General features: G+C 76.7%; 54 protein-coding genes (2 of these 54 only partly in view). 35 read left to right on the top strand and 19 right to left on the bottom strand.

The features are described 5' to 3' along the window. The 6 genes from ahcY to hpf form a co-directional block, all read left to right on the top strand. Positions 1-100: the end of an adenosylhomocysteinase gene (gene ahcY, locus FN207_RS15350; protein ID WP_142459329.1), read on the top strand. It extends 1,400 nt beyond the left edge of the window; 100 of the gene's 1,500 nt are visible here — the last part of the coding sequence; the start codon falls outside the window, past its left edge; its stop codon occupies positions 98-100. Positions 101-244: 144 nt separating this feature from the next. After that, entirely contained in the window at positions 245-952 is a 708-nt protein-coding gene (gene mtrA / locus FN207_RS15345) for an MtrAB system response regulator MtrA (RefSeq protein ID WP_110905577.1), read from the top strand. A 16-nt stretch (positions 953-968) separates the two neighbouring features. Further along, the gene (mtrB, locus tag FN207_RS15340) at positions 969-2,690 is read left to right on the top strand and encodes an MtrAB system histidine kinase MtrB (RefSeq protein ID WP_142459328.1); all 1,722 of its coding nucleotides are present in this window, start codon (positions 969-971) and stop codon (positions 2,688-2,690) included. Beyond that, complete coding sequence (locus FN207_RS15335) at positions 2,687-4,399, top strand: LpqB family beta-propeller domain-containing protein (protein ID WP_142459327.1); 1,713 nt, start codon at positions 2,687-2,689, stop codon at positions 4,397-4,399. The genes mtrB and FN207_RS15335 overlap by 4 nt, the downstream gene beginning before the upstream one ends. 140 nt (positions 4,400-4,539) lie before the next feature. Then, the gene (locus tag FN207_RS15330; RefSeq protein ID WP_142459326.1) at positions 4,540-5,262 is read left to right on the top strand and encodes a ComF family protein; all 723 of its coding nucleotides are present in this window, start codon (positions 4,540-4,542) and stop codon (positions 5,260-5,262) included. A 79-nt stretch (positions 5,263-5,341) separates the two neighbouring features. Then, positions 5,342-5,995, top strand: coding sequence for a ribosome hibernation-promoting factor, HPF/YfiA family (gene hpf / locus FN207_RS15325; protein WP_246066081.1), 654 nt, complete (start codon positions 5,342-5,344; stop codon positions 5,993-5,995). Between the two features lie 62 nt (positions 5,996-6,057). On the opposite strand, the gene FN207_RS15320 is transcribed toward hpf, so the two are convergent. Beyond that, positions 6,058-6,606, bottom strand: coding sequence for a GNAT family N-acetyltransferase (locus FN207_RS15320; protein WP_185938354.1), 549 nt, complete (start codon positions 6,604-6,606; stop codon positions 6,058-6,060). A 94-nt stretch (positions 6,607-6,700) separates the two neighbouring features. Beyond that, a complete protein-coding gene (locus FN207_RS15315) occupies positions 6,701-7,093 on the bottom strand; it encodes a pyridoxamine 5'-phosphate oxidase family protein (protein ID WP_142459323.1) in 393 nt (130 codons plus the stop codon). 43 nt (positions 7,094-7,136) lie between these two features. Here FN207_RS15315 and FN207_RS15310 point away from each other — a divergent pair, with 43 nt between their 5' ends. Next, positions 7,137-7,838: an SDR family NAD(P)-dependent oxidoreductase gene (locus FN207_RS15310; RefSeq protein ID WP_142459322.1), complete on the top strand. Its 702-nt coding sequence runs from the start codon at positions 7,137-7,139 to the stop codon at positions 7,836-7,838. A 70-nt stretch (positions 7,839-7,908) separates the two neighbouring features. Continuing rightward, positions 7,909-10,980 (top strand): preprotein translocase subunit SecA, encoded by a 3,072-nt coding sequence (secA, locus tag FN207_RS15305; protein WP_142459321.1) that lies wholly within the window; start codon positions 7,909-7,911, stop codon positions 10,978-10,980. Between the two features lie 73 nt (positions 10,981-11,053). On the opposite strand, the gene FN207_RS15300 is transcribed toward secA, so the two are convergent. Then, positions 11,054-12,046, bottom strand: a complete 993-nt coding sequence (locus FN207_RS15300; protein WP_142459320.1) for an SDR family oxidoreductase — start codon at positions 12,044-12,046, stop codon at positions 11,054-11,056. 206 nt (positions 12,047-12,252) lie between these two features. Here FN207_RS15300 and FN207_RS15295 point away from each other — a divergent pair, with 206 nt between their 5' ends. Beyond that, on the top strand, positions 12,253-13,125 hold the full coding sequence (locus FN207_RS15295) for a helix-turn-helix transcriptional regulator (protein ID WP_142459319.1): 873 nt from the start codon (positions 12,253-12,255) through the stop codon (positions 13,123-13,125). 50 nt (positions 13,126-13,175) lie between these two features. On the opposite strand, the gene FN207_RS27320 is transcribed toward FN207_RS15295, so the two are convergent. Together FN207_RS27320 and FN207_RS15285 are read right to left on the bottom strand one after the other, a co-directional pair. Further along, positions 13,176-13,727: an Rv3235 family protein gene (locus tag FN207_RS27320; RefSeq protein ID WP_142459318.1), complete on the bottom strand. Its 552-nt coding sequence runs from the start codon at positions 13,725-13,727 to the stop codon at positions 13,176-13,178. Positions 13,728-13,827: 100 nt separating this feature from the next. Beyond that, a complete protein-coding gene (locus FN207_RS15285) occupies positions 13,828-14,514 on the bottom strand; it encodes a LysM peptidoglycan-binding domain-containing protein (protein WP_142459317.1) in 687 nt (228 codons plus the stop codon). Positions 14,515-14,598: 84 nt separating this feature from the next. Here FN207_RS15285 and FN207_RS15280 point away from each other — a divergent pair, with 84 nt between their 5' ends. Next, positions 14,599-15,168, top strand: a complete 570-nt coding sequence (locus FN207_RS15280) for a hypothetical protein (RefSeq protein ID WP_142459316.1) — start codon at positions 14,599-14,601, stop codon at positions 15,166-15,168. A gap of 2 nt (positions 15,169-15,170) precedes the next feature. Here FN207_RS15280 and FN207_RS26985 read toward each other — a convergent pair whose 3' ends face one another. Beyond that, positions 15,171-15,482, bottom strand: a complete 312-nt coding sequence (locus tag FN207_RS26985; protein ID WP_246066080.1) for a helix-turn-helix domain-containing protein — start codon at positions 15,480-15,482, stop codon at positions 15,171-15,173. A 225-nt stretch (positions 15,483-15,707) separates the two neighbouring features. Here FN207_RS26985 and FN207_RS15270 point away from each other — a divergent pair, with 225 nt between their 5' ends. From FN207_RS15270 to FN207_RS15255, 4 genes are all read left to right on the top strand, one after another. Beyond that, a complete protein-coding gene (locus tag FN207_RS15270) occupies positions 15,708-16,664 on the top strand; it encodes an SAF domain-containing protein (RefSeq protein WP_142459315.1) in 957 nt (318 codons plus the stop codon). Then, positions 16,664-17,962, top strand: coding sequence for a CpaE/TadZ family protein (locus FN207_RS15265; RefSeq protein WP_142459314.1), 1,299 nt, complete (start codon positions 16,664-16,666; stop codon positions 17,960-17,962). Before FN207_RS15270 ends, FN207_RS15265 begins: the two co-directional genes overlap by 1 nt. 91 nt (positions 17,963-18,053) lie before the next feature. Then, on the top strand, positions 18,054-19,436 hold the full coding sequence (locus tag FN207_RS15260; protein WP_142459313.1) for a WS/DGAT/MGAT family O-acyltransferase: 1,383 nt from the start codon (positions 18,054-18,056) through the stop codon (positions 19,434-19,436). A 69-nt stretch (positions 19,437-19,505) separates the two neighbouring features. Then, a complete protein-coding gene (locus tag FN207_RS15255; protein ID WP_142459312.1) occupies positions 19,506-20,018 on the top strand; it encodes a DUF6912 family protein in 513 nt (170 codons plus the stop codon). 8 nt (positions 20,019-20,026) lie between these two features. Here FN207_RS15255 and FN207_RS15250 read toward each other — a convergent pair whose 3' ends face one another. Further along, entirely contained in the window at positions 20,027-24,151 is a 4,125-nt protein-coding gene (locus FN207_RS15250) for a type VII secretion EssC family protein (protein ID WP_142459311.1), read from the bottom strand. Between the two features lie 154 nt (positions 24,152-24,305). Between FN207_RS15250 and FN207_RS15245 the strand changes: the two genes are divergently transcribed. After that, positions 24,306-24,599, top strand: a complete 294-nt coding sequence (locus FN207_RS15245; protein ID WP_142459310.1) for a WXG100 family type VII secretion target — start codon at positions 24,306-24,308, stop codon at positions 24,597-24,599. Positions 24,600-24,619: 20 nt separating this feature from the next. Here the strand turns inward: FN207_RS15245 and FN207_RS15240 are convergent, their stop codons facing one another. After that, the gene (locus tag FN207_RS15240) at positions 24,620-25,534 is read right to left on the bottom strand and encodes an MFS transporter permease (RefSeq protein WP_142459309.1); all 915 of its coding nucleotides are present in this window, start codon (positions 25,532-25,534) and stop codon (positions 24,620-24,622) included. Then, positions 25,531-26,019 (bottom strand): hypothetical protein, encoded by a 489-nt coding sequence (locus FN207_RS15235; protein ID WP_142459308.1) that lies wholly within the window; start codon positions 26,017-26,019, stop codon positions 25,531-25,533. Before FN207_RS15235 ends, FN207_RS15240 begins: the two co-directional genes overlap by 4 nt. A 140-nt stretch (positions 26,020-26,159) precedes the next feature. Between FN207_RS15235 and FN207_RS15230 the strand changes: the two genes are divergently transcribed. Continuing rightward, entirely contained in the window at positions 26,160-26,669 is a 510-nt protein-coding gene (locus tag FN207_RS15230) for a MaoC family dehydratase (protein WP_142459307.1), read from the top strand. Between the two features lie 28 nt (positions 26,670-26,697). Here FN207_RS15230 and FN207_RS15225 read toward each other — a convergent pair whose 3' ends face one another. Further along, a complete protein-coding gene (locus tag FN207_RS15225) occupies positions 26,698-27,126 on the bottom strand; it encodes an NUDIX domain-containing protein (RefSeq protein WP_246066079.1) in 429 nt (142 codons plus the stop codon). An 81-nt stretch (positions 27,127-27,207) separates the two neighbouring features. Here FN207_RS15225 and FN207_RS15220 point away from each other — a divergent pair, with 81 nt between their 5' ends. From FN207_RS15220 to FN207_RS15200, 6 genes are all read left to right on the top strand, one after another. Continuing rightward, positions 27,208-27,831 carry a DUF6758 family protein gene (locus FN207_RS15220; protein ID WP_142459305.1) on the top strand — a complete coding sequence of 208 codons (624 nt, stop codon included), beginning with the start codon at positions 27,208-27,210 and terminating at the stop codon, positions 27,829-27,831. A gap of 130 nt (positions 27,832-27,961) precedes the next feature. Beyond that, complete coding sequence (locus tag FN207_RS26325) at positions 27,962-28,120, top strand: hypothetical protein (protein ID WP_185938353.1); 159 nt, start codon at positions 27,962-27,964, stop codon at positions 28,118-28,120. Between the two features lie 6 nt (positions 28,121-28,126). Further along, complete coding sequence (locus tag FN207_RS15215) at positions 28,127-28,759, top strand: PH domain-containing protein (protein ID WP_142459304.1); 633 nt, start codon at positions 28,127-28,129, stop codon at positions 28,757-28,759. Between the two features lie 36 nt (positions 28,760-28,795). Continuing rightward, complete coding sequence (locus FN207_RS15210; RefSeq protein WP_142459303.1) at positions 28,796-29,653, top strand: PHP domain-containing protein; 858 nt, start codon at positions 28,796-28,798, stop codon at positions 29,651-29,653. Positions 29,654-29,680: 27 nt separating this feature from the next. Next, complete coding sequence (locus FN207_RS15205) at positions 29,681-30,544, top strand: RecB family exonuclease (protein ID WP_246066078.1); 864 nt, start codon at positions 29,681-29,683, stop codon at positions 30,542-30,544. A 124-nt stretch (positions 30,545-30,668) separates the two neighbouring features. After that, positions 30,669-33,212 carry an alpha/beta fold hydrolase gene (locus FN207_RS15200; protein ID WP_142459302.1) on the top strand — a complete coding sequence of 848 codons (2,544 nt, stop codon included), beginning with the start codon at positions 30,669-30,671 and terminating at the stop codon, positions 33,210-33,212. 22 nt (positions 33,213-33,234) lie between these two features. On the opposite strand, the gene FN207_RS15195 is transcribed toward FN207_RS15200, so the two are convergent. Genes FN207_RS15195 through FN207_RS15180 form a run of 4 tightly spaced genes read right to left on the bottom strand, consistent with a single transcriptional unit; the run spans position 33,235 to position 37,882 of the window. Beyond that, a complete protein-coding gene (locus tag FN207_RS15195; protein WP_142459301.1) occupies positions 33,235-34,104 on the bottom strand; it encodes an oxygenase MpaB family protein in 870 nt (289 codons plus the stop codon). Next, positions 34,101-35,015: an alpha/beta fold hydrolase gene (locus FN207_RS15190; protein WP_142459300.1), complete on the bottom strand. Its 915-nt coding sequence runs from the start codon at positions 35,013-35,015 to the stop codon at positions 34,101-34,103. The genes FN207_RS15195 and FN207_RS15190 overlap by 4 nt, the downstream gene beginning before the upstream one ends. Before the next feature lie 50 nt (positions 35,016-35,065). Next, a complete protein-coding gene (locus tag FN207_RS15185) occupies positions 35,066-36,235 on the bottom strand; it encodes an outer membrane protein assembly factor BamB family protein (protein ID WP_142459299.1) in 1,170 nt (389 codons plus the stop codon). A gap of 6 nt (positions 36,236-36,241) precedes the next feature. Next, positions 36,242-37,882 carry a DEAD/DEAH box helicase gene (locus FN207_RS15180; RefSeq protein WP_246066088.1) on the bottom strand — a complete coding sequence of 547 codons (1,641 nt, stop codon included), beginning with the start codon at positions 37,880-37,882 and terminating at the stop codon, positions 36,242-36,244. Positions 37,883-38,324: 442 nt separating this feature from the next. On the opposite strand from FN207_RS15180, the gene FN207_RS15175 reads away from it, so the two are divergent. Then, positions 38,325-38,975, top strand: coding sequence for a ferritin-like fold-containing protein (locus FN207_RS15175; protein ID WP_246066077.1), 651 nt, complete (start codon positions 38,325-38,327; stop codon positions 38,973-38,975). 58 nt (positions 38,976-39,033) lie between these two features. On the opposite strand, the gene FN207_RS15170 is transcribed toward FN207_RS15175, so the two are convergent. Next, positions 39,034-39,270, bottom strand: a complete 237-nt coding sequence (locus FN207_RS15170) for a DUF3107 domain-containing protein (protein ID WP_110905545.1) — start codon at positions 39,268-39,270, stop codon at positions 39,034-39,036. Between the two features lie 106 nt (positions 39,271-39,376). Next, complete coding sequence (locus tag FN207_RS15165) at positions 39,377-40,015, bottom strand: TetR/AcrR family transcriptional regulator (RefSeq protein ID WP_110905544.1); 639 nt, start codon at positions 40,013-40,015, stop codon at positions 39,377-39,379. 68 nt (positions 40,016-40,083) lie between these two features. Between FN207_RS15165 and FN207_RS15160 the strand changes: the two genes are divergently transcribed. From FN207_RS15160 to FN207_RS15135, 6 genes are all read left to right on the top strand, one after another. Then, on the top strand, positions 40,084-41,172 hold the full coding sequence (locus FN207_RS15160) for an alpha/beta fold hydrolase (RefSeq protein ID WP_246066076.1): 1,089 nt from the start codon (positions 40,084-40,086) through the stop codon (positions 41,170-41,172). A gap of 164 nt (positions 41,173-41,336) precedes the next feature. After that, complete coding sequence (locus FN207_RS15155; RefSeq protein WP_142459296.1) at positions 41,337-42,335, top strand: DUF3152 domain-containing protein; 999 nt, start codon at positions 41,337-41,339, stop codon at positions 42,333-42,335. Positions 42,336-42,444: 109 nt separating this feature from the next. Further along, positions 42,445-43,605 (top strand): adenylyltransferase/sulfurtransferase MoeZ, encoded by a 1,161-nt coding sequence (gene moeZ, locus FN207_RS15150; RefSeq protein WP_142459295.1) that lies wholly within the window; start codon positions 42,445-42,447, stop codon positions 43,603-43,605. A 96-nt stretch (positions 43,606-43,701) separates the two neighbouring features. Beyond that, positions 43,702-44,292: a TIGR03086 family metal-binding protein gene (locus FN207_RS15145; RefSeq protein WP_110905542.1), complete on the top strand. Its 591-nt coding sequence runs from the start codon at positions 43,702-43,704 to the stop codon at positions 44,290-44,292. Between the two features lie 86 nt (positions 44,293-44,378). Beyond that, a complete protein-coding gene (locus FN207_RS26320) occupies positions 44,379-45,278 on the top strand; it encodes a hypothetical protein (RefSeq protein ID WP_185938352.1) in 900 nt (299 codons plus the stop codon). After that, the gene (locus tag FN207_RS15135) at positions 45,275-45,613 is read left to right on the top strand and encodes an MGMT family protein (RefSeq protein ID WP_142459294.1); all 339 of its coding nucleotides are present in this window, start codon (positions 45,275-45,277) and stop codon (positions 45,611-45,613) included. The genes FN207_RS26320 and FN207_RS15135 overlap by 4 nt, the downstream gene beginning before the upstream one ends. A 4-nt stretch (positions 45,614-45,617) precedes the next feature. Here the strand turns inward: FN207_RS15135 and FN207_RS15130 are convergent, their stop codons facing one another. Then, on the bottom strand, positions 45,618-46,337 hold the full coding sequence (locus FN207_RS15130) for an SGNH/GDSL hydrolase family protein (protein ID WP_185938351.1): 720 nt from the start codon (positions 46,335-46,337) through the stop codon (positions 45,618-45,620). 85 nt (positions 46,338-46,422) lie between these two features. On the opposite strand from FN207_RS15130, the gene FN207_RS15125 reads away from it, so the two are divergent. Further along, the gene (locus FN207_RS15125) at positions 46,423-46,950 is read left to right on the top strand and encodes a dihydrofolate reductase family protein (RefSeq protein WP_142459292.1); all 528 of its coding nucleotides are present in this window, start codon (positions 46,423-46,425) and stop codon (positions 46,948-46,950) included. Here the strand turns inward: FN207_RS15125 and FN207_RS15120 are convergent. After that, entirely contained in the window at positions 46,940-47,884 is a 945-nt protein-coding gene (locus FN207_RS15120; protein ID WP_142459291.1) for an AraC family transcriptional regulator, read from the bottom strand. The two genes, FN207_RS15125 and FN207_RS15120, sit on opposite strands and share 11 nt — an antisense overlap. Positions 47,885-47,966: 82 nt before the next feature. On the opposite strand from FN207_RS15120, the gene FN207_RS15115 reads away from it, so the two are divergent. The 4 genes from FN207_RS15115 to FN207_RS15100 are packed head-to-tail and all read left to right on the top strand — an operon-like array spanning position 47,967 to position 55,930. Continuing rightward, a complete protein-coding gene (locus FN207_RS15115) occupies positions 47,967-48,821 on the top strand; it encodes an NmrA family NAD(P)-binding protein (protein WP_142459290.1) in 855 nt (284 codons plus the stop codon). Then, on the top strand, positions 48,818-49,282 hold the full coding sequence (locus FN207_RS15110) for an anthrone oxygenase family protein (protein WP_142459289.1): 465 nt from the start codon (positions 48,818-48,820) through the stop codon (positions 49,280-49,282). The genes FN207_RS15115 and FN207_RS15110 overlap by 4 nt, the downstream gene beginning before the upstream one ends. Before the next feature lie 40 nt (positions 49,283-49,322). After that, on the top strand, positions 49,323-52,511 hold the full coding sequence (locus FN207_RS15105) for an ATP-dependent helicase (protein WP_142459288.1): 3,189 nt from the start codon (positions 49,323-49,325) through the stop codon (positions 52,509-52,511). Further along, on the top strand, positions 52,508-55,930 hold the full coding sequence (locus FN207_RS15100) for an ATP-dependent helicase (protein WP_142459287.1): 3,423 nt from the start codon (positions 52,508-52,510) through the stop codon (positions 55,928-55,930). The genes FN207_RS15105 and FN207_RS15100 overlap by 4 nt, the downstream gene beginning before the upstream one ends. Positions 55,931-55,961: 31 nt before the next feature. Here FN207_RS15100 and FN207_RS15095 read toward each other — a convergent pair whose 3' ends face one another. After that, positions 55,962-56,798: an alpha/beta fold hydrolase gene (locus FN207_RS15095; protein WP_142459286.1), complete on the bottom strand. Its 837-nt coding sequence runs from the start codon at positions 56,796-56,798 to the stop codon at positions 55,962-55,964. A 60-nt stretch (positions 56,799-56,858) separates the two neighbouring features. Here FN207_RS15095 and FN207_RS15090 point away from each other — a divergent pair, with 60 nt between their 5' ends. Next, positions 56,859-57,671: the 5' portion of a M20/M25/M40 family metallo-hydrolase gene (locus tag FN207_RS15090; protein ID WP_142459285.1), read on the top strand. The gene runs 591 nt beyond the window's last position; the window shows 813 of its 1,404 coding nt (coding positions 1-813); it begins with the start codon at positions 56,859-56,861; the stop codon falls past the right edge of the window.

Genomic DNA, 57,671 nt, shown 5'->3' with positions numbered 1-57,671 from the left:
CGCGCTCGGCGTGAAGCTCACGACCCTCAGCAAGGTGCAGGCCGACTACATCGGCGTGCCGGTCGAGGGTCCGTACAAGAGCGAGCACTACCGGTACTAGAAGGACCTCCTCGCCCCCCACCGCTCGCTCCGCTCGCGGTGGGCCCCTGCGAGGAGGCCTGTTCCAGCACGTTCTGATGGCGCCGGACCGGATCCACCGGTCCGGCGCCACCGTTATCCGGCCGTGACGTCGCAGAATGGTCACGTGCCTCCGACCGCAGCGAACAACGGGCCCAGTCGCGGCCGTGTCCTGGTCGTCGACGACGACGCCGCCCTCGCCGAGATGCTCGGCATCGTGCTGCGGCGGGAGGGCTACGACCCGGCCTTCGTCTCCGACGGCAACCGGGCGGTGTCGGTCTTCCAGCAGACCCGCCCCGACATCGTGCTGCTCGACCTCATGCTGCCCGGCCGCAACGGCCTGCAGATCTGCCAGGACATCCGCAACCAGTCGGCCGTCCCGATCGTCATGCTCACCGCCAAGGGCGACACCATCGACGTCGTCCAGGGGCTCGAGGCCGGCGCCGACGACTACGTCACCAAGCCGTTCAAGCCCGTCGAGCTCGTCGCCCGGGTGCGCGCCCAGCTGCGCCGCGGCGAGACCGGGCAGGCCGAGACGCTGGCCATCGGCGACGTGCAGATCGACGTCCCCGCCCACCAGGTCACCCGCGACGGCACGCCCATCCCGCTGACTCCGCTGGAGTTCGACCTGCTGGTCGCCCTGGCCCGCAAGCCGCGGCAGGTGTTCACCCGCGAACTGCTGCTTGAGCAGGTGTGGGGCTACCGGCACGCCGCCGACACCCGGCTGGTCAACGTCCACGTGCAGCGGCTGCGCGCCAAGATCGAGCGCGACCCGGAGAAGCCCGAGATCGTGCTGACCGTCCGCGGGGTCGGCTACAAGGCCGGCCCGCCGTGACCGGCGGAGGGCGCGGGTGAGCACCACCCACCCGGCGCCGCCGGCCGCCGCGGCGGGTGGGACGGGCACCGCGCCCGTCCCGGCCCGCCCCCGGCCGCGCCCGCGGGACCTGCGCACCGTGCGGCGCGGCCTGCGCCGGCGCGCGGTCCGGGCGCGGATCCGCACCCGCAGGCTGGTCGGCCGGGGGATCTCGGCCTGGCGCAAGTCGCTGCACGTGCGCATCGGCGCCATCACGATGGTGGTGGCCGGCACGGTCGTCGTCATCGTCAGCCTGGTGCTGTTCAGCCAGATCCGCACGCAGCTGCTGTCGGTCAAGGAGCAGGCGGCGATCGACCAGGCGCAGGCCGGCGTCGTCTACGCCCGCTCGGAGGTCGTGGGCATCGCCGCGGGCGACGCCGCCAGTGTGCGCGCCACCCTGGGCCGCACGGTCAACGGGCTGCTCACCCGCGGCGGATCGGCCGGCGACTTCGACGTCGTCATGGTCTACCGGACGGGCAACACCGAGCGGCCGCCCGCCATCAGCCGGCAGGGGGTCTACCCGGCGCTGCCGCCCGAGCTGCGTGCCGGCGTGCAGGGCGGCGGGCAGTACACGCAGTACGCCCTGGTGCCCGACGACGCCGGCGAGCCGCGGCCCACGCTGCTGGTCGGCGTCCCCGTCCCCGGCGACGTCTCCTCGCCGGAGGAGATCGAGCTGTACTACGCCTTCCCCCTCGACCAGGAGGAGGAGACGCTCTCGCTGATCCGCAGCACCGTGGCGATCAGCGGCATCGCGCTCACCCTCTTCGTCGCCGGGATCGGCGTGCTCGTCACCCGGCTGGTCGTCGACCCGGTGCGCCGCGCGGCGGGCACCGCCCAGCGGCTGGCCGAGGGGCAGCTCGAGGAACGGATGGCCGTCCGCGGCGAGGACGACCTGGCCCGGCTGGCCACCAGCTTCAACGCGATGGCCGACAGCCTGCAGCGGCAGATCACCCAGCTCGAGGGGCTGTCCCAGCTGCAGCAACGGTTCACCTCCGACGTCAGCCACGAGCTGCGCACCCCGCTGACGACGGTGCAGATGGCCGCCGACGTCCTGCACGAGTCGCGCGGGGACTTCCCGCCGCACGTGGCCCGCTCGGCCGAGCTGCTGCACGAGGAGCTCGACCGCTTCGAGCGGCTGCTGTCGGACCTGCTCGAGATCAGCCGCTACGACGCCGGCGCCGCCGTCCTCGACTGGGCGCCCACCGACCTCGGCTCGCTGGTCGGGCGCGTGGTCGACGGGATGGGTTCCCTGGCCGAGCGGCACGGCTGCGAGCTGCGGGTGACCGGCCCGGCCGACCCGGTGATCGCCGAGGTCGACGCGCGGCGGGTCGAGCGGATCCTGCGCAACCTGGTCGGCAACGCCGTCGAGCACGGCAGCGGCCGGCCGATCGAGGTCACCCTGGCCGCCAACCGGACGGCGGCCGCGGTCACCGTCCGCGACCACGGCGTCGGGCTGTCCTCCGCCGAGGCGCAGCACGTCTTCGACCGGTTCTGGCGGGCCGACCCGTCGCGGGTGCGCACCGTCGGCGGCAGCGGCCTGGGCCTGTCGATCAGCCTGGAGGACGCGCGGCTGCACGGCGGCTGGCTGCAGGTGTGGGGCCAGCCCGGGCTCGGCGCGCAGTTCCGGCTCACCGTCCCCCTCGTGGCCGGCACCGACCTCACCAGCTCGCCGCTGCCGCTGCGGCCGACGATCGTGCGCCGTCCCGGGGTGCGCCCGTGAGGCGGCTGCCCGCGGCGCTGGCCGCGCTCCTGCTGGCCCTGGTGGCCGCCTGCTCGACGGTGCCCACCGGCTCGGCGCCGCAGGCGATCACCGACGCCGAGGCCCGGCCCACCGGGGACGTCGGGATCGAGCCGCTCGGCCCGCGCGCCGGCGCGACGCCGGAGGAGATCGTCCGCGGGTTCGTCGACGCCGCTGCCAGCTCGGTCAACGGCCACCCCGTCGCCGTCGAGCACCTGACCCCCGAGGCGGGCGTGACCTGGAGCGACGAGGCCGGCATCACCCTCGTCGGCCCGGACTACGCCACGGTGACCACCAGCTCCGGCACGGTGGTCATGACCGGCGACCAGGTCGGCACCGTGGACCCGCGCGGCGTGTTCACCGCCGCCAGCGACACGGTGTTCACCCACGAGTTCACGCTCGCCGAGGTCGACGGTGAGTGGCGGATCGTCAACCCGCCCGACGGGCTGGTCATGCTCGTGCCCGACTTCGAGCGCCTCTACGACGACCTCGCCGTCTACTTCGTCGACCCGACGGCGACGCGCGTGGTGCCCGACCCGCGCTACCTCATCTCCGGGGAGGCTCAGCCGACGACGCTGGTGCAGCGGCTGGTCGAGGGCCCCTCGCCGGCCCTGGCCGCCGGCGTCGGCAACGCCCTCGGCGGCGTCACGCTCACCCGGGCGGTCACCGTCTCCGGGTCCACGGCCGTCGTCGACCTCGCCGGCCTCGACGACCTCTCCCCGCAGCAGCTCGGGCAGCTGTCAGCGCAGCTGGTGTTCACCCTCGACCAGGTCGAGGGCACCAACTCGGTGGAGGTCCGCACCAACGGCGAGCCGGTGACCATCGACGGCGTCCCCACCGCTCAGCGCACCGACGACTGGGCGTCCTTCAGCCCCGACTCCGTCCCCGCCGACGCCGCCGGCCACTACCTCGACGGCGGCCGGCTCATGACCGTCGACGGGCAGCCGGCGCCGGGGCCCGCGGGCTCCGGCGCCTACGGGCTGACCAGCGCGGCGGTCTCGGCGGACCCGCGGACCAGCGCGCTGACGACGATGGCGGGCGTCTCGGTCGCCGGGGGCACCGCGTCGCTGCTGCTCGGCCCCTACGGCGGCGACCTCGCCCCGGTGGTGACGGCGAGCCGGCTCTCGGTCCCGACGGTCGCGGCGACCCGCCCGGAGTTCTGGGTGGTCCGCGACGAGGGCACTGTCGTCCGGGTGCCCGCCTCCGGCTCTCCGCAGCCGGTCAACGCCCCGACGCTGGCCGGTCAGGGCCGGACGACGGCGCTGCAGCTCTCGCCCGACGGAGTCCGCGCGGCGGTGGTGGTCACCCGGGGGGACGACGCGGTGCTGCTCGTGGGCACGGTGGTCCGCTCCGACGAGGGACCGGTGGCGCTGCGCGACCTGCGGGAGGTGGCGCCGGCGCTGGCCTCGGTCGTGGACGTCGGCTGGCGCACGGCCGGCAGCCTCGTGGTGCTGGCCGACGGCGGCGAGGACGGCGTGGTGCCCTACGTCGTCGGTGTCGACGGGTGGGGGCTGTCCACGGTGCCCACCTCCGGCCTGCCCAGCCCACCGACCTCGCTGGCCGCCGCGCCCGGACAGCGGGCGCTGGTCAGCGCCGGCGGGACGGTGTGGGAGCTGGCCGGCGGCACGTGGGTGACGCTCATCCGCGGCCAGGCGCCGGTGCCCGGCACCGAGCCCTTCTATCCCGCGTAGGGAAGGACCCCTCCGCCCCCGCCACTCGCAGGCTCGCGGCGGGCCCCTGCGGAGGGGCCGACCGAGCAGGAAGGTGACCGGCTCTCCACAGATCCGGCCGCGGCCGGACGGAGGCGGCGGGCCGGCCGCAGGCTGGGGCGGTGGGCGGACTGGGCGCGGCGCTGGCCGACCTCGTCCTCCCGCGCACCTGCGCCGGGTGCGGCGTCCCCGGACCGGCGCTGTGCCGGCGCTGCACGGCCGCGCTCGCTGCCCCGCGCGAGGCGACGCCGCGCCGGCCGCCGCCGGGGATGCCGCCCACCGTGGCCGCCGGCGCCTACGCCGGGCCGGTGCGGCCGGCGGTGGCCGCCTTCAAGGAGCACGGCCGCGCGGAACTCGCCGGCCCGCTCGGGGCGGCCCTGGCCCTGGCTGCCGGGGTGCACGCCGTGCTGCTGCCCGGGCGGCCGGTGCTGCTCGTCCCGGTGCCGCCGTCGCGGGCGGCGCTGCGGGCGCGGGGGCGCGACTGCGTGCGGGAGCTGGCCACGGCTGCCGTCGCCGACCTGCGCGCGGCCGGCGTCGACGCGGGCTGCGCGCGGCTGCTGACCCGCGCCGGGCGCGTGCGCGACTCGGCGGGGCTGTCGGTGGCGCAGCGGCGGGCCAACCTCGCCGGCACCTTCGCCGTCCGCCCGGGGACGCTGCCCGCCGGAGCGCTGCTCGTGGTCGTCGACGACGTCGTGACCAGCGGCGCGACGCTCACCGAGGCGGCCGCCGCCCTCCGGGCGGGACGCCGGGACGACGACGTGCCGGTGGTGGCCGCGGTGGTCGCGGCGACACCCCGTCCGGGTGCCTCCGAGGCGCCGTCTCGATCGACTGTCCGGTCCACGTGACAGCGACTAGCGTGCCATTGGTCACACCAGACGACCGGGAGGTCCTATGGAGATCGTTGTCCGTGGCAGGAACGTCGAAGTGCCGGACCACTACCGGCAGCACGTCGAGGACAAGGTCGGCCAGCTCGAACGGTTCGACGGCAAGTTGTCCCGCATCGACGTCGAGTTGTTCCACGAGAAGAACCCCCGACAGTCCGCCAACTGCCAGCGCGTGGAGATCACCCTCCGCGGCAAGGGCCCCGTGGTCCGAGCCGAGGCCAGCGCGCCCGACTTCCACGCCGCGCTCGACCTGGCCTGCGGCAAGCTCGACAACCGGCTGCGGCGGGCCAACGACCGCCGCCGCGTGCACCACGGCCGCCGGACCCCAGCCACCGTCCGGGTGTCCGGCTCACCCGCCGCGCCGCTGGAGACCCCGGCGCTGGGCATCCCCGACGTCGAGCAGCAGTTCGCCGGGGAGCCACCGTTCACTGACCTCGACGAGCACCTGCCCGGCCGCGTGGTGCGGGAGAAGCACCACCCGGCCGTGCCCATGACCGTCGACCAGGCCCTGCACGAGATGGAACTCGTGGGGCACGACTTCTTCCTCTTCCAGTGCGCCGACACCGGCAAGCCGACCGTCGTCTACCGGCGGCACGCCTTCGACTACGGCCTCATCCGGTTGGTGGAGCCGCCGCTGGGGACGGCGCACGCGCACAGCGAGGTGCCGGCCGAGCCCGCCGCCGTCCCGCGCTGACCCGCACCGGGGGAGGGGCCGTGCCGCACCGGCGCGGCCCCTCCGTCGCGTCCGGGGGTCCCTCAGTCGGTGGGGAGCCGGCCGAAGAGGACGGCGTCGCCGCGGGTGCCGTCCCGCCGGGGCAGCGCCGAGCGGGCGACGCCCTCGCGGGTGAACCCGGCCCGGGCGGCGACCTCCTGCGAGGCGGCGTTGTCCACGTCCACCACCAGGTGCACCCGCGGCGCCCCGTGCGCGAACGCCCAGCGCGCGAGGCCGTCGGCGATCTCGGTGGCGTAGCCGCGGCGCCGGGCCCACGGCGCCACCGAGTAGCCGATCTCGGGGCCGAGGTGCCGCCCGCCCAGGAGCAGCCCGCCGGTGCCGACGAGCCCGCCGCCGGCGTCGGCCACCACCGACAGGCCGGTGCCCTCGGCGCGCTGCCGGACGACGGTGTCGACGAAGGCGCGGGCGTCGGCGAGCGTGTAGGGCACGGGCGCGCCGGTGATCCAGCGCTGCGCCTCGGGGTCCTGGGTGGCCCGGTGCACGGCCTCGACGTCGTCGTCGGTGAACGGCCGCAGGACCAGGTGGGCCGTGCGGACCGTCTCGGTGGTCAGGTCGGTGCCGGAGAACTCCACGGGGAGATGGTCGGCCATGGTCCGGTGGCGTGTCTCGGCCCCGTCCCGGGTCCCGGCCTGAGCCTGCGGAGGTCGGGGAGGACGGGGTCCTTCGTCACGGGTTTCCGAGCACCCGGTCGACCGAGATCTCCACGACCACCCGCGCCGGGTTCTCCCGCGGCGTGCGGTAGCGCCGCGCGTAGCGCGCCTCGGCGTCGGCCACCGACGCGGCGTCGTCGCGCACCACCGCCGTCCCCTCCAGGGTCAGCCAGCGGCGGCCGTCGACCTGGCAGACCGCGACCCGGCTCTGCCCGGCGCGGACGTGGCGGGCCTTGGCCGAGCCCCCGGAGGTGATGACGCGGGCGGTGGCCGTCTCCTCGTCGTAGGTGACGCCGACGGGGACCACGTGCGGCGAGCCGTCGGCGCGCAGGGTGGTCAGCGTAGCCAGGTGCCGCTCCGTGAGGAAGACGAGCAGTTCCGGCGCGAGGTCGTGCGGATCGTGGGCCACGTGGAGGAGGTTAGGTCGCTCCCGCGGCGGGCACCGGCCCCGCGTGGAGCTGGCGGGGGCGCGGGTGCTGGTCGCGGGCGCGACGGGCGTGCTGGGCGGGGCATTGGCCCGCGCGCTCACCGGGGCAGGGGCGCGGGTGGCGCTGTCCGGCCGCGACGACGCCCGGCTGCATGCGCTGGCCGGCGAGCTCGGCGGCGCACCCGCGCTGGCGGCGGACGCGGTCGACGTCGACTCCGTCGGGGCCGCGGTCGACGCCGCCGCCGCGGCGCTGGGCGGGCTCGACGCCGTCGTCGTCGCGTGGGGCGTGGTGGCCTTCGGCCCGGCGGCCGACGCCGACGACGCGGTCACCGAGGAGCTGTTCGCCGTCAACACGCTGGCGCCGATGAGCCTGGTCCGCGCCGCGCTGCCGCACCTGGCCGACGGCGGCGCGGTCGTGCTGCTGTCGGCGGTCGTGGCCGACGCCCCGACGCTGGGCATGGCCGAGTACTCGGCGAGCAAGGCGGCGCTGTCGGCGTGGGCCTCGGTGCTGCGCCGCGAGCTGCGCGGGCGGTCGGTGACGGTGCTCGACGTCCGGCCGCCGCACGTCGACACCGGCCTGGTCGACCGCGCGCTCGCCGGCACCCCGCCGCGGCTGCCCGCCGGACACGACCTCGACGAGGTGGTGGGCGCGGTGCTCGACGGCATGCGGCAGGGCGCGCGCGAGGTCGTGGTCGACCCGCGGGAACGGCGGCTCGTCGTCCGCTGAGCCCGGTCCGGCCCGCCGCGGCCGCGTGCGGCGTCCCCGGGGTGGGGGACACGCCGCCTACGCTGGTGTCGTGGTGTTCTCCAGAATCCTCCGGGCCGGTGAGGGAAAGATCCTCCGACGACTGGACCGGATCGCCGACGCGATCGAGTCCCTCGAGGACGACGTCTCCCCCCTCACCGACGCCGAGCTCCGGGCGAAGACCGACGAGTTCCGCGAGCGGTACTCCGACGGCGAGTCGCTCGACGCGCTCCTGCCGGAGGCCTTCGCCGTCGTCCGCGAGGCGGCCACCCGCACGCTCGGCCAGCGGCACTTCCGGGTGCAGCTCATGGGCGGTGCCGCGCTGCACCTGGGCAACATCGCCGAGATGCGCACCGGTGAGGGCAAGACCCTGACCGGCGTGCTGCCGGCCTACCTCAACGCCCTGAGCGGCGAGGGCGTGCACGTGGTCACCGTCAACGACTACCTGGCCAAGCGCGACGCCGAGTGGATGGGCCGGGTGCACCGCTTCCTCGGCCTGTCGGTCGGCACGATCCTCTCCGGCGAGAAGCCCGCGCACCGCCGCGAGCAGTACGCCGCCGACATCACCTACGGCACGAACAACGAGTTCGGCTTCGACTACCTGCGCGACAACATGGCCTGGAGCAAGGCCGACCTCGTGCAGCGAGGCCACCACTACGCGATCGTCGACGAGGTCGACTCGATCCTCATCGACGAGGCCCGCACCCCGCTGATCATCAGCGGCCCGGCCGAGTCGGCGGGCAAGTGGTACGTCGAGTTCGCCCGGATCGTGCCGCTGATGAAGCGCGACACCCACTACGAGGTGGAGGAGGCCAAGCGCACGGTCGCCGTCACCGAGGAGGGCGTGGAGTTCGTCGAGGACCAGCTCGGCATCGACAACCTCTACGAGGCGGTCAACACCCCGCTGATCGGCTACCTCAACAACGCGCTGAAGGCCAAGGAGCTCTTCCACCGCGACCAGCAGTACATCGTCAGCAACGGCGAGGTGCTCATCGTCGACGAGTTCACCGGCCGCGTGCTGGCCGGCCGCCGCTACAACGAGGGCATGCACCAGGCCATCGAGGCCAAGGAGAAAGTGCAGATCAAGGACGAGAACCAGACGCTCGCCACGATCACCCTGCAGAACTACTTCCGGCTCTACGAGAAGCTCTCCGGGATGACCGGTACCGCCCAGACCGAGGCGGCCGAGCTCTCCCAGACCTACAAGCTGGGCGTCGTCCCGATCCCGACCAACCGGCCGATGGTCCGCGAGGACCGCTCCGACGTCATCTACAAGACGGAGAAGGCCAAGTTCGACTCGGTCATCGACGACATCGCCGAGCGGCACGAGGCCGGCCAGCCGATCCTCGTGGGCACCGCGAGCGTCGAGAAGTCCGAGCTGCTGTCCAAGCTGCTGCTGCGCCGCGGCATCCCGCACGAGGTGCTCAACGCGAAGAACCACGCGCGGGAGGCGTCGATCGTCGCCCAGGCCGGCCGGCTCGGCGCGGTCACCGTGGCCACCAACATGGCCGGCCGCGGCACCGACATCCAGCTCGGCGGCAACCCGGAGTTCATCGCCGACGAGGAGCTGCGCGCCCGCGGCCTGTCGCCGTCGGAGACGCCGGAGGAGTACGAGGCCGCCTGGGACGAGGCGCTCGCCGCGGCCAAGGACCAGGTCAAGGCCGAACACGAGCAGGTCGCCGAGGCCGGCGGGCTCTACGTGCTCGGCACCGAGCGGCACGAGAGCCGCCGGATCGACAACCAGCTGCGCGGCCGCTCCGGCCGGCAGGGCGACCCGGGGGAGTCGCGGTTCTACCTCTCCCTCGGCGACGACCTGATGCGCCGGTTCAACGGCCCGATGCTCGAGTCGATGATGACCACGCTGCGCGTCCCCGACGACCAGCCGATCGAGTCGAAGATGGTCTCCCGGGCCATCCGCTCGGCGCAGACGCAGGTCGAGCAGCAGAACTTCGAGGTCCGCAAGGACGTCCTCAAGTACGACGAGGTCCTCAACCGGCAGCGCACGGTCATCTACGACGAGCGCCGCAAGGTCCTCGACGGGGAGGACCTGCACGAGCAGGTGCAGCACATGCTCGACGACGTCGTCGCCGCCTACGTCGACGGCGCCACCGAGACCGGCTACGCCGAGGACTGGGACCTCGAGGTGCTGTGGAACGGCCTCAAGGCGCTCTACCCGGTGGGCCTGGACCGCACCGAGCTGCTCGACCGGGTGGCCGACGGCGAGCAGGCCGCGCTGACCGCGGAGGTGCTCAAGCAGGAGCTCCTCGACGACGTGCACCGCGCCTACGACGAGCGGGAGACGGCGCTGGGCTCGGAGGTCATGCGCGAACTCGAGCGGCGGGTGCTGCTCAGCGTGCTCGACCGCAAGTGGCGCGAGCACCTCTACGAGATGGACTACCTGCGGGCCGGCATCCACCTGCGCGCGATGGCCAACCGCGACCCGGTCGTGGAGTACCAGCGCGAGGGCTACGACATGTTCAACGCGATGCTCGACGGCATCAAGGAGGAGTCGGTCGGCTTCCTGTTCAACCTGGAGGTCAAGACCAAGGAGCAGCAGGAGGCCGAGGCGCGGGCCCAGCAGGCCGAGGCCGAGGCCAAGGCGCTGGCCGCCGCGCAGGAGGGCACCGCGCGGGTGCTCGCCCGGCAGCGGGCGCAGGAGGCCGCTGCCCGCCAGGCCGCCGCTGCCGCTCCGGCCGCCGACGCTCCTGCCGCCCCGGCTCCCGCTCCCGCCGTCTCCGCCGACGGCGACGGTCCCGCGCCGGTGTCGACGGTCAAGCCCGCGGGCGGTCCCGGAGCCCGGCCCTCGACCGGCGCCCCGGCCGGGCGGCCGACGGCCCGCAAGACCGGCCCGCGTCACGCGGCGCCGGCCGCGGAGCTGGAGACGCCGACCCCGTCGGGCACCGGGCCGCAGCTGGCGGTCAAGGGCCTCGACGAGCCGCACCGGCCGGCGGAGCAGCTGAGCTACTCGGCGCCCTCGCTGGACGCCTCCCCGAAGGAGAGCGGCCCGGCGAAGGCGGCGAAGACCGCGACGGTCACCGGGACCAAGGAGCCCTCGCGCAACGCCCCGTGCCCCTGCGGCTCGGGCAAGAAGTACAAGGCCTGTCACGGGGCGCCCTCGCGCTGACCTGGGCAGCCACGTCTCCTCGGGCCGCCGTGCACACCCGTGCACGGCGGCCCGAGGTGTCCGTGGGACGACGTCAGGCCGACCGGGGGCCGTCCGCGGCCAGGCCGACCGCGGCCGCGCCGGTCCCGCCGTCGTCAGGGAACGGCACGCCCGTCAGCTCCTCCGACAGCCGCCAGACGCGCTGGGCGTCCTCGGGGCTGCGCAGCCGCCGGTAGGGCCGCTGCTCGGCCGGCGGGCCGCTGATGTGACCGAACCGGCGCGGGCCGTAGAACCGGCCGCCGGCGTCCGGCGACGTCGCGGCGAGCAGGGCGGGCAGCGCGGCGGTCTCGGGCGTCCCCGCGACGCCCAGCGCCGACAGCCGTCGGATCAGGCGGATCTCGCGCGACTCCCCGGGCCGGCCGATCTCGGGCCGGGCCGCGAGCAGGTTCGTCGGGGCCACGCCGGGGTGCGAGAGGGTGCTCGTGATGCCCCAGCCGTGGACCCTGCTGCGCCGGTCGAGCTCGAGGCCGAACAGTCCGACGGCGATCTTCGACTGGCTGTAGGCGCCGAACGCGTCGTAGGAGCGCTCCCACTGCAGGTCGTCCCAGTTGATCGCGTTGCGGTTCGCGGCCACGCTCACCTGCGAGGTCACGCGCGCCCGGCCGGCGCGCAGCAGCGGCATCAGGTGCGCCACGAGAGCGGCGTGGCCGAGGTGGTTGGTCCCGAGCTGCAGCTCGTACCCGTCCGCCGTCGTCCGCCGCTCCGGCGGCGTCATGACGCCGGCGTTGTTCACCAGGACGTCGATCGGCCGGCCCTCGGTGAGCAGGGCGGCGGCGAAGGCGGCGACCGACCCGAGCGAGGCCAGGTCGAGCTCGTGGAGGGTGACGGTCGCCCGGGGGACGCGTGCCCGGATCCCGGTGGCCGCCGCCTCGCCCTTGCCGCGGTCGCGGACCGGGAGGACCAGGTCGGCCCCGGCCGCGGCCAGCCGGCGGGCGAGGACCAGGCCGATGCCGTCGCTGCCTCCGGTGAGGACCACCCGCCTCCCCGACAGGTCGGGGACGGGGACGTCGATCGTCGTGCGGGCCATCGTGGGACTCCTGTCCTCGTGGGTGCGCTGCTCGCGCCGTGGCCCCACCGTCCTGCCTCGCGCCGCGGCGAGGCAGGGCCTGCCGATCCCCCCGTCCCGGCCCGCGAGAGGGGGACCGGCAGGCCGTGGCTCCGCCGACGTCGACCCGGTAGGAACGGCTCCGCCGCCCTCGCAGGTCCGGCGCACCGCACACCCAGGGGAGATCCGTGACCATCGACCGAGCCGGACTGGCGGACTTCCTCCGGCGCCGCCGGGAGTCGCTGCAGCCCGAGGACGTCGGCCTGCCGCGGGGTCCGCGCCGCCGGACCACCGGGTTGCGGCGGGAGGAGGTCGCCGCCCTCTGCCACATGTCGACGGACTACTACTCGCGCCTCGAGCGGGAGCGCGGCCCGCACCCGTCGGAGCAGATGACGGCCTCCATCGCGCAGGGGCTGCACCTGTCCCTGGACGAGCGCGACCACCTGTTCCGGCTGGCCGGGCACCAGCCGCCGCCGCGCGGCGCGGGCAGCGAGCACGTCAGCCCCGGCCTGCTGCGGATCCTCGACCGCCTCGGCGACACCCCCGCCGAGATCGTCACCGAGCTCGGCGAGACCCTGCGCCAGACGCCCCTGGCCGTCGCCCTCACCGGTGACACGACGCGATTCACCGGCCCGGCCCGCAGCAGGGGGTACCGGTGGTTCACCGACCCCGCGGCCCGCGAGCGGCACGTGCCGGAGGACCACGCCTTCCTCTCGCGGCTGTACGCCGCCGGGCTCCGCAGCATCGTCACGATGCGCGGACCGGGATCGCGGGCGGCGCAGCTGGCCGACCTCCTGCTGCAGCGCAGCGCCGAGTTCCGCACCCTGTGGGACGCGCACGAGGTCGGCATCCACCCGGACGACGTCAAGCGGTACCGGCATCCCGAGGTCGGCCGGATCGAGGTCAACTGCCAGACGCTCGTCGACCCGGACCAGGCCCACCGCCTGATGGTCTACACGGCCGTGCCCGGCACCGAGGACCACGACAAGCTGCAGATGCTCGCGGTGATCGGCGCCCAGTCCCTCTCCGGCCCGAGCACCGTGGGCGCGGCTCCGGACTGAGACGGGTCGCCTGCACCGCGCCGTCCAACGGGCGCCGCCGTCTCACCCGATCACCCGATGGACAGCGCCGTGCAGCGCCACCGCCCGTCGACGCCCTCGAGCCGGGCGGCCACCGCGTGCGCCCGGCCGTCGCGGCGTGCCACCGCGCTGACCTCCGCGACGCCGTCGACCGGCTCGCACACGTGCACCGGCCCGACCAGCAGCGGCGTCGTGCTCCTGGCGCACCAGGCGGGCCGCCGCCCGGACACCAGCGCGGCGTAGACGCCGGGGGAGGTCAGCCGCTGCACCTGGGTCAGCGGCCGGCGGCCCGCCAGCGCCTCGAGCGCGGTGGTGAACAGCAGCCGGCCCGCGGTGCGGGGGTCGGGCAGGTCGTCCCGCACCGACCAGGCGGGGCCGAAGAGGTCCTGCGACCGGCTGCGCCGCCCCTCGGGGGTGGGCCGCGGCCCGGGGCGGTGCGGCGGCCGCGGCGGCGGGGTCGCCGGGTCGACCAGCGCGACCGCCGGTCCGGTCAGGGGCGGGTGCAGCGCCGGGACGATGCTCAGTCGCAGCGTCCGCAGGGGGACGGCCGGCGTGGGTTCGGCGGGCTGGGGGGACGCGGTCACGGGAGCTCCCGGGGTCGGGTCGGTGGCGGGGACGACGCGGGCCGGGGGAGCGGCCGGACGGTGGGGTGGCGGAGGTCAGGGCAGGTGTCAGGGCGGGGTGTCAGATCGGCGGGCGCAGGACCTGGCCCGGCAGCAGCAGGTCGGGATCGGGGCCGATGACGGCCGCGTTGGCCGACCACCAGCGCCCGACGGCGGTGGCGACCTCGGCGTCGGCGGGCTCGGCGCCGGTGCGGGCGCGCAGGTCGGCGGCGGCGATCGTCCACAGGCACTCACCGCGCAGGACGACGTGGTCGCCGGGCGCGGGAGCCGGCCAGTCGGGCAGCGCGGGTGCCGGGTCCGCCGGTGCGGCCCAGTCCGGGAGCCGTGCCACCGCCGGCGCGGGCGTCTCCGCCGCGACGGTCACGACGACGGCCGGCGGCGCAGCCGCGGTCGTGCAGCCGGTGAGGGCCGGTGCCGCGGCGAGGCCGAGCCCGAGGGCCAGCGCGGCGGCCCGCCGCCCGGACGCGGGGACGACGCAGCGCAGCACCAGGCGCGCCGCGTCGCCGGCGAGGCCGGGCAGCGCCGACAGCGCGGTGAGCGCCAGGCCGAGGGCACCCCAGGCCCAGACCGCCCAGGCGACGGCGGCGACCCCGGCGAGCAGCAGCGCCTCGGGCCCGGCGGTGTCGACCAGGGACTGCAGGTCCCCGCCGGTGCGCAGGAGCGCCGCGAGATCCGGGGTCAGCGCACGCAGGACGCCGGCCAGGGCGGCCATGACCGCCGTCGTGACGACGAGTCGACGTGCCGACACGTGCCCTCCTCTCGTTGACGTCGCCGTACTGAAGCAAGCAAACGCAACCAAACGCAAGCGTCCTTGTGGATCTAGGCTCGCGGCATGCGCTGGCAGCAGCTGTTCGCCGACCTAGAGGCGGAGTTCGAGGAGTCCGCGGCGGGCGAGGAGCGCGCGCAGCTCCCGTCCCGGTCCCGGGCGGAGGTCGGCATCCTTCGGCTGGCCGACCGGCTCGGCGGCGCGGTCGGCGGACGGGTCTCGCTGCGTTGCCGCGGCGCGGGGGAGGTGGCCGGCGTCCTGACCGACGTCGGCCCGGACTGGGTGCTGCTCGACGACGGCCAGGGCCGGGAGGTGCTGGTGGCGCTACCGGCCGTCGTCGCGGTGACCGGGCTGGTGCGGGCGACCGCGCCGGCGGAGCCGGCCTCGGCGGTGCGGGCGGCTCTGGACCTGCGCCGCGCGCTACGCGGACTGGCGCGCGACCGGAGTGCGGTGGCCCTCGTCCTGGACGACGGCGGGGTGCTGACCGGGACGGTCGACCGTGTCGGCGCCGACTTCGTCGAGCTCGCCGAGCACGCGGCCGACGACTTCCGCCGGGCGGGCTCGGTGCGGGGCGTGCGGGCGGTGGTGCTGTCGGCGGTCGCCGTGGTGCGGACGCTGGTGCCCGGCGCCGCCTGAGGTCAGCGGCTGCGTCGCCGTCCGCGGGGAGCGGTGCCGGCGGGAGCGGTCTCGACGGGCGCGTCGTCGCGGGTGTCGGGTCCGGGAGGGACCTCCGCCGGCTCCTCGGGGAGGGGTGCCGTGCCAGCGCGGGCCTCGGCGTACTTCTGCTGGATGAAGCGCTCGAGCTCGTCGACCTCGACCCGCCATTGACCGCGGCCGCCGATCTGGATGGCGATCAGCTCCCGCCGCCGCACCAGGGCGTAGGCCTGCGACCACGAGACGTTGAGGATCTCGGCGACGTCGTCGAGGGTCAGGAAGCGTGGCGTGGGCATGGGCTCTCCGTCCGGTCCCCGCCAGTGTGTCAGGACGCACTCACCCGCACGCCTCCCGTCCACACCCGAACGTGTGGACAACCGGTGCACGCATCCGCACCCGTACCGCATCATCTGCGTCCGACCGCGCCGCGCCGCGCGGTTCGGACAGGACGCCCGCCGCATCGGCGGGCCGCCGGGGCGCGCCCCGGCCGGCGGAGGGGGAGCACTGCGGTGAGCGTTGCGGTGAGCGCTGGGACGCGCACGGCGACGGCGGCTCCGACCGGGGAGACGCCGGCCGGCCCGGTCCCGCGACGGGTGCGCCCACCGCGGTGGCTGGACCTGCGCCTGGTGCTCGGCGTCCTCCTCGTCCTGGGCTCGGTCCTGCTGGGCGCGCGGGTGCTCGCCGGCGCCGACGCGACGGTTCCGGTGTGGTCGGTGACCGCCGACCTCGCCGCCGGCACGGTGCTCGGCCCCGAGGACCTCGCCGCCGTCGACGTGCGGCTCGGCGATGCCGCGGGCGCCTACCTCTCCACCGGCACCGACCCCGCGGGCCGCACGCTGGCCCGGGCGGTGCGGGCCGGCGAGCTGCTGCCGCGCACCGTCCTCGAGGAGCCCGCGGACCTGGTGCAGGTGGCGTTGCCCGTGCAGGCCGGGTACGTGCCTCCGGGCTTGGCCCGCGGATCGGTCGTCGACGTCTACGGCGTCACCGACCCGGCGGGCACCGCGACCGGCGAGGGCGTCGTGCTCGTGGTCGGGGCGGCACCGGTGCAGGCGGTCAGCGGCCGCGCCGAGGGCGTGCTGTCGACGGCGACCACGACCGTGCAGGTGGTGGTCGCGGTGCCCGCGGCCGACGCGCCGGGCGTGCTGGCCGCGATCGGCGGCCGGCCACTCGTGGTGGTCGTGCACGGGTCGGTCGACAGCGCCGCGTCGACGCCGGCACCGCGGTCCGGAGCCGCGTCCGCGTCCCCGACCCGCTCCACCGCCTCCCCGTCGCCGTCCTCGTCGCCGTCCTCGTCGCCGTCCTCGGCGCCCTCCGCGCCGCCGGTGCCGAGCACCGCACCGTCCCCTCCGCCCGTCGAGCCGGTGCCGCCCGTGGCCCTCGACCCCGCTGTCCCGCCGGTCGCCGTCGACCCGGCGGCTCCGCCCGCGGCCGCGCCCGTCGACCCGGCGGCGGGCGTGCCCGCCGTCCCCGCTGCCTGATGGCGCTGCAGGTCGTCACCGCGGTCACCGGCGCGGCGTGGGAGGCGGCGCTGGTCGGCGCGCTCGACCGCGCCGACCACGGCGTCACGGTCGTGCGGCGGTGCGTCGACGCCTCGGACTTGCTGGCCACCGCGGCCACCGGCACCGCCCAGGCCGCGTTGCTGTCGGCGGACCTGCACCGGCTCGACGGCGACGCCGTCGCCCGGCTCACCGCCGCGGGCGTGGCGGTCGTCGGGCTGGCCGACCCGGCCGACGAGCGCGCCGGCGACCGGCTGCGCGCGATCGGCGTGCCCACCGTCCTGCCGGCCGACGCCTCGGCCGAGGACGTGGTCCGTGCGCTGCGCGACGCCGTCGACGGCGTCCCGGCGAGCGGGCACGACGTCGCCGACCCCCGGGCGGCGCTGCCCGCCCCGTCGTCCACGCCGGTCCTGCCACCCGGGGAACGCCGACCTCCGCGCGGGCGGGTCGTGGCGGTGTGGGGCCCGACCGGCGCTCCCGGGCGGACGACGGTCGCCGTCGGCCTGGCCGACGAGGCCGCCCGTCTCGGCGTGCCCACGCTGCTCGTCGACGCCGACGTGTACGGGGGCGTCGTCGCGCAGGTGCTGGGGCTGCTCGACGAGTCGCCGGGGCTGGCGGGCGCGGCGCGGCAGGCGGCGGCCGGGACCCTCGACGAGGCCGCGCTGACCCGGCTGGCCTGGTCGGTCCGCCCGCACCTGGCCGTGCTCACCGGGCTGGCGCGCGCCGACCGCTGGCCGGAGCTGCGGCCCAGCGCGGTCGCCGCGGTGCTCACCGAGGCCCGCCGGACCGCCGACCTCGTCGTCGTCGACTGCGCCTTCAACCTCGAGGAGGACGAGGAGCTGTCCTTCGACACGGCCGCGCCCCGGCGCAACGGCGCCACCGTGACCGTCCTCGAGCAGGCCGACGACGTCCTGTGCGTCAGCGGCGCCGACCCCGTCGCGCTGCAGCGCACCATCCGCGCCCTCGGCCAGATGCGCGACCTGCTGCCGGAGGTCGAGCCGGCGGTCGTGGTCAACCAGGTCCGCCGTGGGCCGGTGCCCGGTGATCCGCGGGAGGAGATCGCAAGCGCGCTCGAGCGGTTCGCCGGACGCCAGGTCCGCAGCTTCCTGCCGGCCGACCGCCGCGCCACCGACGCCGCGCTCGCCTCCGGGCGGACGCTGGCGGAGGTGGCGCCCGGCTCCCCGCTGCGCACGGCCCTCCGGTCGCTGGCCGCGGAGCTCGCGCGGGTGCCCGAGCCGGCCGCCGGCCGCCGGGGCCGAGCGCGCCGCAGGGCGGGATGAGGCCCGCACCGGGGGCGGGCGGCCCCTCCCCGCGCGAGTGCACCCGTTCCGCCGCGCGACGTACGGTGGGCCACCGATCCGGAGGAGGACGATGGCCGAGCGGCTGAGCACCCTGGACGCGTCGTTCCTCTACCTCGAGGAGGCCGGGGCGCCGACGCACGTGTCCGGCGTGCTGGTCCTCGAGCCGGTCGAGGGCGGACTCGACGCCCTCGCCGAGCTGGTGGAGGCCCGGCTGCCGCTGGTGCCGCGCTACCGGCAGCGGGTCGTGCCGGTGCCCGGGCACCTGGCCAACCCGGTGTGGGCCGACGACCCCGACTTCGACGTCAACTACCACGTCCGGCGCTCGGCGGTCCCGCGGCCGGGCACGGAGGCGCAGCTGCTCGACCTGGTGTCCCGGGTGACCTCGCGTCCCCTCGACCGCAGCCGGCCGCTGTGGGAGGTCTACCTGGTCGAGGGGCTGTCCGGCGGCCGCGTCGCGGTGGTCACCAAGACCCACCCGGCGCTGGTCGACGGCCTGGGCACCGTCGACATCGCGCAGGTCCTGCTCGACGCCTCCCCGGAGGCGCCGGTGCCGCCGGCCGACCGGTGGGCTCCGGGCCGCGTCCCGGGCCGCGTCGAGCTGGTCGCCGAGGCGCTGGGCGAGTACGTGCAGCGGCCGACGGCGGTGCTGGAGACGGCCCGCTCGGCGGTCGGGGACCTGCGCTCCACCGCGTCCCGCGTCCTCGGGGTGGCCGAGGGGCTGGTCCGCGCGGCGCGGTCGGCGGTCGTCCCCGCACCGCACGGCCCGCTCACCCGCAGCGTCGGCGACCAGCGGCGGGTCGCCGTCGCCCGGGCCGACCTCGAGGACCTCAAGGCCATCCGCAAGGCCCACGGCGGCACGGTCACCGACGTCCTGCTCACCGTGCTCACCGGCGCCCTGCGCGACTGGCTGCTCTCCCGCGGCGAGCCGGTCCTCGGCTCGACCGCGGTCCGGGCGCTGGTGCCGGTGTCGGTGCAGGGGGAGGAGCAGGAGGCGCCGGGCAGCAGCGTCGCCGCCTACCTGGTCGACCTGCCCGTGGGGGAGCCCAACCCGTGGGTGCGGCTGGCTCGGCTCAGCTACGCCATGCGCGGGGTGACCCGATCCGGCCGTTCGGTGCGCGCGGACACGCTGATCGCGCTGACCGGGTTCGCCCCGCCGACGCTGCACGCGCTCGGCGCCCGCGCGGCCCGGGGCCTGTCGCGGCGGATGTTCACCCTCGTCGTCACCAACGTCCCGGGCCCGCAGGCGCCGCTGTACGCCGCGGGGAGCCGGATGCTCAAGGTGTTCCCCGTCGTGCCGCTGGTCGGCGGCCAGGGGCTGGCGGTCGGGATGACCAGCTACGACGGCCACGTGTACGTCGGGCTCAACGCCGACCGGGACGGCGTCGGCGACGTGGACGTCCTGGCCGACCTCGTCGAGCAGGAGGTCGAGGCGCTCGCCGAGTCCGTGCGCTGACCCGGCGGCGGCCCCGGGGCCGCACGCGCGGGATACGGTCGCCCTTCGCGACGGGAGAGGAGCGGCCGGGTGCGGATCTACCTGCCGGCGACGACGAGCGTCCTGCGGACGCTGGTGGACGAGGGCCGGCTGCACGGGCCGCACACCGGCTTCGCCGTCACCCCGCAGCTGCGCGAGCACTACGCGGTCAGCGACGCGGCGGCCGACGTCGAGGAGCTCGAGTACGCGGCGCTGCTCGCGGCCGCCCGCGCCAGCCTGCGGCTCGTCGACGTCGACCCCACCGCCGCCCGCCGCCGGGTCGTGCTCGCCGCCGATGTGCCGGACGCGGCGGTGAGCCCGGTCGACGACACCGACACCGACCCCGGGGCGGTGCGGGTGACCGCCGACGTCCCGCTCGCCGACGTCGCCAGCGCCCACGTCGACGGCGCCGAGGCCGAGGACGACGTGCGGGCCGCCGTGGCGGTGGTGCTCGAGGCCGACCTCGGCAGCGAGGAGGCGCAGTTCCTCGTCGACCAGGCCGAGGGCCACGAGCTGGCCTGGTACGCGACGCAGGAGATCGGCCCGGCGCTCGACCTGCTCTGACCCGGCGCTCACGGCGCCGCCCGCCGGGCGACCTGCACCCGCTGCGGTGCTCCCGCGGTGACCAGCCAGCCCGAGCCCGGCCGAACCGGCACCGGTGTGCGGGGCAGCCGGATGCCGAGCAGGTCGGCGTCCCCGGGACCGGGTGACAGCAGCACTCCGCTGCGGCTGCGGCGCAGCTCGGCGACCGGGCCGCGGAAGGCCGTGCCCAGCTCACCCGCCGTCCCTGCGGCGAGGACGAGCACCTCGCCGTCGCCGCGGTCCCCGGCCGCCAGGGCGGTGCCGACGGGTGAGTCGGCGAGGAAGCTCGCGTCGTCGAGCAGGACCGCTCCGGGACGCTCAGCCAGGTCCGCGCACCACACCCGCCAGCCGGCGACGTCGTCGGCGGGCAGCGCCGGGAGGTCGCCGCCGGTGGAGCGGCTCGAGCGGACCACGCGCAGCACCGGGATGCCCGCGGCGGCGAGCGTCGCCCCGAGGGTCTCCAGCGTGGTGGTGCGGCCGCTGCGCGGCGGGCCGACGACGAGCAGCCCCCCGGCGCGGGCCAGGTCCACGGTGAGCACGCCGGCCTCGTCGCCGCCGGGACCGAGCGGCACCGCACGCAACAGATCGGCGATCCCGGTCCCGGTCGGGAGCGGGGGGAGGACCGGATCCGCGGGCAGCTCGGGGATGGTCAGTGGCCCGGCCCCCGGCGCGGCGGCGGGTGCGGTGTGCCGCAGCGGCCGGGGCAGGGCGAGCTGGCACTCACGCGCCTCCTCGCCCAGCAGCGCCCGGCCCGGCGGGCGGGAGCCGGGGACCGCGCGGACCGGGACCCCGGCGACGGCGTAGTCGGCGCGGTCGGGCAGGGGGAGGACCAGGCGGGTCCCCGCCGCCGCGGCCAGCCGCCCTCCGGGGACGGCCCGGTCGGCGGTCATGACGCAGGTCAGGCCGGCCGCGCCGCCGTCGCGGACCAGCCGCAGGAGGTCGGCGGACCCGGAGCCGGGCACCGCCTCGTCGAGCTGGGCGAGCAGGGCGTCCACGCCGTCGACGAGCAGGAGGACCGCCGCGCCCTCCGCGTGCGGCCCGGCCCGTCGCGCGCCCACCTGCTCGGCCAGCCGGGACAGCAGACGGACGGTGCGCAGCGCGTCGGCCGCACCGACGACCGTGCCGGTGTGCGCCAGCCCGCCGGCCTCCGCGGCCAGGGCGCCACCGCCGTGGTCGAGGACGTGCACGTGCAGCCGCTCCGCGGGCAGCTGCTCGACGGCCTCGGCCAGCACCGTGCGCAGCAGGGTGGTGCGGCCGCTGCGGGGCCCGCCGACGGCCAGCCAGCCACCCCCGCGGGAGAGGTCGAGCACCAGCGGCTCGCGCGCCTGCCGATCGGGGCGGTCGACCAGCCCGAGCAGCAGCCGGGTCGGTGGCCGGTCCTCCCCGGTGGCCAGGCTCGGGGCGGGGAGCCGGTCGGGCAGGGGCGGCTGCCACGGGCGGTGCGGACGGGGGACGCCTGCCGCGTCCGCGCGGGCGGTGGTGGCCGCGGTGACCCGGGCGAGATCGGTCGGACCCGCAGTGGCCCTCGCGCCGGCCGGGGCCGACGTCCCCGGCCACGACCAGCGGGCCACCGTCGGGCCGGGCGCTGCTCCGTCCGGGCCGAGGGCCACGCGCGCCGCCTGGAAGGACACCGGCGCACCGCCGCCGATGCGGAGGTACCCGCGTCCCGGACGGTCCGCCGGCACGGTCGCGGCGACCGCGCTGCCGAGCACGTCGCGCGAGTCGGCCTCGTCAGTGGTGCGCAGGCACAGCCGCAGCGAGCAGTTGGCCCGGATCTCGGGGGACACCACGCCGCCCGGCCGCTGCGTGGCGAGGACGAGGTGCACGCCGAGGGAGCGGCCGCGCTGGGCGATGCCGACCAGCCCGCTGACGAACTCCGGCAGCTCCTCGGCGAGGCCGGCGAACTCGTCGACGACGATCACCAGCCGCGCGAGCGCGACCTCGGCCGGCAGCGCCGCCACGTCCGGGACGCCGGCCCCCGCCAGTAGCGCCTCCCGGCGGGACAGCTCCGCGGTCAGCGACCGCAGCGCCCGCGCGGTGGCCGCGCCGTCCAGGTCGGTCACCAGCCCGACGGTGTGCGGCAGCGCCACGGCCTCGGCGAAGGCGGCTCCGCCCTTGTAGTCGACCAGCAGGAAGGAGCATCGGTCCGGCGGGTGCGCCAGCGCGAGCCCGGCCACCAGCGTCTGCAGCAGCTCCGACTTCCCCGACCCGGTCGTGCCGGCCACCAGCGCGTGCGGGCCGTCGCGCACCAGGTCGACCTCGGCGACGCCGTCCGCGGTCACGCCCAGTGGCGCGCGCAGCGACGACCTCGTGCCCGACCACGCCTGCGGGACGTCCGCCGCTCCCTCCCCGAGGAGGTCGAGCAGGCGGACCGTGGCCGGCAGCCCCGCGACCTGCCGGGCCGGTGCCAGCGGGGCCAGGTCGCGGGCCAGCCGGGCGGCGACGGCCGGCGGCAGGCGGTCGACGACGACCTCGTCCGGCGCCGCGCCGTCGCCGAGGGCGAGCAGCCCGGTGTCCCCGGTCTCGCCGCCGACGTCGAGGACCGCGCGGACGCAGCCGCCGAGGTCCTCGCGGCGGCGGGTGAGCGCCAGCAGCACCACGCCCCGGGCGCGGCAGGCGCGCAGGAGCTCGCCGAGCGTCCCGTCGACCGGCCGGTCGACGACGAGGACGAGCACCCCCGCGGCCGGATCGGACGCCGCCCGCCGCTCGGCCAGCCCCGTCAACCAGGCCGCCAGCGCCGCGTCCACCGCGGCCGCGGCCGGTCCCTGCGGCGGCCGGACGGAGACGGCACCGGCCGGCAGGTGCGGCAGCCAGCGCGCCCAGGCCCAGTCCGCGCGGCGCTCGGCGGTGGTGAGCACGGCGAGGTCCACCTCGCCGGGGGCGGCCAGTCCGGCCAGCTGCGCGAGCAGGGCGCGCGCGACGCCGAGCACCGGCTCGCGCGGACCGGTCACGCCCAGCCCTCCGGTGCGGCGCAGGTCCACGGTCACCGGCAGGTCGGCCGCGGGCTCCGGCGCCCTCCGGCCCTCCTCGACGCGGACCACCCGGGTCGTCCCCGCGCCGGTGCCCAGGCGGACGGTCGCCACCGCCGGGTCCCCGCCGCGGCGCGACCACAGCAGCGTGGTGCCCCGGCGCGCCGCGGCGGTCACGGCCGCGAGGTCGGGGGCCTCCGCCCGGGCCGCCCGCACGTCGGACCGCACGGCGTCGGCCAGTCGAGCGTGGACCACCCGGAGCTCCTGCGCGTGGGCAGCGGCCGCCCGCCGCCCGGTGCGCGATCCGCTCCACCGGTCCGACGCCCACGACCCGACCGCCACCAGCGGGCCCAGCAGGGCGAAGAACAGGAAGGTCGGCGTGGCCAGCAGCACGGCGAGCGCCACCCCGGCGACGGCGGGCAGCACGACGGCCACCCAGCCCAGCCGGCGGCGAGGCGGCGGCGCGGGCGGGTCGGGGAGCACGACCTCCACCTCCGGGCGGTGCACAGGGGGAGGGGCGCCGGGCCGCACCAGCCGGCGACCCCCGGGCGCGGGCCGCGACCCGGCCCGGCCGTCCCGCGGGCCGGTGACGGTCACCGAGCTCGCGCCCAGCCGGAGCACGGCGCCGGGGCGCCAGTCCTGCGGGGTGCGGCCGAGGTCGGCGTCGTCGAGCCGGCTGCCGTTGGTCGAGCCGAGATCGGACACGGTGATCCCGCCGGCACCGACCTCGAGCGCGACGTGCCGGCGCGAGACGCCGGGGTCGGAGAGGGACAGCGTGGCGTCGGTCCCGCGGCCGAGGACGTGCCGGCCGGTGGCCAGCGGCACGGTGGTCCCCGCGGCCGGGCCGCCCACGACGTGCAGCTCCAGGGGGCTGGCGGCCTGCTCGCCGGAGCGGGGGACCGGCCGGCCCAGGCCGAGGACCGCGCCGTGCAGCAGCCGGTCGTCGTGCAGCGGCAGGTCGCCGGGCAGCCGGGTGGTGCCGGACCACAGCCCGCCCGGCGGGGTGCCCAGGACGGCGGCCAGCCCGGTCACGACGGCGTCGAGCCGGGCGTCGTCGGCGGCCCGGACCTCGACGTCGACGGCGCCCTCGGCACCGACGACGGTCCAGCAGCGGATCCCGGCGCCGGCGGGGAGGGGAGCGGACACGGGCGCGACGCTCCCGTCCGCGGTCCCGGCCCGCGGGCCGCTGCGCCCGGTTGTGGACGGGCGGCGGTGCTGTGGACGGCGCGGGGCTCCGGGAGCGGCTGCGGCCTAGCGTCCGCAGCAACCCGGGAGGTGCCCGGGTCGGACAGGAGGAGCCATGAAGGTCGACATCGCCACGCTGCAGTCGATGGCCGGACGATGCCAGGCCGAGGCGGCCGACACCGCCTCCCGGCACGCGACGCTGTCGAGCACCGTCACGGGCTCGGTGCTCGACGGCTGGACCGACAGCCAGGCCGCCGTGCAGTTCACCGCGCTCTACGAGCAGTGGCGGATCTCGGCGCAGGGCGTGAGCGACGCGCTGACCGGGATGGGGGCCCTGCTGACGGCCGTCGCGGCCTCCTACCAGCAGCACGAGGCCGAGATGGCCGCGCGCATCGGTGCGCTGGTCTGAGCCGCCGTCGGTCCGTGGCGTCAGCCGGGCGGTGCCGCGGCCAGCGCGGCGGCCCGCCCCGGCTGCAGCCGCCGGCGGACGGCGGCGAGCGCCTCGGGCGCCCGCTCCCACGGCAGGATCGACAGGATCGCCACGCAGTGCGGCAGGAAGATGATCCGCAGGCCGCCGAACACCATGAGGTGGAAGCCGAGCAGGAAGACCACGAGCGCCACGCGGGCCCGGTCGGACCGGACGAGCAGCATCAGCGGGGCGGCGAACTCGAGCACGAGCATCGCCCACTGGGAGGCCACGAGCAGGCCGGGCACGTCGAGCGTCCACTCCGAGAGCCACGTCCCGCGCCGGACGACCGCCCGGGTGATGGTCGAGCCGGTCGCCCAGTCCCAGCCGCCGAAGCGCATCTTGGCCCAGGCGGCCAGGAAGTAGGTGAGCATCACGGTGACCATCACCGCCGCCATCGCCCAGCCGGCCGCCTCGGACCGGCGGGGGTCGCGCCACCGCACCCGGCCGATGGTGGGCAGCACCGCGAGCGCGACGAGGTAGGCGATGCGGTCGTGGTCGACCTTGCCGTAGCTCATCGCGATGACCATCCACTCGAGGTACAGCACGAAGACCGCGCTCCCGAGCAGTCGGGGCGCGCGGCCGGTGGCCGCGGCCAGGGCAGCGGCCACCAGTGCCCACTGCACGACGTGGACGACGGTGGACGTCGGGGTGGGCAGGTGCAGCACCCGGGCGATCTCGAGCGGCTGGTACCAGACGGTGGGGACCTCGGCGTGGGCACGCACCCACGCGGTGGTGAGGAAGACGTCGACCGGCACGAACAGGTAGGCGATGGTGCGGAACACCGCGATCCGCGCCAGCGGGACCGGACGCGTCCAGAAGCCGCGCAGGCCGCGGACGGCGGAGACGAGGGAGGCGCTGCCAGCGGAGGCGCTCACGAGCCGGCCTCCAGGTCCTGGTCGACGAGCACGCGGTCGAACCAGTCGCCGGTCGGCAGGCCGTCGGCCAGCTCGAAGTGCCGCTGCACCACCTGGACCTCGACGAGGGCAGTCGCCTCGGGGTGGCGCCGCGCGTAGGTCTCGGCCAGCGTCACGAGCAGCGTGGGGTCGTCGACCAGGCGGGGGAGCTGCCCCTCGAACTCGGCGCGGCGCAGGCCGACCTCGCCGCCGGACAGCCGCACCTCCTCACCGGCGTCGGTCAGGCCGACCACCCGGGTGGAGACGACCGGCGCGTTGGCGTCGGCGCGGGTCGAGTACATCTTGAACGGCCCGAAGGGGAACGAGGCGTCGGTGCCCCACAGCGTCCCGGCGAGGACGAGTGCGAGGACGACCGCGGTGGCGGCGAGGCGGGCGCGGCGCCCGCCGGGGGAGAGCGTGACGACGTCCGCCTCGGCGGGCTCGCCGACGCGGGACGGCTGGACCACGCGGGCATCGTAGGATCGGCGGCCGTCCAGATGGGTCACCGACGCCGCGTGGTGGGCAACTGGCCTGCCCGGCCCGGGACGGCCCCGCCTGCGCACGGCGCCGCGCCCGTCCACCCCACGACGACGTCGGGAGATCAACCGTGCAGTTCGGTCGGTACTACGAGGAGTTCGAGGTCGGGGCGGTCTACAAGCACTGGCCCGGGAAGACCGTCACCGAGTACGACGACCACCTGTTCTGCCTCATCACGATGAACCACCACCCGCTGCACCTGGACACGCACTACGCGGCGGAGACCACGGACTTCGGGAAGAACGTCGTCGTCGGCAACTACGTCTACTCGCTGCTGCTCGGGATGAGCGTGCCCGACGTGTCGGGCAAGGCCATCGCCAACCTGGAGATCGAGTCGCTGCGCCATGTGGCGCCGACCTTCCACGGCGACACCATCTACGGCGAGACCACCGTGCTGGACAAGACGGAGTCGAGGTCGAAGGACGACCGCGGCGTCGTGTACGTCGAGACGATCGGCTACAAGCAGGACGGCACCGTCGTCTGCGTCTTCCGGCGCAAGGTCATGGTGCCCAAGCGCTCCTACGGCGAGGCCCGCGGCGGCGAGCAGCCCGGCCGCCCGGAGCCGAGGCCGCGCTCCTGACGACGACGGGCGCGCTGCCGGCGCGGGGTCAGGCCGGCAGCGCGCCCCAGCCGCGCAGCGTTGCCACCAGCCCCGGCGTGCACGACAGCCGGTCGAGATCGGCGGCGTCGGCGAAGGTGACGGCGTCGGCGTCGTCGCCCGCCACGGGCACCGCGGACGACTCGGCCAGCGTGCAGGCGAAGTCCGCGACGTCGTAGACGACGCCGTCGCCGGGGATGGTCACCCGCCCGACCTCCGCGCCGACCCGGACCTCCAGCCCGGTCTCCTCCCGGACCTCGCGCGCCACCGCCGCGGTCAGCGTCTCGCCCGGCTCCACCCGCCCGCCCGGCACCGACCACAGCCCGCGGCCGGGGGCGTTGCGGCGCCGGACGAGCAGCAGGCGCCCCCGCGCGTCGAGCACCACCGCGCCCACGCAGGCCTGCACCGGCAGGGGTCCGCCGGGGGAGTCGGGCGCCACGGCCGCAGGGTACGGTGACGCGGCCCGGCACCGTCCGACTGCGCTTGACGTCGGCCCCGTGTGACAGGACGGTGTCATCCGATGAGCGCCTCCCCGGTCTGTCCCCGCTGCGGCGAGCCACTGGCCGTGCGCCCGGGGGACTCGGCGGTGGCCTGGTGCCACGTGCACGGCGCGGTCACCCCGCTGCACCACACGACGCTCATCGCGCACGACGCGATCGCCGCGGTCACCGCCGACGCCCGGGTGCCCGCGTGGGTGCCCGACCCCGTGCCCTCGGGCTGGTCGGTCACCGGCCTGGCCTGGGGCGGGGAGCCGGGGGCGCGGGCGATCGTGGTCGGCTGCGCCGGCCCGGCGCCGCTGGGCGGGTCGGCCGAGCTGGTGCTCGTGGCCGAGGAGCCCGGGATGGGGGTGGGCTGCGGTTACGCGGGACTGCCCGGGCTCGACCCCGGCGACGTCATCACCGGGCCCTCCTCGGCGGCGGTCGAGGCGGCCGGTCAGCGCGCACCCCTGTGGGCGGTGCCCACCTCCGACGACCGGGCGGCCTTCGTCGGCGAGGCCTACGGCGTGTGGCTGTGGCTGGTCATGTGGCCGATGTCGGCGGGCTGGCTGCTCGCCGAGGAGCTGCGCCTGCTCGACCTGCGCGACCGCCTCTACCCCGACCTCCCGCTCGGCCCGCCGAGCGAGCACTTCCTGCCGGGGGAGTGAACGGTCCGGTTCCGCCCCGGCGTGTCCGGCCGGGCGGTGCTGGGGCCTGTGTTACCCATGGGACCGGCCTCCGGGCCGACCCGCGCGGGTGTCGTGCCCGCCGGTCCGAGCGGAACTCCCGGAGGTGGCTGTGAACGTGAAGAAGATCCTCGTCTGGCTGGCCGTCGCCTTCGTCCTCTTCTACGTCATCCAGAAGCCCGAGGCGTCCGCGGAGATGGTGAAGAGCGCCGGTCAGGCGCTCGGTGACGCCGCGTCGTCCATCGCGGCCTTCGTCGGCTCGCTCGTCTAGGCCGGCGTGAGCGGCCCGGCCGGCGGCCGCCCGCCGCGGTGGGCCAAGGACGCCGCCAAGTACCTGCTCCCCGGCGAGCAGGCGGTGGTGGCCACCCGTCGGCACTGGGCGGTGCTCCTGTGGCCCGGCGCCAAGGCGCTGCTCGTCCTCCTCGTGGGCCTGTGGGTGCTCACCCTCGACCCGGACAACCGGTTCAGCTCCAGCCTCGGCCTGCTCGTCGTCGTCGGGGCGCTCGGCTGGTTCGCGCTCCGGGCCGGCGAGTGGTGGATGCGGCACTTCATCGTCACCCGGCGCCGCGTGCTGCTGACCTCGGGCATCGTGGCGCGCACGGTCACCCTGCTGCCGCTGCGCCGGATCACCGACCTGACCTGGAAGGAGACCGTGCTGGGGCAGGTCCTCGGCTACGGCACGTTCCGCTTCGAGTCGGCCGGGCAGCAGCAGGCGCTGTCCCAGATCACCTTCCTGCCGCGCGCGGACCTGCTCTACCGCGAGGTGAGCGAGCTGCTGTTCGGCAGCGACTGGGGCGGGGCCGCGGGCGGCGACGACGAGGGCAACCCGGAGGCGCAGCCCGAGCCCACGGGGCAGCGGCGTGACACGCAGCCGATCCCGCGCCTGCCGGAGGGACCCGGCGGGGCCTGAGGCGCGGCACCGCCCGCTGGGGGAGGCTGGGCGCCGATGCGCATCGACCTGCACACCCACTCGTCGGTCTCCGACGGCACCGACAGCCCGGCCGCCGTCGTGGCCGCCGCGCACGCCGCCGGTCTCGACGTCGTCGCCCTCACCGACCACGACACCACCGACGGCTGGGCGGCCGCCGCCGCGGCCCGGCCGGAGGGGCTGACCGTCGTCCCGGGCATGGAGCTGTCGGCCCGCTGGTTCCCCGCCGAGGGGCGGCCGGTGAGCGTCCACCTGCTCGCCTACCTGTTCGACCCCGACTCCCCGGAGCTCGCCGAGGAACGCCGGCGGCTGCGGGAGGAGCGGCTGACCCGCGGGCAGCGGATCGTCGCCGGGCTCGCCGCGGCCGGCTACCCGGTCGAGTGGCAGCGGGTCCTCGACGCCAGCGGCGGCGCGGTGGTGGGCCGCCCGCACGTGGCCCGCGTCCTCGTCGAGGCCGGCGTCGTCGAGTCGGTGGAGCACGCCTTCGCCACCCTGCTGTCCCAGGGCAGCCCCTTCCACGTCACCAAGGCCGACACCGACGTCCTCGAGGGCATCCGCATGGTGCGCGCCGCCGGCGGCGTGCCGGTCTTCGCGCACGGCCTGGCCACCCGGCGCGGCCGGGTCGTCGACGACGACGCGATCGCGGCGATGGCCGGCGCCGGGCTCGTCGGCCTGGAGGTCGACCACCCCGACCACAGCCCGGCCGAGCGCGCGCACCTGCGCGGTCTGGCCGCCGACCTCGGCCTGCTGGTCACCGGGTCCAGCGACTACCACGGCGCCAACAAGGCGACGCCGATCGGCGCGTGCGCCACCGACCCCGCGCAGTACGAGGCGCTGGTGGCTGCATCCACCGGCAGCGTGCCCCTGGCCGGCTGAGGCGGTCCTGCCGGTTAGCGTGGTCCGATGAGGCAGTCCGACGGCGCGCAGCTGGAGATGCCCGGCATGCCGCGCCGGCTCTTCCCCGCGACGCCGAGCAAGCTGGCCACCTTCGCCGACTGCCCGCGCCGCTACCGCCACGCCTACGTCGACCGCCCGACGCCGCCCAAGGGGCCGCCGTGGGCGCACAACTCGGTCGGCTCGGCGGTGCACGCCGCGCTGCGCTCCTGGTGGGACCTGCCGAGGGCGCGGCGAACGGCCCAGGCGGCCCGGCAGCTGCTCTACGGCGTCTGGACGGCCAACGGGTTCCGCGACGACGAGCAGGCCGCCCGGTGGCGCGCCACGGCGGCCGGCTGGATCACCGGCTACGTCGAGTCGCTGGATCCCGACGAGGAGCCGGTCGGGCTGGAGCGGCAGGTCTCGTGCACCACCGAGCGGCTCGCGCTGACCGGCCGGGTGGACCGCATCGACCAGCGCGGCGAGGAGTTGGTCGTCGTCGACTACAAGACCGGCCGGGTGCCCAGCACCGACGACGAGGCGCGCGGGTCGGCCGCGCTGGCCGCCTACGTGCTCGGTGTGCGGCGCACGCTGCGCCGCCCGTGCAGCCGCGTCGAGCTGCACCACCTGCCCAGCGGCACGGTGGCCTCCTTCGAGCACACCGAGCGGTCGCTGGCCAACCACGTGCGCCGCGCCGAGGACATCGCCGAGGACATCGCCGTCGCCACCCGGGCGGTCGAGGACGGCGTGCCGCCGGACGAGGCGTTCCCTCCCGTCACCGGCCGGCAGTGCGGCTGGTGCGACTTCCGGCCCAGCTGCCCGGCCGGACAGGCGGCGACCCCGGCCCGCGAGACGTGGAGCTTCCTGCCCGCCGAGGACGCGCCTGCAGAGTGACCGGGGGACGGAGGGTCCCCAGAGGATCGCCGCGAGTCACGAGCGGGTGCATCGATGGGGTGAACGCCCAGCCTTCTCCCAGGAACCGTTGCGCCGCGTGAGGTCGACGTTCCACAGTCGGCCCATGTCGACCACGAGCGCCGATGTCGTGGGCGCGCTGACCCCTCTCGTGATGCCCGGGCACTGGACCGACGTGCGCCAGCGCCTCGAGGAGGTCATCGCTGCCTCCGGCGACAGCCCCGCCATCGAGTCGGCCGAGGGGTCGCTCAGCTACCGCGAGCTCGGTGGCCGCATCCGCGCCCTCGTCGCCGAACTGCCCGACCCCGATCCCGACGGGCCACCGCGTCCCGTCGCCGTCCTGTCCGAGCAGACCACCGACAGCATCGCGGCCTTCGCCGCCGTCCTCGTCTCCGGCCGGCCCGCGGTCTTCCTCGACGTCGCGCTGCCCGAGGAGCGCATCGCGGTCATCGCCGAGCGGGCCGGCGTCGAGGTCGTCCTGGCCGACGACGCCCGCTCCGCGCTCGCCGCACGGTTGCCCGGGGTCAAGTCGGTGCGCGGCCTGCTGCCCGGCGCGGGAAGGGGCGACACCGCAGACCCGCCCGCTGCCGGCCTGGACGCGCCGGCGTCCATCATCTTCACCTCGGGCACCACCGGCGTGCCCAAGGGCGTGGTCTACACGCAGCGCACCGTGCTCGGCATCGGTCACAGCTGCCGTGAGGCCCTGGAACTGGTGCCGGGGGACCGCGTCTCGCTCGTGCTGCCGGCGTCGTTCGCGGCCGGCCAGATCCTGGTCTTCGCGGCGCTGCTCAACGGCGCCACGGTGGTCACCCGCGACCCCCGGATCCACGGCCTGCGCGACCTCGTCGACTGGCTGACCACCAGCCGTGTCACCACCCTGCACTGCACCCCGTCGCTGCTGCGGTCCATCGGCGAGGCCCTGCCCGAGGGCGCCGTCCTCGACTCGGTGCGCATCGTCACCACGGCCGGCGAGAAGGTCTACGGCGCCGACGTCGCCGAATTCCGTCCCCGGCTCCGGGAGGACGCGGTCTTCGCCAACTGGCTGGGCTCCTCGGAGAGCTGTGATCTCACCATCCACCGGATCGGCTCGGCCGACCCGCTGCCCGACGGCGTGGTCCCGGCGGGGCGGGTGGTGCCCCTGCGCGAGCTCGTCGTCCTGGATCCCGGCGGAGAGCCGGTCCCGGAGGGCGAGGTGGGCGTCCTGCACGTGGTGTCGGAGTACATGTCCGCCGGCTACTGGGAGGACCCCGAGACGACCGCGGCCGTGTTCACCCGGCTGTCCGACGGCCGGACGCGCTTCCGCACCGGCGACCGGGCTCGCCTCGGTGCCGACGGCGTGCTGCACCTGGTCGGGCGCGCCGATGACGCCGTGAAGGTGCGCGGCTACCTCGTCGAGCCCGCAGAGGTCGAAGCGGTGCTCCGCTCGTTGCCCGAGGTCGCCGACGCCGTCGTCCGAGGCCGCGCCGAGGGGGAGGGGCAGGTCCGGCTGATCGCCTGGGTGGTGCCCGACCCGGCGCGGCGGACGCCGTCCCCGGCGGCGCTGCGCAGCGCGGTCGCCCGCGTGCTGCCCGACTACATGGTCCCGCGCGACGTGGTCCTGCTGCCGGCGCTGCCGCGCAGCGAGCGCGGCAAGGTCGACGTCCGCGGGCTGCCCGAGCCCCCGCCGCGGCCGGAACCGGTGCCTCCGACGGACGCGGCGGAGCGGCAGGTGGCCCAGATCTGGGGCGCGGTGTTGCGCCTGGACGTCGTCGGGCGGGACGAGAGCTTCACCGCCCTCGGCGGGGACTCGTTGGCCGTCGAGGAGATGCTGGCTCGGCTGCAGTCCGAGCTCGGTGTCGCCCTGGTCGCCGGCGACCTCGCCGAGCACCCGACGCTGGCCGACTTCACCGGGCGGGTCGTCCTCGCGCGGCGCGGGGGCAGCACCGACCGGGTCCCCAACCTGGTGCGGCTGCGGACCACCGGGACGCGCGCACCGATGTTCTGCCTGGCCGGAGCGGGCGGCGAGGCGGCCTACTTCGAGGCCTTCGCCGCGGCCCTCGGGCCCGACCAGCCGGTGTACGCGCTGCAGGCGCACGGATTCGACGAGCGCGGGATCCCCGACTGGACGGTGGGCCGCGCCGCACGCCGTCACCTGCGGGTGGTCGAGCGGATCGCGCCCGAGGGACCGGTGCAGCTCGTCGGCCACTCGATGGGCGGCCTGGTGGTCATGGCACTGGCCCACCTGTTGTCCGCACGCGGCCGGCGGGTCGAGCTGCTCACGCTGCTCGACACCTACCTGCCGGGGGAGACCGCCGGACCGGGGATGGCTCCCATGGGTCCGCAGTTCCCGCCGCAGGACCGGCGGCAGCTGTGGCGCACCAGGCTGCGCATCCTCGGGGCGGGCCTGGTGGCCTACTCGGCCGAGGAGCGCAAGGACGTCTTCCACCAGCTCGGCGCCCGGGTGGCCCGCTTCCACCGTCCGACGCCGTGGCCGGGGCGCGCACTCGCCGTGTTGTCCAACGAGAACCCCGACGACCCCGGTCGCTGGGACCGGCTGCTCACGGGGGAGCACGACGTGGTGGCGGTCGACTGCGACCACAACGCGTTGCTGAAGGTCCCGTACGTGACCACCGTCGTCGACCACCTCCTGGCGGCGGCACCCCCGGCCTGAGGAGGTCCCCCGGGGGACCCGCTCAGGCGCCGACCGCCACCGCGGACGCGGTCCGCTCGAACCCGGCGCGCCGGACGGGCGAGTGCCGCGCCCGCTCGGGCAGCGTCAGCATCCCGGTGCGGAAGGCCCGCAGCGCCGCCGTCGCCGCCGCGTCGGTCAGCGTCAGGCCGGGCAGAGAGGCGAGCCTCCGCGCCCACGGCGGCAGCGTGGCCACGCCCAGGGAGGCCAGCGAGCCCCACGCCGGCCGGGCCGGGGTCAGGAACTGCACCCAGCGCGGCATCGGCGGGACGACGAGGAAGCGCCAGGCCTCGCGCCCGGCCGGGGTGAGCGCCAGCTGCGGGCGGATCCGCTCGAAGTAGTCCGCCAGCTCGGCCACCGAGGCCGGGACGTCGGCGCCGTCGACGCCGATCAGCTCGGCGGCGGTCACCTGCTCGGCCACGTAGCGGTCGGCCTCGGCGTCGGTGACCACGCCGACCCGCCGGGCGACGTCGAGCAGCGAGTCGACCTCGCAGTTGTGCACCCAGAGCAGCAGGTCGGGGTCGTCGACGCGGTAGCTGCGCCCGGTGGTTCCCTCGGTGCCGCCCAGCCGCCGGTGCAGCCCGCGGACCCGCCGGACGGCGCGCACGGCCTCCCGCCGGGTACCGAAGGTCAGCACGTCCACGTACTCGGCGGTGCGCACCAGCCGCTGCCACGGTGACTCGCGGAACGTCGAGTTGCGGGCGACGCCGTCCATCGCGACCGGGTGCAGTGCCTGCAGCAGCAGCGCGCGCAGCCCGCCGACGCTGTAGACCGGGTCGGCGTGCACCTTCCAGGTGACGCTGTCGGGACCGAAGAAGCCCCGCAGGTCCTCCTCGGCCGACCAGTCGCGGGCCGAGGGCCGGACACCGGTCACCGGGCGTCGTCCGACAGTGACGACCAGAACGTCGTGAGCACCTCGAGCGTGCGGGGCGGGTTCTCGACGGCGGGGGAGTGGATGGCGCCGGCGATGACCTCGTGGCGGGCGCCCAGGCGGCGGGCCATCTCCGTCTGGGCGGCCGGCGTCCAGGCGTCGTCGGCGGCGCCGTGGGCGACCAGCACCGGGACCCCGGTGGCGGCCAGCTCGCCGACGCGGTCGGGTTCGGAGGTCATCGCGTCGGCCATGCCGCGCAGCCCGGCCGCGGTGTTGGCGAGGAACCGGCGGGCGTAGAAGGCGCGGGTGGCCTCGGGCACCACCTGGGCGCGCTCGTCGGTCATGGCCAGCTGCTCGAGCGTGGCGTGCACCAGCTCGACGCCGCCCTGCTCGAGCAGCGGGCCGAGGTGGTCGAGCAGGTCGGCGCGCGGGCCGACGAGCCGGGCCGGACCCGACCCCAGCAGGGTCAGCGACCGGAAGGCGTCGGGGTCGGCCAGGACGGCGGCCCGGCTGACCAGCCCGCCGAAGCTGTGCCCGAGCAGGTGCGGGGTGCCGGTCTCCCCGCGCAGCACGTGCGCGACGTCGACGACGTCGGCGGCGAGTTCGGCGACGGAGTAGGCGGCCGGGTCGTCGGGGCCGGGGGACTCGTACTGCCCGCGCTGGTCGATCGCGACCACCCGGTAGCCGTCCGCGGCCAGCGGCGCGAGCAGCGGGGCGAAGTCCTCCTTGCTGCCCGTGTAGCCGGCGACCATCAGCACCGTGCCGCTGGGCCCGTCGCCGCCGGTGTCCAGCGCGGCCAGCGGCCCGGCCCGGCCCGGCAGGGTCCGCGGCGAGGCGTCGTGGTCGGCCAGCTGACGCAGGTCGTCGGGGGCGATGGCGAGGTCGGGGCTGTCGGAGGTGCCGGGCAGGACCATGGTCCCCAGTGAACCCCGCCGTCCGGGACCGCGCCGCCGCGGCCCGGCGATCAGGAGTACCCGGCCACCCGGTCGGGGAGGGCGTAGACCAGGACGGACCCGACGACGGCGGCCCGCCCGCCGGGCCCGGATGCGTCCCCGACCGCCGCCCGGGCGGTCTCCTGGCCGGTGGCCGGGTCGCGCAGGACGAGACCGTCGGACTCGGGGACCCACACGCCGGCCGGTCCGCCCGGGCCCTTGCCCACGGCCGCCGCGGTGGGCAGACCGAGGGCGGGCACCTGCCACAGCTGCGCCCCGGTGGTGCTGTCGAGCGCCGAGACGGTGCCGCGCGCCCACACCAGGGCGACGTCGCCGACGCCGGCCTGCAGCACGGGGTCGCCCTCCGCGCCGCCGTCGGTGGCGGCCGGGAGCGCGAGCTCCTGCAGCTGCGCGCCGTCGTCGGGACGGTGGACGAGCAGGGCCTCGCCGACGACGACGCCGACGAGCCGGTCGACGCCGGCCAGCCGCACGCCGGTGCCGTCGGGGACGGTGAGGTCGCGGGTCCAGCGGGCCTGGCCGGAGAAGGAGTCGAACAGCCGCAGCTGGACGGCGCCGGTGCCGTCGCAGCGCTGCAGGACGGCGACCCCGGCGCTGCCGACGGCGGTGTCGAGGAGCGTGCACCCCGGCTCGGCGGCCGAGCGCCAGCGGACGTTGTCCCCCACGGGGTCGAGGACGACGATCCCGGTGTCGCTGCTGGCGAGGACCACCTGGTCGGTGCCGGTGATCGTGGCATCCCCGCGCAGGCTGAGGTTGCGGGTCCAGGCGCGCACGCCGGTGGCCGCGGTGAGCGCCAGCGCCTCGTCGCAGCGGTCGCCGGCGCGGAAGACGGCGACCACCAGGCCGTTGCTGGCGCTCAGGCCGCACAGCGCGGCGTCGTCGCGCCGGTAGTGCCACGCCTCCTCGCCGGTGGCGGGGTCGAGCGCCGTCACGCCGTCGGGGGTGGGCACGACCACCCGCCCGCCCTCGACGACGCCGGGCGGCAGCGGGACGTCGACGTCGAGCGACCAGGCCCGCGTCAGGTCGTCGTCAGGGACGCCCGTGGCGGCGTCCGGCGCGGCCGCGGTGGTGCTGTCGGTGGCCGCGACGCTCGACCCCCGCCACAGCAGGGTGCCGACGACGGCCAGCGCGAGCGCGGCCGCCGTCCAGACCCACACCCGCAGCGGCGGGGGACCCAGCGTCACTCGTGGTCAGGCGGCGGACTCGGAGCCGCCGTCGCCCGAACCGTCGGAGTCACCCCGGCCGGAGCCGGCCGACTCGGAGCCGTCGGAGCGACCCCGGCCGCCCCGACGACGGCGGCGCCGGCGGGGCGCGCCCTCACCGGACTCGGCGGCGTCGCCGGCAGGAGCCTCCGCGGTGTCCGCGGTGCCCTCGGCGTGCGGGGCGGCGACCGCCTCGGCCGCGGCTCCGTTGCCGCGGGTGCGGCGACGGGGCCGGGAGGACCGGGCCGGGCGCTCGGCGTCACTGCGGGCCTCGGCAGCAGAGCCGTTGCGGGCTTCGGCAGCGGAGCCGTTGCGGGCCTCGGCAGCAGAGCCACTGCGGGACTCGGCGGCGGGGCCGCGGCCGGCGCTCTTGGTCCGCTTGCCGGTCTCGCCGAGGTCCTCGAGCACCTCGGCGTCGAGACCCTCGCGCGTGCGCTGGGCGCGCGGCAGCCGGCCCCTGGCGCCCTCGGGCACGTCGAGGTCGCTGTAGACCCACGGCGAGGTGGAGTAGGTCTCCGGCGGGTCGGCGAACGGCAGGTCGAGCGCCTTGTTGATCAGCTGCCAGCGCGGGATGTCGTCCCAGTCGACCAGCGTGACGGCGACACCCTCGCGGCCGGCGCGGCCGGTGCGGCCGATCCGGTGCACGTAGGTCTTCTCGTCCTCGGGGCACTGGTAGTTCACGACGTGGCTGACGCCGGTGACGTCGATGCCGCGCGCGGCGACGTCGGTGGCCACCAGGACGTCGACCTTGCCGCTGCGGAAGGCGCGCAGCGCCTGCTCGCGGGCGCCCTGGCCGAGGTCGCCGTGCACGGCGGCGGCCGCGAAGCCGCGGTCGACCAGCTCGTCGGCGACCTTCTGGGCGGTGCGCTTGGTGCGGCAGAAGACCATCGCCAGGCCGCGGCCGCGGGCCTGCAGCACGCGGGAGAGCAGCTCGGGCTTGTCGAGATTGTGCGCCCGGTAGACGAACTGCGTGGTCTGCGGGACGGTCGAGCCCTCGTCGTTGCCGTGCGCCCGGATGTGGGTCGGCTGGGTCATGAACGACCGCGACAGCGTGACGATCGGGCCCGGCATCGTGGCCGAGAACAGCATCGTCTGACGCTGCGTCGGGACCATCGCGAGGATCCGCTCGATGTCGGGCAGGAAGCCCAGGTCGAGCATCTCGTCGGCCTCGTCGAGGACCAGGACGCGGACCTTGCCCAGGATCAGGTGGCCCTGCTGGGCGAGGTCGAGCAGCCGGCCGGGGGTGCCGACGACGATCTCGACGCCGGCCTGCAGCGCGGCGACCTGCGGCTCGAACGCGCGGCCGCCGTAGATGGCCTGCACGCGGGTGCCGCGCTTGGCGCCGGCGGTGCCGAGGTCACGGGCGACCTGCACGCACAGCTCGCGGGTGGGGACGACGACCAGCGCCTGCGGGACGCCGTCGCCACCCTCGCTCGGCGGGACGACGCGCTGCAGCATCGGGACGCCGAAGCCGAGGGTCTTGCCGGTGCCGGTGCGCGCCTGGCCGATGAGGTCGTGGCCGGCCAGCGCCAGCGGGAGGGTGAGCTCCTGGATGGCGAAGGTGCGGGTGATGCCCGCCTCGGCGAGCGCCGCGACGACGTCGGGGTGGACGTCGAAGTCGCTGAACAGCGGCGCGGTCTCCTCGACCGGCGCGCCGCCGAGCTGCTCGACGGTCTGCTCGACCTGCTCCGGAGCGGGCGCGCCGGTCTCGGCGTGCTCCAGCTCGGGGGTGGTGGGGACGTTCTCGGTGGTGGGGGTGTTCTCGGTGGAGGTCAGTGCTCTCGCCTCTGGTCGGCTGGGGGAGCGGCCAGGGGCGACGGCGTCGTCGCCCGGGCGCTCCGCGGTCGGGTGTCGCGGGATGCGTTTCCAGCGCCGACACGGCCAGCGGACCGGGAGGATCCGGGAGACGCACCCGGTGCCGGTGGGGCTCCTCGGGGCGTCGTCCGACGTTCGTCAGCGCACAGATACCAGCGAACCTGGCGGCTCGCCTGTTCCCATGCTAGCGCGGACAGCGGTTAGCCTCGGTCGCCGCGCGGGCCGCCCCGCCCCGACTACCACCCGGAGGTGGCACGTGACCTCGGTCGACACCCGAGCCGTCGTCGACCTGCTCGGCGTGCTGGCCTACGCGGAGCTGACGGCGTTCGACCGGCTCGCCGAGGACGCGCGGATGGCGCCGACCCTCGCCGGCCGCGCCGCGCTGGCGCGCATGGCCGCGGCCGAGATGGGCCACCACGACCGGCTGGCGCAGCGGCTGACCGAGCTGGGCGCCGACCCCACCGAGGCCATGCGCCCGTTCGTCGCCGCCCTCGACGGCTTCCACGAGGGCACCCGCCCGCGCACGTGGCTGGAGGGCCTGGTCAAGGCCTACGTCGGTGACGGGCTGGCCGCCGACTTCTACCGCGAGATCGCCGGCTTCCTCCCCGAGCCCGATCGCTCGCTCATCCTCGAGACGCTCGCCGACACCGGGCACGCCGACTTCGCCGTCCGCGAGGTGCGGGCCGCGATCGCCGCGCAGCGGACGCTGGCCGGCCGGCTGGCGCTGTGGGGCCGCCGGCTGGTGGGGGAGGCGATCTCGCAGTCGCAGGCGGTCATCGCCGAGCGCGACGGCCTGGCCCGGCTGATCATCGGCGGCACCGGCGACCTCACCGGCGTCGTCCGCCTCCAGGACCGCATCACCGCCGCGCACACCGAGCGCATGAAGACGCTCGGCCTGAACCCCTAGAGACGGCGAGGGGGCGCCCCCGCGGATGCGGGGACGCCCCCTCGGGACGTGCCGGGCGCTAGTTGCCCGCGACGAAGCCCACCCGGCGCTGGTCGGCCTGGGCGATCTCGACGTAGGCGATCCGGTCGACCGGGACGAGGACGCGGCGGCCCCGCTCGTCCTCCAGGGTCAACAGCCCGTCCTTCGTGCCACCGGACATGGCGGAGGCCACGGCGGCGGCGATCTCTTCGGGGGTGTTCGGGCTGTCGACGACCAGCTCCCGGGGGGAGTGCTGGACACCGATCTTGACTTCCACTCGGGATGCCTCCTCGGGTTGCACGGCTGCCGACCACGCTAGTCCAGCGCCGGGCACCGGGCCCCCGTGCAGGACTGCGCCGTCAGCGAACGCCGGGATCGACGGGTCAGGCGGGGGCGTCGCCCTCGACCCGCGGGAAGCGCGAGATGCCCCGCCAGGCCAGCGCCGACATCAGCGACACGGCCTCGTCGCGCGAGACGGTGCCCTTCTGCGCCAGCCACCACCGGGCGCTGGTCTCGGCCAGGCCGGTGAGGCCCGAGGCGAGCAGGTGCGCCTGCTCCGGGGAGCTGCCGGTGTCGCCCGCGATCACCTCGGCGATCGCCTCGACGCACGCCCGGTTGCCGCGGTCGACCAGCGTGCGGACGTCGTCGTCGTTGCGGAGGTCGGACTCGAAGACCAGGCGGAAGGCCCCGCCCTCGGCGTCGACGAACTCGAAGTAGGCCCCTACCGCGCCGTGGACCCGCTGCCGGTTGTCCTCGGTGCCGGCCATCGCCTCGCGGACCCGGTCGGTCAGCTCGGTGACCTGTTGCTCGAGCAGTGCCAGGTAGAGCTCCCGCTTGCCCGGGAAGTGCTGGTAGAGCACGGGCTTGCTGACGCCGGCGCGGTCGGCGATGTCGTCCATGGCGGCGGCGTGGAAGCCGTGTGCGACGAAGACCTCCTGCGCGGCCTGCAGCAGCTGCAGCCGCCGGGCACCACGCGGCAGCCGCGAGGTGCGGCGGACGGGGACCGGGCGCGAGGACTGCATGGCGCGGGGGATGTTACCGGCGGGTCACCCGCCGCACGCGTCCCGGCGGGCTGGCATACCGTCGCCGGGTGCCCGAGGCCCGCCGCGCGCGCACCCGCCGTCTGCCGCAGCCCCCGTCGGTCGCCCCGTCGTCCACCGCCCGGGCGTCGTCGGCCGCCCTGCCGAGCACCGACCCGCCGCCGGACGCCTGGCCGGGGGAGGACGTGCCCGTCGAGGGCGGCTCCGTCTATGTGCGCACCACGCCCTGGGCCGGGACGCCCGGCGGCCCGCACGAGCGCGCCCTCTACGTCCACGGGCTCGGTGGCGCCTCCACCAACTGGACCGACCTGGCCGCGCTGCTCGCCGTCCGCTGCGCCGGCTGGGCGGTCGACCTGCCGGGCTTCGGCCGCTCGCAGCCGCTCCCCCGGGGGTCCTGGTCCATCCGCGGGCACGTGCGGGCGGTGGTCGACGTCCTCGAGCACGTGCGCGACCAGCCGGGGGAGGCCCGGGGACGTCCGGTGCACCTGCTGGGCAACAGCCTCGGTGGGCTGGCCAGCCTGCTGGCGGCGGCGCGGCGGCCGGACCTCGTCGCGTCGCTGACGCTGGTCTCGCCGGCCATGCCCGTCTACCGGGTGCCGCCGGCGTTCGGCCGGGCGCTGCTGCTGCTCCTGCTGCCCGGCGTCCCCGCGATCGCCGAGCGCCGGCTGGCCGGCGTGACGCCGGAGCAGTCGGTGCGCGGGATGCTGCAGATGTGCTTCGGCGAGCCCGCGCGGGTGCCGCCGGAGCGGATCGAGGCCGCCGTCGAGGAGACCCGCGAGCGGGCGGCGCAGGAGTGGGCCAACCGCGCGCTGACCCGCAGCATGCGCGGCCTGATCACCTCCTACCTGCGGGTCGGACGGGCCAACGCCTGGCGGATGGCCCGGTCGCTGCGGGTGCCGACCCTCGTGGTGTGGGGCGACCGCGACCGGCTCGTCGACCCCCGGTTGGCCCCGCGGCTGGCCGCCGTCGTGCCGGGTGCGCGGCTGCTGGTCCTCGAGACCGTCGGGCACGTGGCGATGCTCGAGGCGCCGGAGGAGACCGCCCGTGCGGTGCTCGGGCTGCTGGAGGACCTCGACGACGCCGGCGACGCCGGCGTAGCGGCTCCCGACCTCGACGGGGACGAGGCGCGCGCCGGCTGACGCGCCGACGGTGTGTCCGGCGTGTCGGGTGGGGCGCGTGAGAACCTGACCTGGACGCGCGGTGACGCTGCCCACGACACTGCGTGACCGCAGGGACGACGGAACCGGCAGGAGGACCGGCGGCCGCACGGCTGCGGGACCCGACGCGGCGAGGAGGCGGCACCGTGGCAGCTCCTCCGTCCGGCCGCCCCCCGCAGGTCCGGTCCGGCCGGGAGCCGGCGCGCGGCCTGCCCCCGCTCCCGCCGCTGCCCGCCCGTCCGCCGGCGCGCTCCCGTACCCCCGGCACGCTCGCCCCCCGCCCCGCGCCGCCCGGCCCGCGCGGCCCGGTGGAGCCCCGGCGGACCCGGCGTCCCCGGGGGCGGCTGCGCCGGTTCGCGGCCCGCTGGGGCTGGCGTGCCTACGCGATCCCGCTGCTGACGGTGGCGACCGTCCTGGCGCTGGCCGACCTGCTCGGCCCGGCGGCGGGGTCCCCGGCGCGGGTCGGCGCGACGGCGGGCGACGCGACGCCGGCCGCCCGCTCTCCCGAGGCCGCCCCTCCGGCGAGCACGGCACCCCCGACGACGGCGCCCCCTCCGGCCGAGGGCGACGCCGGCCCGGCCGAGGTCCCCGGGGCGCCCGCGACCGGCACCTACGTGGAGCAGGGTGCCGGCAGCGTGTCGGTCGTCCCGGGCGTCTCGGCGGTGTACGGCAGCGGTCCGCTGCAGCGCTTCGTCGTCGAGGTCGAGGACGGCATCGGCGTCGACGGCGCGGCCTTCGCCGCCGCCGTGGAGGCCACGCTGGGCGACCCGCGCTCGTGGGGCAGCGGCGGCCGGATGTCCTTCCAGCGCGTCGACGCCACCGACGCGGGCGCCTACGAGTTCCGGGTGAGCCTGGTCAGCCCCGGGAGCATGGAGCGGTACTGCCCGGGCGTGGGCACCGGCGGTTACACCTCCTGCCGCTACGGCGAGCGCGCCGTCATCAACCTGGCCCGCTGGGAGACCGCCGTCCCGCACTACGACGGCGACATCGCCACCTACCGCCAGTACGTCGTCAACCACGAGGTCGGGCACGCGCTGGGCAACGGCCACCAGCCCTGCCCGGGCGCCGGCCAGGTCGCGCCCGTGATGCAGCAGCAGACCCTGGGCCTGGACGGCTGCGTCAAGAACGCCTGGCCGTACCCCTGAGCCGGTGTCCCCGGGCCCGGGCGGGAACAGAGCCGCGTGCCACCCTGTTGCGACCGTCGAACGCAGGCCCCGCCGGTCGGGGCCGCTGGTCGAGACCCGAGGAGCAAGCGTGTCCCTGCCACCCCTGGTGGAGCCCGCCGCCGACCTGTCGATCGACGAGGTCCGCCGCTACAGCCGCCACCTGATCATCCCGGACGTCGGGATGGACGGGCAGAAGCGGCTCAAGAACGCCAAGGTGCTCGCCGTCGGGGCCGGTGGCCTCGGCTCGCCGGTGCTCATGTACCTGGCCGCCGCCGGCGTCGGCACGATCGGCATCGTCGAGTTCGACACCGTCGACGAGTCCAACCTGCAGCGCCAGATCATCCACGGGGTGTCCGACGTCGGCCGCTCGAAGGCCGAGAGCGCCCGGGACTCGATCAGGGAGATCAACCCGTACGTCGACGTCCGGCTGCACGAGACGCGCCTGGACAGCGACAACGTGTTAGGGATCTTCGAGCAGTACGACCTCATCGTCGATGGCACCGACAACTTCGCCACGCGCTACCTGGTCAACGACGCGTGCGTGCTGCTCGGCAAGCCCTACGTCTGGGGCTCGATCTACCGCTTCGACGGCCAGGTGTCGGTCTTCTGGGCCGAGCACGGCCCGAACTACCGCGACCTCTACCCCGTGCCCCCGCCGCCCGGGATGGTCCCCTCCTGCGCCGAGGGCGGCGTGCTGGGCGTGCTGTGCGCGACCATCGGCGCCATCCAGGCCACCGAGGCGGTCAAGCTCATCACCGGCATCGGCGAGACGCTGCTGGGCCGCCTGATGGTCTACGACGCCCTGGAGATGACCTTCCGCACGATCAAGGTGCGCAAGGACCCCGAGGCCGAGCCGATCACCGGGCTCATCGACTACGAGGCCTTCTGCGGCGTCGTCTCGGTCGAGGCCCAGGAGGCGGCCGCCGGCTCGACGATCACCGTCGACGAGCTCAAGGACATGATGGACGCGGGCAAGGACTTCGAGCTCATCGACGTCCGCGAGCCCAACGAGTACGAGATCGTCTCCATCCCGGGCGCGACGCTCATCCCCAAGGACGAGATCCTCTCCGGCCGGGCGCTGGCGCAGCTGCCGCAGGACAGGCCGATCGTGCTGCACTGCAAGACCGGCGTCCGCTCGGCCGAGGCGCTGGCCGCGGTCAAGAACGCCGGCTTCAAGGACGCCGTGCACGTCCAGGGCGGCGTGACGGCGTGGGCGACGCGGATCGACAAGACGCTGCCCACCTACTGAGCTCAGTACCTCCTGAGCTCCGTACCGAGCGAGCCCACCGAGGGCCCGGCACCCGTCGCGGGTGCCGGGCCCTCGGCGTCCGTGTTGACTGGTCGAGTGCCCGAGTCGACGCCGTCCCCGACCGAGCTGCTCGAGCTGTTCCAGCGCGCGCAGGCCGCCTTCACCGACCGCGTCGACGCCGTCGAGCCCGGGCAGTGGGACCTCGAGGCGTTGCCCGGCTGGACGGTGGCCGACCTCGTCGCCCACCTCGTCGGCGAGGCGCACTGGGTGCCCGGCCTGCTGGCGGGCGAGCCGCTCGACGACGTCGCGGCGCGGGTCCCGGCCGGCACCGACGCCCTGCTCGGCGAGGACCCGCTCACCGCGTGGGAGACCGTGGCCGACGAGGCGCTGGCCGCCGTCGCCGCCGCTGACCTGCGCTCGGGCACGGTGCACCTGTCCCGCGGCCCGACGCCCGCGTGGGAGTACGTCGACGAGCTGACCGCCGACCTGACGGTGCACTCCTGGGACCTCGCCCGCGCGACCGGCGGGGACGAGGAGCTGGACCCGGCCCTGGTGCGCGCCGCCGAGGGGCTGGCCGCCCGGCTGCCCGGCGACGGCGTCCCCGGCCTGTTCGCGCCGCCGGTCGAGCTGCCCGACGGCGCCTCCCCGCAGCAGCGGCTGCTGGCCAGGCTGGGCCGCCGGGCCTGACCCGGTCGGGGTGCCCGCGCCGTGGCGGACCCCGCCGGGGGCCTGCCGGTTCGTATCCTGCGACCTCACGTCAGCAGGAGGTCTCCATGAGCCAGCCGCCCCCCGGGCAGTACCCCGGCGGTCCCGGTGAGCCGCCCTACGGCCAGCAGCCGGGGCAGTACGGCCAGCCGGGTCAGCCCGGTCAGTACGGCCAGCCGGGTCCGTACGGCCAGCCGGGCCAGCAGCCCGGTCCGTACGGCCAGCAGCCGGGGCAGTACGGCCAGCCCGGTCAGTACGGGCAGCCGCCGTTCGGGCAGCCGGGCGGGCCCGGGCAGCAGCCGCCCCGCAAGCGCGGCCCGGTCGTCGCCCTGATCGCGGGCCTGGTCGCGCTGGTCGTCGCCGCCGCCGTCGTCCTGTTCTTCGTCCTGCGCGACGACGACCCCGAGCCGGCGGCCACGTCGTCGAGCTCGTCGTCCAGCTCCTCGAGCAGCAGCAGCTCGTCGTCCCGCCCGTCGTCGAGCTCCTCGTCGTCGACCAGCGCGTCGCCGTCCACGGGCGCTCCGGGATCCGGCGGGGATCTGCTGGCGATCGTGCCGGCAGACTTCCCGGACTGCACCGAGGCCGAGCTCGCCGGCGACGGCGACGTCGCGCACGCCTCCTGCGGCGCCAGCGCCACGCAGCCGGGCCCGCAGCAGAGCGAGTTCTTCCAGTACCCCGACCAGGCGACGATGGACGCGGTGTTCACCAACGACGCCTCGGCGCAGGGCCTGTCGGAGGTGCCCGAGGGCCAGGACTGCACCACCACGACCGGCATCGGCTCGTGGAGCGGTGGGACCAGTTCCGGCCTGGTGGCGTGCGCCATCGACACCGAGAACGGCGCGGTGGTCATCACCTGGACCGACGACGCGGCGCTCGTCGAGGGCATCGTGGCCGCCCCCGGGACCACGCAGGCCGACCTCGCCGGCCTGTACGCCTGGTGGACGGCGAACAGCGACTACCGGCTGTGAGCGCGCGGGCGCCCGGGGAGCCGCGGCCCCCGGGCGCCCGCCCGCCCGCGACCGACCCCGCCGACGTCGACGAGGCGGTCTACGACGTCGTCGAGTCCATCCCGCCGGGCCGGGTGAGCACCTACGGGGCGATCGGCCGGCTGGTCGGGGTGGGTCCGCGACGGGTCGCCCGGGCGCTGTCCGGCGGCGGGGGAGCGGTGCCCTGGTTCCGGGTGGTCCGCGCCGACGGGACCTGTGCCGAGCCGGTGCGGGTGCGGCAGCTGGAGCTGTTGGCCGGCGAGGGCGTGCCCGTGCGCGACGGCCGGGTGGACCTGGCCGCCGTCGCCTGGCCCTGAGCCCTCAGGTCTCCAGCAGGAACTCGCCGACGAGGTCGGCGACCACCGCCGCGCTGCGCTCGGTCAGGTGGACGTGGTCGCTGAGCACGGCCAGGCCGTTGCGCCGGCCGATCTCGTCGAGGGACCGTCGCAGCAGCAGGTGGGTGACCGTGGCCCGCAGCAGCACGGCGACGCCACCGGTCCAGGGCGGCGGCCGGTGGCCGGGCGGCAGCATCGCCACGAGCCGCTCGTGCAGCGGCAGGACGGGCACCGCGTGCGCGGCGGCCACCTCCCGCAGCACCGCGGCGTGGGCATCGACGCGCCGGTTCGCCTCGCTGGCGAGGTCCTCGCCCAGCGGCGGGAGGTCGAGCACCGCGAGCCGGGCCGGGGTCCCGGCCCGCAGCCGCCCGAGCACGGCGTCGAGGCACTCGCGGTACCAGTCGAGGGTCGGCGTCCGCGGGACGCGCTTGCGACGGCGGGCGAGGGCCGCGTGCCGCGGGTCGAGGGCGGCGAGGACGTCGTTGGTGCCGACCTGCAGCGTGACGACGTCCGGCCGGCGGGCGACGATCCCGTCCAGCCGCTGCAGCACGTTCCAGGCGAGGTCCCCGTCGACCCCGGCGTTGACGAAGCGGGTCCCGCCCGGGCCGAAGCGGCGCTCCAGCTCGGCCACGTAGTCCCCGCTGGACTGCCCGCGGGTGATGCTGTCGCCCGCGCAGACGACGAGCCGCGGCGCGGCAGGAGCCACGTCGTCCTCCCCTCGCCCGTGCGTCCCGGCCAGACTCGCAGGGACCGCCGCGCAGCGCTGCCGCTGCCTGCCGAGGAGAGCTCCCGTGGCCACGCTGCTGTACTCCGCCACCGCGTCGCTGGACGGCTTCATCGCCGGTCCCGGTGGCGACATGTCGTGGCTGACCCCGCACCTGGCCGGCCCGAACCCGACCGCCGAGCGGCTGCTGTCCCGGGTGGGCGCGCTCCTCGCCGGCGCCACCACCTTCGGCGGCGACGACCCGAACCGGGGCACCGAGCAGGAGGGCGCCTTCGGCGGTCAGTACCACGGCCCCGTGGTGGTGCTGACCCACCGCCCTGCGGACACGGCACCGGCAGACGTCACCTTCACCGGCGACCTGCACCAGGCCGTCGCCCTGGCCTCGGAGGCCGCCGGGGACGGCGTGGTGAACGTGCTGGGGGCCGACGTCGCCCGGCAGTGCCTGCAGGCGCGGCTGCTGGACGAGGTGCTGCTGTTCTTCGCGCCGGTCCTGCTCGGCGACGGCGTGCGGGTCCTCGACGTCCCCGGCGGGATGCAGGTGCTGCTCGACCGCGTCCCCGGCGAGACGGAGCACTGGTACCGCGTCAGGTACTGACCCGCGCGCGGAGCCGGTGCTCGCGCGGGCTGACCCCGTGCTCGCGGGTGAAGGCCGCCGACAGCGCGTAGGGGCTGCCGTAGCCCACCTCCCGCGCCACCGCGGCCACCGTGGTCGCCGGGTCGAGCAGCAGGTCGGCGGCCAGCGCCAGCCGCCACGACGTCAGGTGCGCCATGGGCGGCTCGCCGACCAGGTCGGTGAACCGCCGGGCCAGCGCCGCCCGCGAGACCCCGGCCTCGGCGGCGAGGGCGGCCACCGTCCACGGCCGGGCCGGGGAGGACTGCAGCGCCCGCAGCGCCGGGCCGACGACGGGGTCGGCGGCCGCCCGGTACCAGCCCGGCGGCTCACCGTCCGGCCGGTCGAACCAGGCCCGGAGCGTGGCGACCAGCAGCAGGTCGAGCAGCCGGTCGAGCACCGCGGCCTGCCCGGGCCCGTCGCGGCCGGCCTCCTGCGCCAGCCAGGCCCCGGCCGGCCCCTCGACGGTGCCGGCGCGCTGCACGAGCAGCGGCGGCAGGGCGGCCAGCAGCGGCCGGCTGACCTCGCCGTGCGCCTGGTAGGTCCCGGTGACCAGGACGTCGCCGCCCTCGGCGTGGTTGCCCCAGGTCCGCACGCCGAGGTCGGTCATCGGCGGTGCGCCGGAGCCGGGGACGGGCGTGCACACCTGCCCCGGCCCGATCACCACCTGCGGCCGGGTCCCGGGGGCGTCGGCGACGGTGTAGCCGTCCGGCCCGCGCAGCACCGCGACGTCGCCGGCGGTCAGCGTCGCCTCCCCGCCGTCGTCGCAGCGCAGGTGCGCCCGCCCCCGGACGACGGTGACGAGGGTGAGCGGCGCCCGGTCCTCGATCCGCAGCGACCACGGCGGCGCGAGCAGCGAGCGCAGCACGAACGCCCCGCGCGCCCGTGGGCCGTCGAGGAGTGCGGCGACGGCGTCCACGACCGCGGAGCGTAGACGCTCACGCATGTACGCGAGCGTCTCGGCCATTCCGCGTCTCGCCGGCCGGCGGTTGGCTCGGGGCATGACAGATCCCGAGCGTCCCGTCCTCGTCCTCGGCGGCACCGGCCGGACCGGCCGCCGCGTCGCCGCCCGGCTGCGCGCCCGCGGCACCGCCGTCCGCATCGCGTCCCGCGCCGGCTCCCCGCCCTTCGACTGGGCCGACCGGTCCACCTGGCCGGCCGCCGTCGACGGCGTCCGCGCCGTGTACCTGTGCTTCGCGCCCGACCTGGCCGTCCCGGGAGCGCCGGCCACCGTGGCCGACCTCGCGGCGGCCGCCGTGGCCGCGGGCGCCGAGCGGCTCGTGCTGCTGTCCGGGCGCGGCGAGCCCGAGGCCGAGGACACCGAGGCGCGGGTGCGCGCCGCCGCGGAGTCCGGCGGGGCGGCGTGGACCGTCGTCCGGGCGTCGTGGTTCGTGCAGAACCTCACCGAGGGCGCCTTCCGCGACGCCGTCGCCGACGGCCTGCTGGCCCTGCCCGCGGGCGACGTGGCGGAACCCTTCGTCGACGCCGGTGACGTGGCCGACGTCGCCGCGGCGGCGCTGGCGGACGACGGCCACGCCGGGCGGGTGTACGAGGTCACCGGGCCGCGGGCGCTGACCTTCGCCGAACTGGCGGCGGAGGTCGCGCGGGCCGGCGGGCCGCCGGTGCGCTACGAGCGGGTGCCCGCGGACGCCTGGGCCGCGGAGCTGCGCGAGCTCGGTGTCCCGGACGACGAGGTCGCGCTGATGACGTACCTCTTCACCACCGTGCTCGACGGCCGCAACAGCGCGGTCGGCGACGGCGTGGCCCGCGCGCTGGGCCGCCCGCCGGCCGACGTGGCCGGGCACCTGCGGGCCGTCGCGCTCTCCGGCGCCCTGGACCGGGAGCCGGTCGGGTGACGACGGCGCTCGTGCTGGCCGCCGCCCTCGGCAGCGCGGTCGTGGCCGGCGTGTTCGCGGCGTTCTCCGGCTTCGTCGTCCGCGGGCTGGCGGCGCTGCCCCCGGCGACGGGCGCCGCGGCGATGCGGGCGGTCAACGTCACGGCGTTGCGCCCGCCGCTGATGACCGCCCTGTTCGGCACCGCCGCGCTGTGCGTGGCGGCGGTCGTGGCGGTCCTGGCCGGCGAGGGGCCGGTGCTCCCGGTCCTCGCCGGGGCCGTGGCCTACCTCGCGGGTGCGGTCCTGGTCACCGCGGCCGCCAACGTGCCGCTCAACGAGGAGCTGCGGCGGTCGGTACCGGGCACGCCGGACGGCGACGCGGTCTGGGCCCGCTACCTGCGCGTCTGGACCCGGTGGAACACGGTGCGCGCGCTCGCGTGCACCGGGGCGGCCGCCGCGCTGGGGCTCGCGCCGCTCCTCTGAGGGTCCCGCCGCTGTCGGTGGATCGTGGTGTCATCGGAGGGTGGCAGTTCGGGGGGACGAGTCGGGGCCGGTCTACCGGCTGGTGCAGCCGCACGCCGAGCCTGTCCGGCCGCCGCTGCTGGACCCCACCCAGCAGGCCGTCGTCGACCACGCGGGCGGCCCGCTGCTCGTCCTCGCCGGGCCCGGCACCGGCAAGACGACGACGATCGTCGAGGCCGTCGCCGCCCGCATCGACCGCGGCGTCGACCCGGAGCAGATCCTGGTCCTGACCTTCAGCCGCAAGGCCGCCGCCGAGCTGCGCACCCGCATCACCGCCCGGGTGGCCCGCACCATCCGCGAACCGCTGGCCCGCACCTTCCACTCCTACGCCTACGGCGTGCTCCGGCGGGCGGCGCTGCTGCGCGGGGAGGCACCGCCCCGGCTGCTCACCGCCGCCGAGCAGGACGCCGTCGTCGCCGAGCTGCTGCGCGGTGACCTGGCCGGGGAGAGCGGCGTGCGGTGGCCGGCGTCGCTGCTGCCGGCGCTGTCCACCGCCGGGTTCCGCGGCGAGCTGCGCGAGCTGCTGCTGCGGGCCACCGAGCGCGGCGTCGACCCCGACCTGCTCGCCGCGTGGGCCCGGGAGACCGGCAACGAGGCGTGGCTGCACGCCGCGGCCTTCCAGGAGCAGTACGAGGCGGTGACCGCGTTCTCCACCGCCGGCGGCGGCGACGCCTCCGGCTACGACCCCGCCGAGCTGGTCCGGGCGGCGATGGCCGAGCTCGAGGACGACCCCGAGCTGCTGCGCCAGGAGCGCGCGCGGGCCCGCTGGCTGTTCGTCGACGAGTACCAGGACACCGACCCCGCGCAGGTCGAGCTGCTGGAGCTGCTCGCCGGCGGCGGTGGCGACCTGGTCGTCGTGGGCGACCCCGACCAGGCCATCTACGCCTTCCGCGGCGCCGAGCCGCGCGGGATCGTCGAGTTCCCCGACCGCTTCCGCACCGTCGACGGCCGGCCCGCCCAGCGCCTGTCGCTCGGGGTCTGCCGCCGCTCGGGCCCGGCGCTGCTCGAGGTGAGCCGCCGGGTGGCCGAGGCGCTGCCCGGGCCGTGGGAGCACCGCCGGCTGCAGCCGGCCGAGGGGATCGACGAGGGCCGCGCCGAGGTGCACGTGTTCGGCTCGGCCGCCGTCGAGGCCGCCTACGTCGCCGACACGCTGCGCCGGGCGCACCTGGTCGACGGCGTCCCGTGGTCGCAGATGGCCGTCGTCGTCCGCACCGTGCTGGCCATCGGCCCGCTGCGCCGCGCGCTGACCTCGGCGGGCGTGCCGGTCGAGGTCTCCGCCGACGACCTCCCGCTCGCCGCGCAGCCGGCCGTCGCGCCGCTGCTCGCCTCGCTGAGCGCGCTGCTGCCGCAGCCGGGCGCCGAGCCGGGCACCCTCGCACTCGACGAGGCCGGCGCGGAGGCGCTGCTGGCCTCCCCGCTCGGCGGCGCCACGGTGCTCGACCTGCGCCGGCTGCGTCGGGCGGTGCGCATCGCCCAGGCCCAGCGCGGCGTCGACGCCGACGAGCGGGGCGCGCCGCTGGCCACCGCGCTGGCCGACGAGGCGCTGCTCGAGGAACTCCCGCCCGCGGTGGCCGGGCCGGCCCACCGGGTCGCCGGGGTGCTGGCCGCCGGCCGGGTCGCGCTGGCCCGCGACGGCTCGGCCGAGGACGTGCTGTGGGCGATGTGGCAGCGCAGCGGGCTGGCCGGGAAGTGGGCCCGCGCCAGCGCCGCCGGGGGAGCCGCCGGCGCCGCTGCCGACCGTGACCTCGACGCCGTCGTCGCGCTGTTCGACGCCGCCGCCGGGTTCGTCGACCGGCTGCCCTCGGCCACCGTGGCCGCGTTCGTCGAGCACCTGTCGGCGCAGGAGCTGCCCGGCCTCACCGGCATGGAGCGCGACGGCGCCACCGACGCCGTCCGGCTGCTCACCGCGCACGCGTCCAAGGGCCTGGAGTGGGACGTCGTCTGCGTGGCCGGCGTGCAGGACGGCATCTGGCCCGACCTGCGCGACCGCGGCACGCTGCTGGGCACCGAGCTGCTGGTGGAGCGGGTCGCCGGCATCGACGGCACCTCGGTCGACCGGCGCACCCAGATGCTGGCCGAGGAGCGGCGGCTGTTCTACGTCGCCTGCACCCGCGCCCGGCGCCGGCTCGTGGTCACCGCCGTCGAGGGGGCGCTGGACGGTCCCGACGCCGGGGCCACCGCCTCGCGCTTCCTCGACCTCGTCGTCCCGCCGCCGGACGAGGGCCGCCCGCTGACGCCGCTGCCGCGCTCCCTGCGGCTCCCGGCGCTGGTGGCCGACCTGCGCCGCGCGGTCAGCGACCCGCAGACCGACCCCGCCCGGCGCTCCGCGGCCGCCGCGGTGCTGCACCGGCTGGCCGCCGAGGGCGTCCCCGGCGCCTCGCCCGACGACTGGTGGGGGCTGGCGCCGCTGTCCGACGACGCCCCGCTGGTGCCCGGCGACGAGGCGGTGCGGGTGCGCCCCTCGGCGATCGAGACCTTCCAGCGCTGCCCGCTGAAGTGGGTGCTCGGCGCGGTGGGCGCCGAGGCCTCGCCGGACACCACCCGCACGGTCGGCTCGGCGGTGCACGCGGTCGCCCAGCGGGTGGCCGAGGGGCTGGCGCCGGCGGAGGCGCCGGCCGCGCTGGCCGAGGAGCTCGACGCCCTCGACCTCGGTCCCGGCTGGGCCGACCAGCGGCAGCGGATCGCCGCGCGGGACATGCTCGACCGGTTCCTGCGCTGGCACACCGCCAACGGCCGCGAGCTGCTCGCCGCCGAGGCCGACTTCGACGTCACGGTGGGCCGGGCGCGCATCCGCGGCCAGGTCGACCGGCTCGAGCGCGACGGCGCCGGGCGGCTGGTCGTCGTCGACCTCAAGACCGGCCGCACGCACGCCAAGGACGTCGACACCCACGGGCAGCTCGCCGCCTACCAGGTGGCCGTCGCCGCCGGCGCGTTCGGCGACCACGGCAGTGCGCCCGGCGGCGCCGCGCTCCTGCAGGTCGGCACCGGGACCAGGGCCAAGGAGCAGGCGCAGGACGCGCTGCCGCCGGAGGTGCCGGTCGGCGAGACGTGGGCCGGCCAGCTGGTCGCCGAGGTGGGCGAGGGCATGGGCGCGGCCACCTTCGAGGTGCGCACCGGCAGCCACTGCGCGCGCTGCCCGGCGCGGCGCAGCTGCCCGCTGCACGAGCGCGGCCGGCAGGTCACCGCGTGAGTCGTCGGACGCCCACGCCGGCGGAGGACCAGCTCTCCTTCGACGACGACCTGTTCGGCGGCACGCCCGAGCCGGTGCGCGAGCGCCGGCTGCTCGACCCCGCCGAGGTCGCCGCGCGCTGCGGGCTGTCCTACGCGCCCTCGCCCGAGCAGGCCGGTGTGGTGTCCGCGCCGGCCGACCGGCCGCTGGTCGTCGTCGCCGGGGCCGGGTCGGGCAAGACCGAGACCATGGCCGCCCGCGTCTGCTGGCTGGTGGCCAACGAGCTGGTCGCCCCCGACGAGATCCTCGGCCTGACCTTCACCCGCAAGGCCGCCAGCGAGCTCAACGAGCGGATCCGGCTGCGGCTGGGCGCGCTGGCCCGCCACCCCGAGACCGACGAGCGGCTGCGCGAGCGCCTGGCCGTCGCGATGCCCACCGTGTCGACCTACCACGGCTACGCCGCGTCGCTGGTGGCCGAGCACGGGCTGCGGATCGGCGTCGAGCCCGGCGCCGGGGTGCTCGGCCCGGCCATGTGCTGGGGGCAGGCGGCCGCCGTCGTCACCGGCTGGACCGGCGACATGGACGACGTCCCGCTGACGCCGCTGACCACCACCGAGGACGTGCTGGCGCTGGCCGCCGAGCTCGGCGAGCACGACGTCAGCCCGGCGGCGCTGCGGTCCTGGACCGCGCGGCTGGAGGCGCAGGTCGCCGGCTACCCCGACGCGAAGGGCAAGCGCGGCCCCTACAAGCCGGTACTCGACATGCTCGCCCGGCAGCGGGCACGGGTGGCGCTGCTGCCGCTGGTCGAGGCCTTCGAGGCGCGCAAGCGGGCCGCCGGGGCGATCGACTACTCCGACCAGGTCGCGCACGCCGCCCGGATCGCCGTCTCGGCGCCCGAGGTGGGCCGCCGGGAGCGGGCGCGCTGGCGGATCGTGCTGCTCGACGAGTACCAGGACACCAGCGTCGGCCAGCTGCGGATGCTCGAGGCGCTGTTCGGCCGGTCCGGCAGCCACCCGGTGCTCGCCGTCGGCGACCCGCGCCAGTCGATCTACGGCTGGCGCGGCGCCTCCTCCGGCACGATCGAGCGCTTCGACCGCACCTTCCCCGGCGCCCGCGCCAAGGAGGCCCAGCGGCTGACGCTGGCCACCAGCTGGCGCAACGACGCCGCGGTGCTCGACGTCGCCAACGCCGTCGCCGGCCTGCTGCCCGCGCCGGTCGTCCGGCTGCCCGACCTCACCCCCCGCCCGGGCGCCGGCCGGGGGACCGTCCTCGCAGGGCTCTACCCGACGGTCGCCGAGGAGACCGAGGTGCTCGCCGACCGGCTGGCCGCGTGCTGGCGCGGCGAGGAGCCGCTGCTGCCGCCCCGGCCCGACGGCCGTCCCCCGACGACGGCGGTGCTCGTGCGCACGCGCAAGCAGCTGCCCGGCATCGCGGCCGCGCTGCGTGCCCGCGGGCTGCCGGTCACCGTCGTCGGCCTCGGCGGGCTGCTCGAGGTGCCCGAGGTGTCCGACGTCGTCGCCACGCTCACCGTGCTCGTCGACCCCTCCGCCGGCGACGCGCTCGGCCGGCTGCTCACCGGTGCCCGCTGGCGGATCGGCCCCCGCGACCTCGCCGCGCTGGAGGCCCGCGCCCGTGCGCTCGTCCACTCGCGGAAGCCCGCGCGCGAGGACGGCGACGAGGCGACCCGTCCCTCCGAGCGCGGCAGCATCGTGGAGGCGCTCGACGACCTCGGTGACCCCGGTGCCTACTCGGCGGTGGCCTCCCGCCGGCTGCGGCGCCTGGCCGGCGAGCTGGCGCACCTGCGCGCGCGGCTGGGGGAGTCCCTGCCCGACCTGGTCGACGAGGTCGCCCGCACCCTGGGCCTGGAGACCGAGCTGGCCAGCGCGCCCGGCGTCAGCCCCGGCGCGGCCCGGGCGCACCTCGACGCGCTGTATTCGGTCGCGGCCGAGTTCACCGAGCTGGCCGAGCTGCCCTCGCTGCCGGCCTTCCTCGGCTACCTGCGCGACGCCGAGGAGCGCGAGCGCGGGCTGGAGCCCGGCGAGGTCGCGGTCGACCCCGAGTCGGTCCAGCTGCTCACCGTGCACTCGGCCAAGGGCCTGGAGTGGGACGTCGTCGCCGTCCCCGGCATGACCGCCGACCAGTTCCCCTCGCGCACCGACACCAGCGACTCCTGGGTCAAGGACCCCGGCGCCGTCCCGGTCGACCTGCGGCTCACCGACCGCGAGGAGCTCCCGCGGCTGCGGCTGCCGGTGCCCGGTTCGGGGGACCAGGCCGTGGTGCGCGCCGCGCTCGAGGACTACGTGCAGGAGTGGAAGGACTTCGGCGAGGCCGAGGAGATCCGCCTGGGCTACGTCGCGGTCACCCGCGCCAAGTCCCTGCTGCTGTGCTCGGGCAGTTGGTGGCGGGAGGGCGTGAAGCCCAACGGCCCCTCGGTGCTGCTCGACACCGTCCGCCGGGCGTGCACCGCCGGGGCCGGCGTCGTCGTGGCGTGGGCCGAGCGGCCCGAGGAGGGCGCCACCAACCCCGCGCTGGAGGACTGGCCGGTCGGTGTGTGGCCGGCCGACCCGCTGTCCGCGCCGCGCCGCCGCGCGCTCACCGCCGCCGCCGAGCTGGTCGCCAACTCCGCGCCGCACCCCCTCGACGCCGCCACCGCGCTCGGCGCCGGCGACCCGGTGGTCGAGGACTGGGTCCGCGACGCCGACCTGCTGCTGCGCGAGCGCCGGCGCACCGCCCGGCCGAGCGTGGAGGTGCCGCTGCCCAGCCACCTGTCGGTGTCGGAGCTGGTGGCCCTGCGCCGCGACCCGGCCGAGCTGGCCCGCCGGCTGCGCCGGCCGATGCCGGCCGCGCCCGCGCCGCTGGCCCGCCGCGGCACCGCGTTCCACGCCTGGCTGGAGGAGCGCTTCGGCGCCTCCCGGCTGCTGGACCTCGACGAGCTGCCCGGCTCCGGCGACGAGTCCGCACCTCCCGACAGCGCGCTGTCGGCCCTGCAGGCGGCGTTCCTCGCCAGCCCGTGGGCCGACCGGCAGCCGGTCGAGGTCGAGGTGCCGTTCGAGACGCCGTTGGGCCCGCTCACCCTGCGCGGCCGGATCGACGCCGTCTTCGGCGACGACGCCGGCGGCTTCGAGGTGGTCGACTGGAAGACCGGCCCGCCGCCCTCGGGCCGGGAGCTGGCCGCGGCCGCCGTGCAGCTGGCCGCCTACCGGCTCGGCTGGTCGCGGCTGGCCGGGGTGCCGGTCGAGCGGGTCAGCGCGGGCTTCCACCACGTGTCCGCCGGCGTCACCGTGCGCCCCGTCGACCTGCTCGACGAGGCCGGCCTGCTCGCCCTGGTCACCGGCCAGACCACGCACGACGAGACCGCCGCCTACGACGAGCTGCCGCTCCCGCCCGAGCCGGACGACGAGCTGCCCCCGCCGCCGGAGGACGACTCCGGACCTCTGTGAGCCCGCGCTGCCCGGCGGCCTCCCGCGGCGGTCAGGTCGAGGCGACGCGGTCCAGGATCGCGGTGGCGAGCCGGTCGGGCGCCTGCTCGGGCACCCAGTGGCTGATGCCGGCCAGCTCCACGAAGCGGTAGTCGCCGGTCACGTACGCCGCGCACCCCTCGGCGGCGATCCGGCCGATCGCCATGTCGGCGTCGCTCCACACGTAGGTGGTCGGCACCGTCACGTCCTCCACCGGCGTCGCCGAGCTCATCGCCCGGTACCAGTTCAGCGCGGCGGTCAGCGCCCCCGGCGACGACAGCACCGCCACGTACTCGTCGATCGCCTCGGGGTCGACGGCGTCGCCGTACATGCGGCGCAGCCGCCGGGCGTCGTCGGCGAGCAGCACCTCCTCGGCCTTGCCCGCCTGCCAGAACAGCCGGATGTAGGCCGAGCGCTCCTTCTGCTCGGGGTCGCTGCGGTAGGCGGCGGTGAACGCCGTCGGGTGCGGCACCGAGACGGCGGTCAGCGAGCGCACCCGGTCGGGGTGCCAGGCGGCCAGCGCCCAGGCGACGTTGGCGCCCCAGTCGTGCCCGACGACGTCGGCGACCGGCACCTCCATCGCCGTCATCAGGTCGGCGGTGACCTGCGCGAGGTTGGTCAGCGCGTAGGCCTCCACCTCCTGCGGCCGGGCGCCGGGGGAGTAGCCGAGCTGGTCGACGGCGTACGTGCGCAGCCCCGCTTCGGCGAGCCGCGGCGTGACCGCCGCCCACGACGCCGACGTCTCCGGGAAGCCGTGCAGCAGCACCACCGGCCGCCCGTCCTCGGGGCCGTCGGCCCGCACGTCGAAGGTCAGGTCACCGACGTCGACCCGCAGCAGTTCTCCGGCCATGTCACCGAACCTAGTGGCCGGGGCGGACCCGGCACCTGCGCGCCACTACCGTCGGCGCTCGTGACCAGCCCGGAACGCGCCTTCGTGCAGGCCCATCTCGACGACCTCCACGCCGACCTCGACGCCTGGCTGCGCATCCCGTCGATCTCGGCCGACCCCGCGCACGCCGGCGACGTCGCCGCGAGCGCCGAGTGGCTGGCCGGGGCGCTGCGGCGCACCGGCTTCCCCGTCGTCGAGATCTGGCCGACCCCGGGCGCGCCGGCCGTCTACGCCGAGTGGCCCAGCGCCGACGACGGCGCGCCGGTCGCGCTGGTCTACGGCCACCACGACGTGCAGCCGGTCGACCCGCTGGAGCTGTGGGAGTACCCGCCGTTCGAGCCGACCCGCGTCGAGACCCCGGACGGCCCGGAGCTGCACGCCCGCGGCGCCATCGACGACAAGGGCAACGTCGCCTTCCACCTGCTCGGCATCCGCGCGCACCTGGCCGCCACCGGCCGCGACACCCCCGCCGTCACGGTGAAGCTGCTCGTCGAGGGCGAGGAGGAGTCCGGCTCGCCGCACTTCGCCGACCTGCTGCGCGAGCGCGCCGACCGGCTCGCCTGCGACGTCGTCGTCGTCAGCGACACCGGCATGGCCGCCCCCGACGTGCCCAGCGCCGTCGTCGCCATGCGCGGCCTGGCCGACGCCGAGATCGCGCTGCGCGGCCCCGCCGTCGACCTGCACTCGGGCTCCTTCGGCGGCGGCGTGCCCAACCCGCTGCACGCGATGGCCGAGCTGCTCGCCGCCCTGCACGACGACCAGGGCCGGGTCACGCTCCCCGGCTTCTACGAGAAGGTGCGGCCGCTCACCGACCGCGAGCGCGAGCTCATGGCC

The organism is Geodermatophilus aquaeductus, from assembly GCF_900182545.1.
Classification (GTDB): domain Bacteria; phylum Actinomycetota; class Actinomycetes; order Mycobacteriales; family Geodermatophilaceae; genus Geodermatophilus; species Geodermatophilus aquaeductus.
Note: the sequence above shows the minus strand (reverse complement) of the source record. Positions and strands in the feature narration are given on the sequence as shown.

What these genes read in the sequence shown, in the direction of transcription:
- FN207_RS15165 (WP_110905544.1), bottom strand. Translation starts at nt 40,015, where the DNA reads ATGCAGTCCTCGCGCCCGGTCCCCGTCCGCCGCACCTCGCGGCTGCCG.
- FN207_RS26985 (WP_246066080.1), bottom strand. Translation starts at nt 15,482, where the DNA reads ATGCCCACGCCACGCTTCCTGACCCTCGACGACGTCGCCGAGATCCTC.
- FN207_RS15190 (WP_142459300.1), bottom strand. Translation starts at nt 35,015, where the DNA reads ATGGTCCTGCCCGGCACCTCCGACAGCCCCGACCTCGCCATCGCCCCC.
- FN207_RS15205 (WP_246066078.1), top strand. Translation starts at nt 29,681, where the DNA reads ATGAGGCAGTCCGACGGCGCGCAGCTGGAGATGCCCGGCATGCCGCGC.
- FN207_RS15280 (WP_142459316.1), top strand. Translation starts at nt 14,599, where the DNA reads ATGCGCTGGCAGCAGCTGTTCGCCGACCTAGAGGCGGAGTTCGAGGAG.
- FN207_RS15095 (WP_142459286.1), bottom strand. Translation starts at nt 56,798, where the DNA reads ATGGCCGGAGAACTGCTGCGGGTCGACGTCGGTGACCTGACCTTCGAC.
- FN207_RS26320 (WP_185938352.1), top strand. Translation starts at nt 44,379, where the DNA reads ATGAGCCAGCCGCCCCCCGGGCAGTACCCCGGCGGTCCCGGTGAGCCG.
- FN207_RS15245 (WP_142459310.1), top strand. Translation starts at nt 24,306, where the DNA reads ATGAAGGTCGACATCGCCACGCTGCAGTCGATGGCCGGACGATGCCAG.
- FN207_RS15220 (WP_142459305.1), top strand. Translation starts at nt 27,208, where the DNA reads ATGAGCGCCTCCCCGGTCTGTCCCCGCTGCGGCGAGCCACTGGCCGTG.
- FN207_RS15300 (WP_142459320.1), bottom strand. Translation starts at nt 12,046, where the DNA reads ATGGCCCGCACGACGATCGACGTCCCCGTCCCCGACCTGTCGGGGAGG.
- FN207_RS15260 (WP_142459313.1), top strand. Translation starts at nt 18,054, where the DNA reads ATGGCCGAGCGGCTGAGCACCCTGGACGCGTCGTTCCTCTACCTCGAG.
- FN207_RS15115 (WP_142459290.1), top strand. Translation starts at nt 47,967, where the DNA reads ATGACAGATCCCGAGCGTCCCGTCCTCGTCCTCGGCGGCACCGGCCGG.
- FN207_RS15210 (WP_142459303.1), top strand. Translation starts at nt 28,796, where the DNA reads ATGCGCATCGACCTGCACACCCACTCGTCGGTCTCCGACGGCACCGAC.
- FN207_RS15200 (WP_142459302.1), top strand. Translation starts at nt 30,669, where the DNA reads ATGTCGACCACGAGCGCCGATGTCGTGGGCGCGCTGACCCCTCTCGTG.
- FN207_RS15265 (WP_142459314.1), top strand. Translation starts at nt 16,664, where the DNA reads ATGGCGCTGCAGGTCGTCACCGCGGTCACCGGCGCGGCGTGGGAGGCG.